This window comes from Variovorax sp. Soil_C_19 (assembly GCF_057657255.1).
The window spans coordinates 496,352-551,667 of the sequence record NZ_JBDGIV010000002.1 but is presented as its reverse complement, the minus strand read 5'-3'; the positions used below and the strand labels follow the sequence as shown (position 1 = coordinate 551,667).

Here is a 55,316-nt window from a genome sequence, read left to right as displayed (position 1 = left end):
ACAACGCAGCAGCACCCTCGGAGGCGATGCACGCCGCGGCGGCGCTGGCCGTCCGCACCGCGCGTCTGCACCGCGCGATCCGTTCTTCGACAAGCCCTACGAACCGGGCGAGCGCGAGGCCGCACCCGCCTGGGAAGCGGCCGCCAAGGCCGCACCGTCGCGCGGCATCTCGAGCAACATCAAGTCCAAGCGCAAGGTGCCGGCGCTGTTCAAGAGCGCCGAGCCGAGCTGAGCGAGAGCAGCCGGCCCCGCTGCCGGCTCAACCGGGCTTCTGCGCCTGTTCGCACTTCACCTGGATCAGCTCGCGCTCGTCCAGCGTGGCACCGATCCGCACCGCGCTGAGGCAGCCGCCCCAGACGCAGCCGGTGTCGGTGGAAAGCAGGTCGGGTCGCGACAGCCAGCCCAGCGTCGACCAATGGCCGAATGCGATCGTCACATCGGCGGTCTTGCGCCCCGGCACGTCGAACCACGGCATGAGGCCCTCGGGCGCGGCGGCCGCGTTGTCGGCGCTCTCGAAATCCATCACGCCGTCGGCCGAGCAGAAACGCAGCCGCGTGAGCGCATTCACCACCACGCGCAGCCGGGCGTTGCCCGTGAGCGCATCGCGCCAATGGTCGGGCGCGTTGCCGTACATGTCGAGCAGGAACTCGCCGAGCGCGGGCCCCCGCAGCACCGATTCGAGTTCGGCCGCGAGCGCCCGCGTGTCGCCGACGGTCCACTGCGGCAGCACGCCCGCATGCACCATGAGCAGCTCGCCGCCGCCGATCTGCATGTGCAGCGCCATGTGCTGGCGGCGCAGCCAGTCGAGCATCGCCTCGCTGTCGGGCGAAGCGAGCAGGCCGGCCAGCGTGTCCTTGCGGCCGGGCTTGCGCGCGCCGTGCGCCACGCCGAGCAGGTGCAGGTCGTGGTTGCCGAGCAGGCTCAGCGCGGAGGCGCCGTAGCCCTGCACCCGCCGCAGCACGGCGGCCGAGTCGGGGCCGCGGTTGACCAGGTCGCCCAGCAGCACGAGGGTGTCGCGGCTCGGGGAAAAGCCGATCTTGTCGAGCAGCCGCTGGAGGGCGTCGTCGCAGCCCTGTATATCGCCGATCAAGTAAAGTGCCATTTCCTCATTTTCACCCCCTGTACATGGATGTCTTGCTCCTGGCCATGCTGACGACGCTGAATGCGTTGTTCGCGATGTCCGAAATGGCCCTTTCCACCAGCCGGCGCGCGCGCCTTGCGGCCCTGGCCGAAACGGGAGATGCCGGCGCCGAGGCAGCGCTTCGGCTGATGGAGGAACCGACCCACTTTCTCTCGACGGTGCAGATCGGCATCACGTCGATAGGCATGCTCAGCGGCATCGTGGGCGAGGCCGCGTTCGCGGCGCCGCTCGCTGTGTGGCTCGCAGAACTCGGCATGGGCGAAGGCACGGCCAGCGTGGTGTCGACCGCGCTGGTGGTGACCGGCATCACCTTCTTCACCATCATCTTCGGCGAGCTGGTGCCCAAGCGCATCGGCCAGCTCTACCCCGAGCCGGTGGCACGCTGGGTGTCGCGGCCGATGCGCGGGCTCGCCAAGGGCGCGAAGCCCTTCGTGTGGTTGCTCGCGGGCGCCACGGCCACGGTGCTGAAGCTGCTGCGCATCGACGCCAATGCCGCGCGCTCGATGACCGAGGAAGAAATCTCCGCCAGCCTCGAGGAGGGCGTGGACGCCGGCGTGATCGAGCACCACGAGCACCAGATGGTGCGCAACGTGTTCCACCTCGACGACCGCCGGCTCTCGTCGCTGATGATCCCGCGCGCCGACATCGAATGGCTCGATGCCGCCGACACGGTGGCCGAGGCACTGCAGAAGGTGGCCGACGCGGGCGCGCTCAACCTCGTGCATTCGTGGTACCCGGTGTGCCGCAACTCGCTCGACGACGTGGTCGGCGTGATCAGCGTGGCGCACCTGCTGCGGCTCGGCATCGACCATGCGGGCCGGCTCGGCGAAGAGGCTGCGCCGGCCGTGTTCGTGCCCGAGACGCTCACCGGCATGGAACTGCTCGAGCAGTTCCGCGAACGCGGCGGCCGCCTGGTGTTCGTGGTCGACGAATACGGCGTGGTGCAAGGCCTCATGACGCCGCGCGACATGCTCGAGGCGATCACCGGCGAACTGCAGCCCGGCGTCCTGACCGACGCCTGGGCGCATCAGCGGCCCGACGGCGTCTGGGAGCTCGACGGCCTCATGCCGGTGTCGGAGCTGCGCGCGCGCCTCGGCATCCGCGAACTGCCGGACGAGGAGCGCGGGCGCTACAACACCGTGGCGGGCTTGCTGATGTCGGTGTCGGGCCACCTGCCCGAAGCCGGCGAGGTCATCGACTGCGCAGGCTGGCAGTTCGAGATCACCGCCCTCGAGGGCCGCCGCATCGACCGGGTGCTGGCCATGCCCGAGAAGGCCTCCTAGAAAAACCATGAATCCGACCGAAGACATCTACACCGAGCCCCCCGCCGACCCCGACACGCTGGCCAACCTCGGCCCGCTGCGCGCGCTGGCCGGCGTCTGGGAGGGCACGCGCGGCGTGGATGTGAAGCCCAAGCGCGAAGGTCCGAAGACGCAGGCGTATGTCGAGCGCATCGAACTGCAGCCGATCGACGCGCAGACCAACGGCCCGCAGCTGCTCTACGGGCTGCGCTACCACACCTACATCCACAAGCCCGGGCTCACCAAGATGTACCACGACCAGGTGGGCTACTGGCTCTGGGAGCCGGCCACCGGCATGCTGATGCACACGCTGGCCATTCCGCGCGGCCAGGTCGCGATGGCGGTGGGCCAGGCCAAGGCCGACGACACGCGCTTCACGCTCAGCGCCGAGCGCGGCAGCCTGGTGAACGGCATCGTCTCGAACCCGTTCATCGAGCGCGCCTTCACCACCACGGCCTGGAACATCAGCGTGACGATCAACCCCGACGGCACCTGGTCGTACGACCAGGCCACGATCATGCAGATCGCGGGGCAGGCGGAGCCGTTCCATCACACCGACCGCAACACGCTGACGCGGGTGGCGGGGCCGGGGCTCAATCCGCTGGCATTGGCCGCCGCAGCGCACTGAGGCGGGCAGGGCGGGGCGGCGGCCGCATCACATCGGATCCGGCCCGTCCCACTCCACCCGGATCGGCCGCGCCAGCGGCCCGCCGCCTTGCTCGCGCATCCACTTCTGCGCGAACTCGCGCACTGTCTGCTCGGCGTTCTTCTGCTGCGCCGCGAGGTACGCGGGGCTCGCGCCGCGCCGCGCGAGTTCGGGGCCGAGGTGGCGCAGCGCCTTCTCGCGGTTGGCGGGCGCCGCGGGCGAGAGCAGGCTGCGTTCGGTCGTGACGATCTCCATCGTCGATGTGTCGAAGCCCACGGGCGCCTGCAACTCCAGCGGCGGCACCATGAGCCGGTAGTGGTCGCCGCGGGGCTCGAGGCGCCATTCGGCCGCGAGCGGAATGCGGTAGACGTAGCGGGCCTGCACGCGCACGCGCGAAACGGTGCGCGGCAGCCGGCTGCAGTCGAGGAGCGGGCATTCCCACGAGGTCTGCCAGCCGAACTCCTCGGCCTTGGCCATCTCGCTGACCTGCAGGTGGCCGCCCGGCGTGCGGATCAGTTCGATCTTGGCCGGGTCGAGCAGATGCACATGCTGCCCGGTCGTGCCGCCGAGCGTCGACGACAGCCGCAGCCAGCCGCCGATCACCGCGGCCGCAAGGGCACCGCCAAGGACGAAGGCCGCGACGGTCCGCTGGCCAGTCGTCATCGCCATCAGGCCGCGGGCGCGACCGACGCGCCCTGGATGCCGTGCCTGTGCAGCGCCTCGGCCACGAAGCCGCTGGCCTTCATTTCTTCGACGAACGCGGCGAGCGCGCCGGCCGCCGGCTCGCCGCGGCGCTTGGGCACGCCCATGGCCTGCTGGATCACCATGAAGCGCCCTGGCAGCAGGCGCAGGCCGGGGTGGCGGGCCTGGTCGGCCTCGAGCTGCTGCTTCACGCCGGCCGCGACCTCGAGGTCCTGGTCGAGGAAGGTCTGCACCACGGCGGGCGACGAAGGCGCGCGCACGATCTGCGCCTGCTTCAGTTCTCGCGTGAGGTAGAGGTCGTAGGCGCTGCCCTTGCCGACGGCCACGCGCATGCCCTCGCGATCGACCTCTTCGTTGCGCGTGAGCGCCGCGCCATCGCGCACGAGGTAGGCGCCCTCGATCAGCACATAGGCGGCGGTGAACGCGATCTCGGCGCCGCGCACCGGGTCGATCGCGAAGAAGCCGATGTCGGCGCGATCGGCGGCCACGGCCTCGACCGACTTGCCGGCGGTGTCGAACACCACCAGCTCGACCGGCACGCCGAGCTGCGCGCCGAACGCGCGCGCGAGGTCGATCGACACGCCGGCCGGCTCGCCGCTGGCGCTGTCGCGTCCGGCGAGGATCGGGTTGCCGAGGTTGATGGAGGCACGCAGTACGCCGTTGGGCGCGAGGGCCTGGACGATGTCGGGGGTGGTGGACGAAGAGGGCATGGCCCCCATTCTGAATTCATTTCAGCCCCGCGTGCGCATCACCCCTCACCAGCTGAACTTCACCCCCACGCTCGCGTTGATGCCGCTCTTGATGCGCGCATCGCCGCCCGACGCCCAAAGCTTGCCGACCTCCCCGTACACGCTCATGGCCGGCGTGAGCTGCAGCGTGGCGCCCGCGGCCAGCTCGGTGCTGGTGCCGCCGGTGCGCGTGGCGATGTCGGTGGTGCCCGACGGCCCGACGAAGCGCGTCACGTCGGTGCCGTTGCTGCTGCGGTAGAGGTTGAGCCGCGCATAGGGCTGCAGTGGGCCGGCGGCGGTGGTGAGTTCGCCCTTGACCCGCACGCCCGCGCGCACCAGCCAGCCGCTGTGGCTGTCCTGCTGCACGAGCGCGCCGACGATGCCGGTGTCGTCGAGGCTGACGCGCTGGTGCACCAGTTGAAGCTGGGGCTCGATGGTCCATTGGGGCGAGAGTCGGAACGCCTGGCCGGCCTCGATCGAAGCCAGCAGGCTGTGGCCCTTGCCCGAACTCGCCGAGCCGAGCGTGGTGCTCGCGGTGTAGCGGTGGCGCCCGCCCTGCAGCACGCCGTCGACGTAGAGGCCGCCGTCGTTCTTCCAGGTTGCGTAGGCGCCCAGGTACTGGCTGCGCAGATCGTTGCTGCCGACGGCAAAGCCGTGCAGGCCGCGTGCAAAACCGTTCACGCGCTGGGTGCCTTCGAGCTGGCCGACATAGACACCGACGCGCCAGTTCGGATCGGCCCACAGATCGGTGCCGGTCTGGATGCCCGTGAGGTGCCCTTCGCTCGTGGGGCTCACGGTGCCGGCCTGGCCGATGGTGCGGTCGGTGCGGATAAGCCGGGCCCAGGCCTGGCGGTGGCTTGGCTGCCCGGGCGCACCCGCGCTGCTGCTGCTTACGCCCATCACGCCGTCGTCGCCCACGCGCTGGTGCAGGTTGCCCACCATCGCGAGGTTGCCCTGGCGGAACTGCTCGGGCAGTGCCGCGAGCAACGGCACCTCGACGCGGTAGGTGGGAATGGTCACGCCACCGATGGCGCCGGGCGTGGTGCCGCCGGGGCTGGTGCGCGGCGGGCTCGGTTCTTCGCTCGGCGGCGGTGCGGGAGGGGCTGGCGGTCCCGGCGGTCCGGGGGGCGGCGGTGGGGGCGGTGGTGGCGGCGGCACGGTGACGCCCGAGCGCAAGTACCAGTTCTCGCCTGCGCCGGCCGCATCGGCCGCATGCAGCCGGTATTCGTAGGCGCCTGCATCGACATGGCCGCCCGCCAGCACGAAGGCGTCGCGCGTGGTCTGGGCGGTGGTGGTGGCGCCGTTCATCGCGGTCACCACCTCGATGCCGTTGCCGGTGGTCAGCGCGCCGAGGCCCGCGCGGTTGGTGATCTGAATGGCGGTGGTGCCGCTCGCGATCGCGGTGCAGCCGCTCAGGATCAGCCGGTCGCTCAGGCTGTTGCTCGCGCCGAGCGCGGTGCCCAGGCGCAGCGTGCCGCCGTTGCCGACCCAGGGGCCCTGCACGGTGAGCGTGGCGCCCGGCGTGCCGCTCAGGAGCGAGACGACGCCACTGTTGGTCATGGCGGCGACGGTCTGGCTGTGGTCCGCGAGGTCGAGCGTGGCGCCGGCGTCGACCACGACCGCGCTCGCCGGGCTCAGCGCGCCGGCTGCGCCCGCGCGCAGCGTGCCCGCCGCGACACGGGTGCTGCCGCTGTGGCTGTTGTTGGCCGCCGAGAGCGTCAAGGTGCCCGCGCCGTCCTTCACGAGGTTGCCCGTGCCCACGATCGTGCCCGACCAGCCCATTTCGCGGCCCTGGGTGTCGATGGTGCCCGTGCCGCCCAATCGCAGCGCGTTGGGCATGTCGATGCCGTCGGCGCCCGCGGCGATGCGGGCGCTCGAACCGACCTCGATCGCGATCGCGCCCTGCAGCGATGAACCCGCATTCACCGTCAGGCTGTTGCTGTTGCCGCCCGTGAACTGCACTGCCGGCGCACGCGTCAGGCCGTCGCCGCCCAGGCCGCCGGCAATGGTGCCGCTGTTCGCGATGGCCAGGTTCGCACCCGTCACGCCCGCGCCACCGGCACCGGGGGCACCTGCCGCGCCGCCGTTGCTGCTGGCGCCGCCGAGGCCGCCCGCACCGCCGGCGATGGTGCCGCTGTTGTCGATCGCCGCGCCGGCGCCGACGGACCGAAGCCCGGCGCCGCCGTCGCCGCCGCTGCCCGGTGCGCCGGAGCCACCCGCGCCTCCGCCGCCGGCACCACCCGCGCCACCGACGCCGCCCGTGATCTGGCCCGTGTTGTGGACGCTGGCGGCCGCGCTGCCGTCGAGCATGAGCCCGTGGCCGCCCGCGCCCCCGCCGCCGCCCGAGGCATTGCTGCGCGCCGGCAGCAGCTCGGCGCCGCCCGCGCCGCCGGCGCCTCCGAGCATGCTGCCGCTGTGGGTGAATGCGGTGCCCGCGGTCGCGGTGCGCAGGAGGAACCCGCTGCCGCCACTGCCGCCGCCGCCCGCTTGCGAAAAGGCGTTGCCGCCGTCGTCGCCCGCACCGCCGGTCGAAGTGCCCGCGGCAACGTGCGCCGCCAGCGGATCGAGCAGCGTCGCGCCATGGCCGCCGGCACCGCCGCCGCCCGCGGCCCAGTACCCGTTGCCGCCGGTACCGCCCGCGCCGCCCGTGTGGCTGCCGATCGAGGCCGGGCTGGCCGCACCCATGGCCAGGCCGATGGCCCCGCCACCGCCGCCGCCGCCATAGCCGTTTCCGTGGCCGAAGCCGCCGGTGTGCGATTCGCCTGCTGCGCCGTCGTCGCCCTGCAGCGCGCCCGGCATCACGAGAGTGGCACCGGCCCCCGCGGCGCCGCCCGCGCCCGCAGTGGCGCCGGCGAAGCTGCCCACGTTGGCGCTCGAACCGGCCATGCCGCCGGCTTCGGTCGATGCGCCGCCGTCGCCGCCCTGTGCGCCCAGGTTGCTATCGTTGAACCCGCCTGCGCCGCCGCTGCCGTCGCTGCCACCCGCGCCGGCGTGCAGCCTGGGGTCGCCCTGCGGTTCGCCGCCCGCACCGCCGGCCGCGATGCCCGCGCCGCTGCCGAGCAGCAGCACCGAGATGGCGACGGCGCGCGCACCAGCCGAACGGGCGTGCCCGTGCGCGCTCTCGGGAGCGGCCACGTAGGTGCCGAGTGTGGGGTTCCAGAGACTCCTGAAGATCTTGTTCATGGCGTTACCTTTGTCGCGTGTTGTTTCCGTCGTGCAGGGGCCCTGCATGGCCCGGTTCGCAACCGGGCCGGGCAGGGTCTGCCACCGTGAACCCACTGTAGGAATTGCCCCGTGCGCGGTCATGAGCCGTGCGCCCCTTGCGCAGGGAGACAAGCGTCACGCCCGCCGGGCCCGGGGCCCATGACAAAGCGCCTGCCGGACGGTTTGCTCGCTGCCTCGTCCTACAGGCGCGGCGCGGCGCTGCCCCGAGGATTCGGTGCATGAGCAGATCGATATTTGTGTGCCTGGGCGCGGCCGCGTGCTGGGCCGTCACCACCGCCGCGGTGGCCGAACCTCTGAAGCTGCCTGTGGACAGCGACGAGAAGGGCACGGTCTACATCGCGCCCAACATCAAGCCGACCGAGACGTCGGCCGTCACCCATGGCGCCACCGTGGGCGTACAGCGGCCTGACGGCAGCGGCACCTACATCGGCACCGACACTTCGATGCCCAAGCCGGTCTACTCGCTCGGCGCGAGCACGGGCGGCGACCTGTCGCTCTCGGGTGGCGTGTCTTCGGATGGCAAGAGCAACAACGGCGTCAAGGCCGGCGTCACCATCAAGTACTGACCCCGCGGGTCAGACCATCGTGGCGTAGACGATGAAGCCCTCGTGCGCGGCCACCTTGTCGTAGAGCGCGCGGCCGGCGCTGTTGGTGGTGTGGGTCTGCCAATAGACGCGGTGCGCGCCCGCGTGCTGCACCTGCGCGTACACGCCTTCGATCAGTTGCCGGCCCACGCCGCGCCCGCGCTCCGACGCGCGCGTGAACAGGTCCTGCAGGTAGCAGTTGGGTTCGATGCGCGTGGTGCTGCGGTGGAACAGGTAGTGGACCAGTCCCACGAGCTCGCCATCGCGCTCGGCCACGAGCGCATGCACCGGCTCGTAGGCATCGAAGAAGCGCTGCCAGGTGACGCGCGTGATCTCGTCGGGCAGCGCGGTCGGGCCCTCGCGTCCGTAGAACGCGTTGTAGCCGTCCCAGAGCGGCTTCCAGGCCGCGAAGTCCTCGGGCACGGGCGGGCGGATCAGGAGCGAAGATGAAGGCGTGGTCATGGTGGTCGCACGTTGAATGATGTCAACGCGCGATTGCACCACGGCCGGCGCTCAGTGGGTGTGGAAGAAGCCGGCGAGCGCCGCTTCGGGCAGTTGCCCGCGCAAACCGATGGCGACCACGGCGGCCTGCGCATCGCGTGGCGCGGGCGCACGGCGCACGCTGCCGTGGCGGCCGGCGAATTGCACTTCGGACCATTCGTCGCCTTCGGCGCTGCTGAGGCCGGTGCGCAGCCACCCCTTGAGCCGCAGCACGCCGGGCGGCATGTCGCGCAGCCATGCGCGCAGCGTGTCGGCGGAAATCGCCCCGGTGGGCTGCGCACTCCAGGTCTGGAACATGGCGCCGTGGTCGGGCGCGTGGTCATGGTCATGGCCGTGTGCAGGGCCATGCGCATGGTCGTCGCCACAGGCGGCGCATGCCGCGGTGGCCGGCGCCGGCAATCCGGACAGCAACGCCAATGGAACCGCCGACTGCACGGCCTCGATGCGCGGCGTGCCCGGCGCGGTGGCTTCGGCCCAGGCGTGCGCGGCCGCGAGCGCGGCGGCGTCTGCGAGGTCGGCCTTGTTGACGACGACGAGATCGGCCGAGGTGAGCTGGCGCGCCAGCGTGTCGGCGAGCAGCGGGTCGCGCGACTGCTGCGCCACCGCGCTCGCATCGACCAGCACCACCACGGCTTCGAGGCTCAGTTCGGGCGCGGCCATGCCGATCTGCGCGATGCGCCAGGGGTCGGACACGCCGCTCGCCTCGATCACCACCGCATCGAAGGGCGTGACCGACTCGATCACCTGCACCAGTGCGCGGCCCAGGTCGTCGCCGATCTGGCAACAGACGCAGCCATTGGTCAGCGCGACCGTGTCGCCGTGTGTGGCGGCGATCAGGTCGGCATCGATGTTGAGTGCACCGAAGTCGTTGACCAGCACCGCCATGCGCAGGCCCTGGGCTTCGCGCAGCCAGCGGTTGAGCAGCGTGGTCTTGCCCGCGCCGAGGAAGCCCCCGACGACGGTGAGCGGAATGCGGCGTACCGCCGTCATGCCTCGAACACGCGGCCCGACAGCACGGTGCCCCAGACGCGCACGTCTTTCAGCGCCGACGGGTCGACCTCGAGCGGATCGTCCTCGAGCACGCAGAAGTCGGCGCGCTTGCCGCACTCGATGCTGCCGATCTCGCCGTCGAGCTTCAGGGTCCAGGCCGGGCCGAGCGTGATCGCGTGCAGCGCCTGCATCACAGTGAGCTTCTCGCTCTCGCCGAGCACCCGGCCCTTGGGCGTGATGCGGTTCACCGCGCACCAGGCCGTGAACAGCGGCCCGAGCGGCGTGACCGGCGCGTCGGAATGGATGGCGAGCGGCACGCCGGCCGCGAGCGCGCTGCCGCACGCATCGAGCCGGTGCGCGCGGTCGGGGCCCATGGTCATCTCGTAGTGTTGGTCGCCCCAGTACCAGAGGTGGTTCGCGAACAGGTTCGCGCTGAGGCCGAGCACGGCCATGCGGCGGAACAGCGGCGCATCGATCATCTGGCCGTGCTGCAGCGTGTGGCGGTGGTCGCGCCGCGGCGCGCGCGCGAGCACGCGCTCGATGGCGTCGATGGCGGCTTCGCTGGCCTCGTCGCCGTTGGTGTGGGTGTGGATGGTGAGGCCGGCGCGGTGGTAGGTCTCGAAGTCGGTCTCGTACTGCGCGGGCGCCGTGACCCAGATGCCGTTGGGCGCGCCGTTGAAGTGCCCGGGCCAGCGCAGCCGCGCCGAGAAACCCTGGATCGAGCCGTCGAGCATCATCTTCACGAGGCCGTAGCGCAGGCGGTCGGTGTTGCGCTCCATCAGCGTCTTGACGTGCTCGGCGCCGGCCGGCGCCGCATGCGTGCCGTGGAAGGCCTGAAACGCGGGCAGCAGGCGGATCGACACGCTGTCGTCCGCGAGCGCGCGTTCGAGCACCTGCACGTCGTTCTCGCTGAGCTTGTTGACGAGGTCGGTCGCCGTGGTCACGCCCTGACGGCAGGCCAGCCGTGCGAACGAGCGCACGCCGGCTTCGGTCATGGGTGCGAGCAGGCCGGCGTTGTTGATCTTGCGCAGCACCAGGAACATGGCGGCGGGTTCCTGCAGCTCGCCCGTGGGCTCGCCGGCCTTGGCGTGGCCGGCTGCGAACTTGACGACGCCCTCGACATCGCCACCTTCACCGGTCAGGCGCGTGATCCCGGCCACCTTCAGCATCGCGCTGTTGGCGTTCATCAGGTGGCCGTTGGCATGCGAGATCACGATCGGCCGCGTGGCGCTCGCGCGGTCGAGGTGCTCGACCGTCATGCGCTCGCCGCCGAAATAGATCGGATCGAACCCCCAGGCGATCAGCGGCTCGGTCTCGGGCACGCCCTCGGCCGCCAGGCGCGCGGCGACCTCGGCCAGCCGCGCGACCACTTCGTCCATCGAGCGCAGGCCGGCCCAGATCTTTCCGTCGGGATCGCGCCGGTCGAACCAGCCGGTGTACGTCCACTCCCACATGCTGCCTTCCTTGAGGTGGCAGTGGCCCTCGACCAGGCCCGGCATCAGCACCTTGTCGGCGAAGCGCTCGTCGAGCGTGTAGTCGCCCCATTCGGCGCAGCGCGCCAGGTCGCCGACGGCAAGGATGCGGCCTTCGCGCACCGCCACGTGCGTGGCGCGCGGCTGCATGGGGTTCATGGTGAGGATGCTGCGGGCGGCGTAGACGGTGGTCTGGGTCATGGCAGTGAAGGAGTGGGGATGGTTGCTAGGTTGTATGTTCGGCCAGCTCGCGCCGCATGCGGCGCAGCGACCATTCGAAAGCCAGGCGGCGGATCGGTTCGGGCGGAATGAAGCCCGGCCGGCTGCGCTGCAGCGTCTCGTCGAGCAACGGCGAGCGAACGCCCGCTGCATGGTCCGCCAGCAGGCTGCCGAGCGCCGTCATCTTCAGGATGCCCGAGGCGTTGCAGCCGGCCACCGCATGCAGGCCCTCGGCGAGCTGGCGCACGATCGGCGCATCGTTGCGCGTCATGCCGACCGCGCCGCCCCAGGCATGCTCGAAGACATCGGCGGGCAGGCCCGGGTAGCGTTCGCGCAGGCCGGCCTGCAGCATCGTGCGCACCTGTTCGGGCGCGAGCTCGTGCTTGTACGAAAAGCCCAGGCGCAGCATGTAGCGCCGGCCCCCCACCTTGCGACTGGTGGCCTCCAGGCGCTCGACCGGCGTCACGCCCCATTCGGCCGCGCCGCCCAGTGCCGCGGCCTCGCTGTCGCTGAGGGCGCGCGTGAGCCCGGCATAGGTGAAGACGGCAAGTTGGCGCGAGGCGGCATGGCCGAAGCCGGGCAAATCGGTGCCGACGCACAGCAAGACCTGGCGCGCGCGCACGCAATGCGGGCCGACCCGTAGTTCGTAGCCCTGGCGCCGCTGCAGGCCGCTCACGGGGCTGTCGGTGTACAGGGCCACGTTCGGCGGCAGCGTGTCGACGAGGCCGTGCACCAGCTCGGCCGGCTGCACCAGCGTGCAGTTGCGCAGCCAGAGCGCCGCGGTGTAGCGCGCGGTGCCGAGTTCGTCCTTGATCTCGCCGGGCGCGAGGCGGCGGTAGTGCACGCCGTGCGCGTCGAGCGTGCGCGTCAAGGCTTCCAGATTGCGCGCGCCGAGCGCGGTCGTGGCGGCCTTGTAGTGGCCGATGGCCTGCCAGCCGCAATCGATACTGCCGCCCTCGACGAGGGTGCGCAGGTGCTGCATGCCGTGCGCGAGCAGCCGCGCCTGCCAATCGCGCATGGCAGGGTCGCTGCCGCTCGCGATCTTGGCGTAGGGCAGGTCGAGCATGAAGCCCGAGTTGCGGCCCGAGCTGCTTTCGGCCGGCTGGCCGGCGTCGAGCAGCACGATGCGTTCGTCGGGGTAGCGCAGCGCCAGCGCGCGAGCCGCGGCGAGTCCGGCGTAGCCGGCACCGACCACGGCGAAGCGCGCTTGCAGGTCGGCCTGCAGCGGCCCGCGCGGTGCGGCGCGGTGGCGCGCAATGGCATTCCAGCCGCTGGGCGTGTGGTATTGCCGGGGCGTGATCGACATTCAGGCCGGCAGTTGCAGCGGCGCCACGGGCTGGCCCGCGATGCTGTCCACACGCCGGCATCGCACCCAGTGGTCCGGCGCCACTTCGCGCAGCGGCGGCAGCTCGGCCGCGCACGCAGGCTCGGCCACCGGGCAGCGGCCGGCAAAGCGGCAGCCGGCCGGCGGGTTGATCGGGCTCGGCGGATCGCCCGTGAGCTTGATGCGCTGCGCGGCGCGCTGGCGTCCGCCGTGCACCGTCGGCACCGCCGACATCAGCGCCACGCTGTAGGGATGCAGCGGCCGCGCGAAGAACGCCTGGCGCGGTGCGCGCTCGACGATCTGGCCCAGGTACATCACCGCGATGTCGTCGCAGATGTGCTCGACCACGGCCATGTCGTGCGAGATGAACAGGTAGGTCAGGCCGAGTTCACGCTGCAGCCGTGCGAGCAGGTTCAGGATCTGCGCGCGGATCGCGATGTCGAGCGCCGACACCGGCTCGTCGCAGACCACGAGTTCGGGCTGCGTGGCGAGTGCGCGCGCGATGTTGATGCGCTGGCGCTGGCCGCCCGAGAACTGGTGCGGAAACAGGTGCTGCTGCTCGGGCCGGAGGCCCACCTGCATGAACAGCTCGGCCACGCGTGCATCGCGCTCGGCCGGCGTGCCGATGCCCATCAGGTCGAGCGGCGCGCGCACCGCTGCGCCGGCACGCTCGCGCGGATTGAGCGATGAGTACGGGTCCTGGAAGATGATCTGCAGCCGCCGGCGCGCCTGCCGCAGCGCCTCGCCCTCGAGCTTGCCGAGGTCGGTGTCGCCGAGGCGGATATGCCCGGCCGTGACCGGCGACAGCCGCATCACGGCGAGCGCGGTGGTGGTCTTGCCCGAGCCCGATTCGCCGACCACGGCGAGCGTGCTGCCGCGGCGCACCGTGAACGAGACGCCGTCCACGGCCTTGACCACCTCGGGCGGCTTGAACCAGCCGGACCGGGCGCGCGGAAAATGCACCTGCAGGTCGTCGACCTGTAGCAACATGTCTGGGGTCATCGCGTTCATGCCACCACCTCTTCTGCATGCAGCCAACAGGCCGCGCCGTGCGGCATGGCCTCGTCAGCGCCGAGTTCGAACATGGGCGGCACCTCGCTCGCGCAGCGTGGCATCGCATGCGGGCAGCGCTCGCGGAACGCGCAGCCGTGGCCCAGCTCCCAGATCGAGGGCACCACGCCGTCGATCTCGGCGAGGTCGTCGCGCCCCCCCCCGATGCTGCTGCCGAGCTCGGGCAGGCAGCCGATCAGCCCGCGCGTGTAGGGATGGCCCGGCGCGCCGAGCACCTGTTCGCAGCTGCCCTGTTCGATCACGCGGCCGGCATACATCACCATCACGCGGTCGGCCATTTCGGCCACCGCGCCCATGTCGTGCGTGATCAGCAGGATGGCCGTGCCCTTCTCGCGCTGCAGGTCGCGCAGCAGGTCGAAGATCTGGGCCTGCACCGTCACGTCGAGGGCGGTGGTCGGTTCGTCGGCGATCAGGATGTCGGGCCGGCAGGCCAGCGCCATCGCGATCATCACGCGCTGGCGCATGCCGCCCGAGAGCTGGTGCGGGTATTCGTGCACGCGCCGCTCGGGCGCCGGAATGCCGACCTGCTGCAGCATCTCGATGGCGCGCTGGTGCGCCGCGTTGCCGTCGAGGCCGGCATGCAGCCGCAACGATTCGGCGATCTGCTCGCCCACGGTGAACACCGGGTTCAGCGAGGTCATCGGTTCCTGGAAGATCATCGAGATGCGGTTGCCGCGCACCTGGCGCATGCGATCGGTGCTCGCGGCCACCAGGTCTTCGCCCTGGAACAGCACACGCCCGCCGCTGATGCGGCCCGGCGGCGACGGAATGAGCCTGAGCAGCGCCAGCGCCGTCATGCTCTTGCCGCAGCCCGATTCGCCGACCACGCAGAGCGTCTCGCCGGCGCGCAGTTCGAAGTCGACGCCGTTGAGCACCATGGCGCGGCCGCGGCGGCCGCTGAATTCGACGCGCAGGTCGTTCACCTGCAGCAATGCAGCTTCTTGTGTCATCAGCGTTCCCTCAGTTTGGGGTTGAGGGCGTCGTTGAGGCCGTCGCCGATCAGGCTCACGGCCAGCACGGTGATGAAGATCGCCGCACCCGGGAAGAGCACGGGCCACCAGGCGCTCAGCACGTACTGCCGCGACGAGCCGATCATCAGCCCCCAGCTCATCTGGTTGGGGTCGCCCAGGCCGAGGAACGACAGGCCGGCCTCGAACAGGATGGCCGCGCCGATCGCCAGCGTGGCCGACACCACCAGCGGCGGCAGTGCGTTGGGCATGATCACTTTCCAGATGATGCGCGCGTGGCGCGCGCCGATGGCGCGCTCGGCGCGCACGAACTCCAGCCCGCGGATCTTCAGGAACTCGGCGCGCGCGAGCCGCGCCGTCGAAGGCCAGCTCACGCTGCCGATCGCCAGCGTGACCGTGATCAGCGAAGGCGAGAACAGCGTGACCACCACCATCGCGAACAGCAGCGAGGGCAGCACCTGGAAGAACTCGGTCACGCGCATGAGCACCGCGTCGACGCGGCCGCCGTAGTAGCCGGCCATGGCGCCCAGCGTCACGCCGATGGTGACCGACAGCAGCGCGGCGATGGCGCCCACGGCCAGTGTGGCGCGCCCGCCGTGGATGATGCCGGTGAGCACGTCGCGGCCGAGCTGGTCGCTGCCGAGCCAGGCTTCTTCGGTGAAGGGCGGTGTCATCGGCGCCGTGATCATCTCGAACGGATCGGCCGGGTACACCCACGGGCCGACGATGGACACCAGCACGACGACGAGCAGGATCGCCATGCCGACGATGGCGGCCGGGTTGCGCATGAACATGCGCAATGCCTCGACGCCGGGATGTTCGACCTTGATGGTTTTGTTCATGAGGTCTTGATGCGTGGGTCGATCAGTCGGTAGCACAGGTCGGTGACCATGTTCATGACGATGACGACGATGGAGGAGAACAGCAGCACGCCGAGGATGGTCGGGTAGTCGCGCCGCAGCACCGAGTCGAAGGCCAGCCGGCCGAGTCCGGGCCAGTTGAACACCGTCTCGACCAGGATCGCGCCGGCCAGCACGTTGCCGAACTGCAGGCCCAGCACCGTGACCACCGGCAGCAGCGCATTGCGCAGCGCATGCTTGTAGAGCACCACGCTTTCGGCCAGGCCCTTGGCACGCGCGGTGCGGATGTAATCGGCGCCGAGCACGTCGAGCATCGACGAACGCGCGAGGCGGCTGTACTGCGCGAGGTAGATCACGGCCAACGTGACCGTCGGCAGCACCAGGTGGTGCAGCACGTCGAGCATGCCGCCCCAGAAGCCGTCGACCGGATCGGGCGAGCGCATGCCCGAGACCGGCAAGATCGGCCACACCGATGCGAACAACAGCACCAGCATGATGCCGGTCCAGAACACCGGTGCCGCGAAACCGACCAGCGACAGCACGGTGATCGCCTGCGACAACAGGCCGTTGGGCTTGCGTGACGACAGAACGCCGAGCAGCGTGCCGAGCACGAAGGCCAGGACCACCGAACTCAGCACCAGCAGCAGCGTGGCCGGTACGCGCTCGAGGATCATCTGCGAGACCGGCAGGTTGAAGTAGTACGAGTAGCCCAGGTCGCCGCTGGCGACCTTGCCGAGGTAGATGCCCAACTGCGTGAGGAACGGGCGGTCGAGGCCGTACTGCTTGCGCAGGTCGGCCATGAGTTCGGGGCTCATGCCGCCCGAGGCGCCGGCGATGGTTTCGACCGGGTCGCCCGGCGCGGAATGCACCAGCACGAAGTTCAGGACCACGACCGCCAGGACCAGCAGCAGGCCCTGGATCAGTCGGGAAGCGAGGAGGCGGAGGAAAGCCATCGTGGCGGCGCCGTTGTCGTTGTTGTCGTCGTCGTGGTGGTGGTCGCCGCGCCTACTTCAGGAACACCTCGTCGTACGGCGAGGCCGGGCCCCAGATGGTCGTCGGCACGTTGGCCACGTTCTTGCGCGTGGCCGTGTGGTAGGGCGAATCGTTGATGAAGATGATCGGCACTTCGTCGGTCACGATCTTCTGGAACGTGGCGTAGTAGGCCTTGCGCTTGGTCGGGTCGAGCAGCGTGCCGGCGGTGTTGAGCAGCTCGTCGACCTTGGGATTGGCGTACGACTGCGTGTTGGTCCAGATGATGGGCTTGATGTTGGTCGAGAGGTAGGTGCGGTGCACGCCGATCACCGGATCGCCCCAGTTGAACACCACGTCCATCGACAGGTCGAAGTCGTGCGTGGCAAGGCGCTTGGCCCAGGCCGGGAAGTCGGCCGAGGCGCGCACCTCCACCGTGACGCCGATCTTCTTGAGCTGCGCGCGCACGTACTCGGCCACGTTCTTCTGCTGGTCGTCGTTGCCCGGCAGATAGTCGATGGTCAGCTTGAGGCGTTCGCCGCCGTTGCCGGGCTTCAGGCCCGCTTCGTCGAGCAGGGCGGCGGCCTTCTTCAGGTCGAGCGGGTAGCGCACCAGGTCGTCGGTGGCGAACGGGCTGCTCGCCACGATCGGGCCGTCGGCCGGCGTCGCGAAACCGCCCATCAGCGCCTTGGTGATGAACTTCTTGTCGATGGCATAGGCAATGGCCTTGCGCACGCGCACGTCGTTCAACGGCTTCTTGGTGGTGTTGATCGCGAGCCAGTTGAGGGCACCGATGCCCTCGTAGCCCTTGTTGGTCAGCACCGTGTCGGTGCTGGCCTTGAGCCGTCGGAGGTCGGTGGAAGTCGACACGTAGGGCAGCATCTGGATGTCGCCGCGCTCCAGGCTCAGCACGAGGCTCGACGCATCGGGCACGATGTTCAGCACGACCTTGTCGAGGTAGGGCTTGCCGGGCAGGAAGAACTTGTCGAAGCGCTCCATCACCACGCGCCGGCCGGCCTGGAACTCGACGAGCTTGAACGGTCCCGAGCCGACCACGTCGTTGCTGTTGCGCGGATGATTCTTCAGGTCGGTGCCATCGCCGTAGATGTGCTTGGGCAGGATCGGCGCGAGCGCGGGGCTCATGGCCAGCAGGATCGCCGGGTGCGGCGTGCTCATGCGGATGATGGCCGTGTGCGCATCAGGCGTGTCGACCTTCTCGACCGGTGCCAGCATGGTCTGGAACGGATGGTTGGCCTTGATCGCCATGATCGAGAACGCCACGTCGGCCGAGGTCACGGGCTTGCCATCATGGAACACCGCGTTCTTGCGCAGGTTCAGCGTGAGCGACATGCCGTCGTCGGCGAGCTTCCACGACTCGGCGAGGTAAGGCTGCGGATTCCACTTGTCGTCATAGCGCAGCGGGCTCGCGAACAGCTGCGCCGACGGGATCGCCGTGGCCGTGCCCGACTGGACCGCGCCGTTCAGGTGACGCGGCACCTGGGTGTAGCCGACCACCAGCGTGCCGCCGCGCTTGGGTTCCTGCGCAACGGCCGGCAGGGGCACGAGCGCGCTGGCGCCGAGCAATGCCGCCGACAACAAGACACCGCGGCGATGGGATAGCAAATGGAACATGGATCGACCTCCTGGAACTTCTGTGGATTGGGACGCCCTTGCGGGCCGCACTCGACGATAGGCGCAGGTCGAGCGGGACCGAAGAGCCAACCGTAGCCAAGTTGAAGGGCCAGAAGGCACGGGTTTGCCCCGTTGTGTGGCGGTGCGATGCGCCACTTCGGTGAATGCACCTCGGCCGCGCGGCCGAGAGTGTCAACAACTACTTTTCGTCGCGCAGCCAGTACCACTTGTAAAGCATGCGCTGGCCGATGCGGCGGAATGGCGCGAAGGCCGGCGACTCGACCAGCCCGAGCACGTTTGGAAAGGGCAGCGGCGAGTGGTAGATCGGCAGTTCGAAGACCTCGCGGCCCGCGTCCTTGCCCGCGATGCGCTCGGCCAGGCGCTTGCCGGCCCAGGTCGAGAACGAGACGCCGTTGCCGCCGTAGCCCACGGCATACCAGATCGACTTGTCGCTGTCGGGCTGCGCGATGCGCGGCATCATGTCGTGGCTCACGTCGACCCAGCCCCACCACGAGTAGTCGATGCGGATGCCCGCGAGCGGCGGGAACTTGCGCGCGATCGCATCGGTGAGCAGCTTCAGGTGCATCGGATGCTCGGCGTCGGCGCCGCTGACGGCGCTGCGGCTGCCGATCTGCAGCCGGTTGCCCTTGAGCAGCCGGTAATAGAAGCGCAGCGTGCGCGTGTCGGTCAGGAAGGTCAGCGACTTGAAGTTGGTGGCCTGCAGTTCCGACTCGGTCAGCGGCCGCGTGACCACCGAGTTCGAGAGGATCGGCATGATGCGGTTCTTCAGCGCCGGATTCAGCGCCTGGCCGGTGTAGCCGCCGGTGCATACCGCCACACGGCGCGCGCGCACCACGCCGCCGGGCGTGCGCAGGTGGTGCACGCCGTCGATCGTCTGCCAGCCCTGCACCGGGCTCGAGGTGTGCACCGTCACGCCGAGGCCGCGCGCCTTCTGCAACAGGCCGAAGGTGAACTTCAGCGGATGGATGCCCACCCCTTCGGGTTCGAACATGGCGCCGCAGGCCTCGCGCTCGTCGCAATAGTCGCTTCGCACCTCTTCGGCCGTGAGCATGCGCGTGCCGTAGCCGAACTGTTCGCGCATCAGGCGCGCCTCGGCTTCGAGCACCGGGAGCTTCTCGGGCCGGTGCGCCAGATAGAGATGGCCACCGTCGAAGGCATCGCAATCGATCTGGGTGGTGAGATGCTTGAAGTTCTCGAAGCCGCCGCGAATCTCGGCGTCGAGCCGCCGCGCGGTGTCGATGCCCCAGCGCTCGATCCATTGCGAACGCTTGAGCCGGCCGCTTGCGTTTTGCCCCTGGCCGCCGCTGCGGCTCGAGCAACCCCAGGCGGCCTGGTTGGCCTCGAGCACCGTGGCCCGGATGCCGTGCTCCTGCGCGAGATAGAGCGCGGTCGACATGCCCGTGGCACCCGAGCCGATGATGGCCACGTCGACGTCGATGTCGTTGTGCAGCGGGCCGTCGTCCTCGGGCGGCGTGCCGGCGCTTGCCACCCACCAGGTAGGCGCATAGGCGCGGCCCGCGCCCGGATCGGACGCGACCAGCGGGTCGTAGCGCGGGTCGTACGGCCGGCCCGTGGGCTGCGGTTCGGACGACGCCGGGGAGAACGCGGCAGTGCCGGAAGGCATGGTCATGGGGTGGCTCCGCGGCGGCTACTTGGCAGCGGGCAGGTTGGGGCGTGCCTTGCGGAACACGTTCTTCAGGTGGATCTTTCCGCCGCGGAACGTGAACACGTCGATGCCGTCGCTCTCGATGCGGCCGCCGTCGGCCGCGGTGCCGGTGAAGGTCCATTGCGAGGTGCCGAAGTCGCCCTGCACGAAGTGCTTGCCGTTGGTCCACTGCGCATCGGGCACCGCCTCCCAGGCTGCGGCAAAGGCGCGGCGCACCGCTTCGGTGCCGACGTGGCGCGTGCCGCAGGCATCGGGGCCGGCGGCGGTCTGGAAGATGCAGTCGTCGGTCATGAAGGACATCAGCGCGTCGATGTCGTGGCGGTTCCAGGCGTCGCTGAACGCGGCGAGGGTGTCGGTGGTCACGGTGGATGAATCGACTGGGGATGAAGATGGCAGTGCAGTCACGCAAGGGCTCCTGAATTGAATGCTGCAAGCGTAGGCAGCACGCTCGCCGGGCGATAGGGCCAGATGGGGGAATTCGACCGAGCCAGAACACAGCCCTTGCCCTACACTGCGGCGCCTATGGCCAACCACCGAGCGACCCAGTGGGCGCAGCTTTTCGCGTTGCCCGACCAACCCGCGCTGCCGCTGCAGGGCCGATTGCGTGCCGCCGTCGTGCAGGCGATCCTCGAAGACCACCTGAGTCCCGGCGCGTCGTTGCCCTCGTCGCGCGAGCTGGCCGCACTGCTCGGCCTGAGCCGCAACACGGTCACGTCGGCCTACCTGCAGCTGATCGACGAAGGCTTCCTCGAGGCGCGTCCGCGCAGCGGCGTGTTCGTGGCGCGCAATGCCCGCCCGCTGTCGGCCGCGCATGCCGAGCCGCTGGTGGGGCGCAGCGGCCAGTCGAGCCAGCCGCCCGACTGGCCGGCGCGCGTGCTGCGCTCGCTGCAGGACAAGCCCACGCTTTCCAAGCCCGACCGCTGGCGCGACTATCCGTACCCCTTCGTCTACGGCAACTACGACCCGCAGCTCTTTCCGACCGAGGACTTCCGCGAATGCTGTGCGCGCAGCCTGGCGCGCTCGCAGCTGCCGCACTGGACGCCCGACTTCGAGACCGACGACGTGCCCGAGCTGATCGAACAGATCCGCACGCGGCTGTTGCCCAAGCGCGGCGTGTTTGCCTTGAAGGAGGAGATCCTCGTCACACTCGGTGCGCAGCATGCGTACTACCTGTTGGCCGATGCGCTATTCGGCGAGCAGACGCGCGTCGGCCTCGAGGAGCCCGGCCATCCGCATGCGCGCAACAGCTTCTCGATGCGCAACCCCAAGTGGGTCGAGGTGGCGGTCGACGACGAGGGCCTGGTCGTCGATGCGCTGCCGGCGGCCGACTACCTCTTCGTGACCCCGTCGCACCAGAGCCCGACCACCGCCACGCTGAGCCTGGAGCGCAGGCAGTGGCTGCTGCGCAAGGCCGAACTGCAGGACTTCGTCATCATCGAGGACGACTACGAGGCCGAAAACCTCTATGAGGGCACGCCCATGCCCGCGCTCAAGAGCCTCGACAAGACGGGCCGGGTCATTTACGTGGGCTCGGTGTCCAAGAGCCTTTCGCCCGCGTTGCGGCTCGGCTTCATCGTGGCGCCGCGCGCGCTGATCAAGGAACTGCGGCTGATCCGCCACGCGATGGTGCGGCACCCGAGCGCGTTCCTGCAGCATGCCTATGCACTGTTTCTTTCGCTCGGCCACCACGAGTCGCATGCGCGGCGCGTGAATGCGGCGATGCAAGACCGGCTCGCGATCGCTGCCAAGGCGTTGCGCGAGCATCTGCCGGAGTTCGATTTCACGCTGCCGCAGGGCGGGGCCTCGATCTGGGTGCGGGCGCCTGCGTGGGTGGATGCGGGGGAACTGTCGCTGATGGCGCGCAGCCATGGCGTGCTGATCGAGGCGGGGGACGTGTTCTTTGCGAAGCCGCCTTATCCGTGTCCCTTCTTCCGGCTGCGGTTGTCATCGATTGCGGCGGGACAGATTCTGGCGGGGATCCAGGCGCTGGGAGCGGCGTTCGAGGAGTTGGCGTTGGCGCGGGGGGAGGTTCGGGCGCATTGAGGGGGTTGTCGGCTTTGTTTTTTGCCTGAGGCCGGGTTTCGCCCCGGCGGGCGACTCACTTTCTTTTGCTTCGCCAAAAGAAAGTAAGAAAAGAAAAGGCGACCCCTGCTGTCTGTGTCCCTTCGCTTCGCTACGGGCAACCTGTGGTGCTCGGCTGCGGCGGGGGTCCGCAGAACTCGCTTCGCTCAAACAGCTGCGGCCCTGACCCCGCCTCCGCCTGCGCTCCTCGGCACAGCCAGAAGGGAGTGGGGCCCCCACGGGCCATTGCTTCGCTCGGCTGTCTTGCTCCCTCTCCCTCCGGGAGAGGGCTGGGGGTGAGGGCTGCGGCGGTAATCAAGGCGCTCCTTTGCCCAGGCCGTCGGCCCTCACCCTGACCCTCTCCCGGAGGGAGAGGGAAAAAGAGGGCCGAGCGCAGCGATGGCCTGCATGGTTCCCAAATCCCCTCTGGCTGCGCCGAGGAGCGGAGTGTTTCGCGGATCAGGGCTCGCAGCTGTTTGAGCGAAGCGAGTTCTGCGAGACCCCGCGAAACGCGAGCACCGCAGGTTGCCCCGTAGCGCAGCGAAGGGGTCGCAGACAGCGGGGTCGCCTTTTCTTTGGCTACTTTCTTTTGGCGAAGCAAAAGAAAGTAGCTCGCCCGCCGGGGCGAGACCCGGCCCCGGGAAACGCACCGACCCCGTGCGCCCCCACTCCCAGCGCACCAGAACGAGGGTATTTCCCAACCCCCTGGCTCCATCCTCCCCCCCCTGCTGGTACTTCCTCCCGGGACCCAACGGGTGCAAAGTCCGCCCAGGTTCACCACCATCACCCGGAGGAAAAGAAATGACCACGTCCCGCCGTCTCTCCCTGAAATGCGCAGCCGCCTTCACTGCCGCTGCTGCCGCCGCCATGCTGTGCGCAGGCTCCGCTTTGGCACAGAGCAAGGAACTCACCTTCGCGCACCAGGACATGCTGGTGCCGTTGCGACTCGTCATGGAGTCGGGCGAGGTCGAGAAGGCCACCGGCTACAAGATCAACTGGCGCATGTTCTCGGGCGGCGGCGACGTGATCCGCGCCATGGCCTCGGGCGACGTGCAGATGGGCGAAACGGGCTCGAGCCCGCTCACCGCCGCGGCCAGCCAGGGGCAGGACATCAAGCTTTTCTGGATCTCGGCCGACATCGCCAATGCCGAGGCCCTCGTGGCGCGCAACGCATCGGGCATCAACAGCATGAAGGACCTGGCCGGCAAGAAGGTCGCCACGCCCTTCGTCTCGACCGCGCACTACCAGCTCATGGCCGGCATGAAGATGGAAGGCGTCGACGCGAGGAAGGTCAACGTCATGAACATGCGCCCGCCCGAGATCGCGGCCGCCTGGGAGCGCGGCGACATCGACGCCACCTTCATCTGGGACCCGGTGCTTTCCAAGATCCGTTCGAACGGCAAGGTCATCGCCACCTCTGGCAGCATCGGCCAGCGCGGTGCACCGACCTTCGAGGGCATCGTGGTCAACGCCAAGTGGGCGGCCGAGAACGAGCCGTTCATGATCGCCTTCGTCAAGGCGCTGAACCGTGCGAACGAGGAGTACAAGGCCTCCGGCAAGAGCTGGACGCCCGATTCGCCGCAGACCAAGGCGATGGCCAAGTGGACCAAGGCCGACCCGAAGAACGTGGGCGCGGTGATGGCGCTCTACAGCTTCCCGACCATGGCCGAGCAGGTGTCTCCCACCTGGCTGGGCGGCGGCGCGGCCAAGGCCATGGCGGGCACGGCGGCTTTCCTGAAGGAGCAGGGCCGGGTGCAGGAAGTCAAACCCGACTACGCGGCCTTCGTAACCACCACCTACGTCGAGAAGGCGATGGCCAAGTAAGGCACCCCCCCATGCCCACGCTCGACATCCGCGACCTCACGGTCAACTACGCCGTCAAGGGCGGCACGCTGCAGGCGCTGGCGCCGGTCAACCTCACCATGCGCGATGGCGACTTCGTCGTCGCACTGGGCGCCTCGGGCTGCGGCAAGACCACGCTGCTCAATTGCATCGCGGGCTTCCTGCCGCCGTCCAGTGGGCAGATCCTGCTCGATGGCCAACCCGTGGTCGGCCCTGGCGCCGACCGCGGCGTGGTGTTCCAGAAGCATGCGCTCATGCCCTGGCTCGACGTGCGCGACAACGTGGCCCTGGGCATGCGGCTCGCCGGCGTCGGCAAGGCCGAGCGCGACCGCGTCGCCGAAGAGAAACTGGCGCTGGTCGGCCTGCAGAAGTACGCCGACCGCGCCGTCTACGAACTCTCGGGCGGCATGCAGCAGCGCGTGGGCATCGCTCGCGCGCTGGCCAGCGACCCCGCCGTGCTGCTCATGGACGAACCCATGGGGGCGCTCGACGCCTTCACGCGCGAGCAGGTGCAGGAGATCCTGCTGAAGGCCTGGTCGACGTCGAACAAGATGGTGTTCTTCATCACCCACTCGGTCGAAGAAGCACTGTTCCTCGCGACGCGGCTGATCGTGATGAGCCCGAGCCCGGGGCGCATCTCGCACATCTACGACGACGTGCCGTTCTCGCGCCAGTTCCTCGCGCACGGCGATTCGCGCAAGGTCAAGTCCGAGCCCGAGTTCATCCGTATGCGCGAGGAGGTGCTCTCGATCATTCACCACCGCGAGGCCGAACATGCCTGAGGCCACCATGGCAACAACACCTTCCGCCACCGTCGTCACCCCACCCACCCGGCCCGCCGCGCCGCCGCCGGTGGCGGCCGGCACCCAGCTCAAGACCAGCGCCTTCAAGGTGCCCGGCGAGGGCTCGAGCGTGACCATCAGCGTGGTCACCGTGGCGGGGCTCATCGCGCTGTGGTTCCTCGTCACGAACATGGGCTGGGTCAAGCCGCTCTTCCTGCCGTCGCCGCAAGCCGTGTTCCAGCAGTTCCACGAATACCTCACGGGCCAGGCCAACGACAAACCGCTGTGGCAGCACTTCCTCGCGAGCATGTTCCGCGTGTTCTCGGCCTTCCTGCTGGCCTGCGTCACGGCCATTCCGGTGGGCATCGCGATGGGCATGAGCCGCGTCTGGCGCGGCATCTTCGATCCGCCGCTCGAGTTCTACCGGCCGCTGCCGCCGCTCGCGTACCTGCCGCTGATCATCATCTGGTTCGGCATCGACGAGCTGCCGAAGGTGCTGCTGATCTTCCTGAGCTGCTTCGCGCCGCTCGCGCTGGCCGCGCGCTCCGGCATGCGCAGCGCCTCGCAGGAGCAGATCAATGCGGCCTACTCGATGGGTGCCAGCTACGTGCAGGTGATCCGGCACGTGATCCTGCCGTCGGCGCTGCCGGACATCCTGGTGGGCATGCGCATCGCGATCGGCTTCGGCTGGACCACGCTGGTCGCGGCAGAGATGGTGGCCGCCAACATGGGCCTGGGCCAGATGGTGCTCAATGCGTCGAACTTCCTTCGCACCGACATCGTCATCATGGGCATCATCGTCATTGGCGTGGTGGCGTACCTCTTCGACCTGCTGATGCGCTGGCTCGAGCGACGTCTGGTGCCCTGGAAAGGGCGCATGTAGTAGGCGCCGGCCGCGGCGGCAACACCGGCTGCAGCGCCGGGATCGCCGACAGCACTGGCGCGCTGCCGGCGACGCTGCCCACGGCCGGCAGCATCGACTGTTCCAGGAAGTCGAGCATCGCGCGCATCGCCGCGCTGTTGTGGCGGCGCTGCGAATAGGCGGCGTACAGCCAGTGGTCGTGCGGCATGTGCTCGCGCAGCACCGGCACCAGCGCCCCGCGCTCCAGGTGCGACTGCGCCAGCGGCTCGGGCACATAGGCCACGCCGGCGCCGCGCAGCGCCAGTTCGATGAGCGCGAGGGCGTCGTTGGCTTCCATGCGGCTGTGCACCGGCACCTCGTAGGCCTTACCGCCGGTTTCGAACGGCAGGTGCGAGGTGGGCGCCGCCGAATAGCTCAGCACGTCGTGCCGGCCCAGGTCTTCGGGCACCTGCGGCATGCCGCGCCGGGCCCAGTAGGCGGGGCTGGCGCAGACCACCATCTCGAACTGCACCAGCCGGCGCACGATCAGGTTCATGTCGTCGATGCGCCCGCCTGTCAGGTGGATGTCGATGCCTTCCTCGATCAGGTCGACCGCGCTGTTGGTGAACACCAGGCTCACGTACACGTCCGGGTAGCGCTGGATGAATTCGGCAATCACGTCCGAGAGCCAGCCTGCGATCAGGCCGTGCGGCGCGCTCATGCGCAGCCGTCCGCGCGGATGCGCACCGTGCGCCTGCAGGTCGTTGAGCGTGTTCTCGGCCATCGCCACCAGCTCGGTGCTGCGATCGAGCAGCACCTGCCCGGCGTCGGTCAGGCTCAGCGAGCGCGTGGAGCGGTTGAGCAGGCGCACGCCGCTGCGCTGCTCCAGCTCTGCCACGTAGCGGCTCACCGTGGCTTTCGACATGCCGAGGGAAATGGCTGCGCGGGAGAAGCTGCGCCGGAACGCGACTTCGCGGAATGTCTTGATGAGATCGAGGCCGTCCATGGTGGCCGCATTGTTCCAGTTCCCGCAAAGGCCGCAGATCCGGCAGGCCCATTCCTGCGTATAGCGCGTGCCGGCACCACGCCCCCGGGGCCGCGAACAAGGAGCCATGCGCATGTCGCAAACCGCTGAATTTGCCATCCGCTCGGTGGAGCAGGGCCTGGTGCCCGATCGCCTGCTGCGGCTCGGCATCCGCCGCCTGCTGAAGGCGCGGCTGGCCGAACTGCACGGCGGTGCCGCGGCACCGGCCGCCGACCTGACGCGGGAGTTCATCCGCGGCATACGCTCGGCCGAACTCGCACCCCTGCCCGAGAAGGCCAACGAACAGCATTACGAGGTTCCCGCGGGCTTTTTCGGCGTGGTGCTCGGCCGCCACCGCAAGTACAGCAGCTGTTTCTGGCCCGAAGGCGTCGAGACGCTGACGCAGGCGGAGGCCGCGGCGCTCGCGGCGACCTGTGCCCGGGCCGGGCTGTCGGACGGGCAGGACGTGCTCGAGCTCGGTTGCGGCTGGGGCTCGCTGTCGCTCTGGATGGCGCAGCACTATCCGGCCAGCCGGATCACCGCGCTGTCCAACTCCCATTCGCAGCGCGCGTACATCGAGGCCGAAGCCGCGCGCCGCAACCTGCACAACCTGAGTGTGGTGACCCGTGACTTCAACGACTTCGACACGGCCGAGCGCTTCGACCGCATCGTGTCGGTCGAGATGTTCGAGCACCTGCGCAACTGGCCGCGCGCCTTTGCCAACCTGGCGCGCTGGCTGCGCGCCGATGGCCGCTTCTTCATGCACGTCTTTGCGCACCGCGGCGCGCCCTATGCCTTTGTCGAACGCGACGCGAGCGACTGGATGAGCCGCCACTTCTTCTCGGGCGGCATGATGCCGAGCGACGACCTCGCGCTGCGCTGCCAGGACGACCTGCGCCTGCTCGACCAGTGGCGCTGGGATGGCACGCACTACCAGCGCACCGCCGAGGAATGGCTGCGCAACATGGACGCGCACCGCGCCATGCTGCTGCCGCTGTTCAAGGCCACCTACGGCGACGATGCCGATGTGTGGTGGACGCGCTGGCGGCTCTTCTTCCTATCGGTGGCCGAGCTCTTCGGCTTCGACGCCGGCCAGCGCTGGTGGGTGAGCCACTATCTTTTCGAGCGGCGCGCATGACAGCCTCGGTGCAGGTAGCGAACTTCGTCGTGTTCCAGCTGGCCTGGTTCGCCGCGGTGCTCGGCGCCGCGCATGGCATGCCGCTGGCCGGTACGGCTTGCGTGGCGGCGGCCGTCGGCTGGCACTTGTGGGTTTCGGCCCGGCCCGCGCAGGAAGCGCGGCTCGTGGCACTGGCCTGCGTGGTCGGCCTGGCCGTGGAGACTGCCATCGTGCAGCAGGGCCATGTGGCCTATCCGTCAGGTCAGCCGGTGTCGGGCTTGCCGCCGTACTGGATGGTCGCGCTGTGGGGCCTGCTCGCCATCGCGCTCAACGTGACGATGCGCTGGCTGCGTCCGCGGCTTTGGCTGGCCGCGGCGCTCGGGGCCATCGTGGGGCCGCTGTCCTTCGTCTCGGGCGTGCGGCTCGGCGGCGCGCAGTTCGTGCATGCCGAGCCCGCGCTGCTGACGCTGGCGCTGGTCTGGGCGGTGCTGCTGCCGGCCCTGGTGCGGCTGTCGATGCGCTTCGACGGCGTGATGTCGGCGGAGGCGCGACATGCCTGACGTTTCCTTCGGCCTGGTCGGCGCCGCGCTCGCTGGCCTCGCGTTCACTGCCACGCTGGCCTTCGGCACCTGGCTCGCGAGCCTGGCGCGGCACGATGCAAGCCTGGTCGACCGTGTCTGGTCGCTGTGCATCGCGGGGGCGGGCGCGGTGTATTTCTTCTTGCTGCCGCCGCAGGCCGGGCTGCGCGGGCTTGGCATGATGCTGCTCGCCGCGTCATGGGCGCTGCGGCTGAGCCTGTTCATCACCTGGCGCAATTGGGGCCACGGCGAAGACCGGCGCTACCGCGAGATCCGCGCGCGCAACGAGCCGAACTTCGGGCTCAAGAGCCTGTACCTGGTGTTCGGCTTGCAGGCGGTGCTGGCGTGGACCGTCTCGGCGCCGCTGCTGGCCGGCATGCATGGCCAGGGCGCGCTCGGTGCCCTCGATGCCGCAGGCTTCGCGCTGGCCGCCTTCGGCCTGGGCTTCGAGGCCATTGCCGATGCGCAGATGGCGCGCTTCAAGGCCGACCGCGCGAACGCGGGTCGGGTGATGGACGGCGGCCTCTGGCGCTACACGCGGCATCCCAACTACTTCGGCGAATGTTGCGTCTGGTGGGGGCTCTGGCTCGTGACCATGGGCGGCGCGGGATGGGGTGGCGCCTGGAGCATCGTGTCGCCCGTGCTCATGACGGTGCTGCTGCTCAAGGTTTCGGGCGTGCGCCTGCTCGAGAAGGACATCGCCGAACGCCGTCCGGCCTACCGCGACTACATCGCGCGGACCAACGCGTTCTTGCCCGGACCTGTGCGAAGGGAGACACCATGACGAAAATGCAATGGGTCGCCGTGCTGGCCTGCGCGACGCTGCCCTGTGCCGTACAAGCGAACGAATGGAACTTCAGCGTCTTCCTCGACGACAAGCCGATCGGCGAGCACCGCTTCAGCGTGACGGGCCCGACCGAAGCGCGCAAGGTGCTCAGCGAGGCCGGCTTCGCCGTCAAGCTGCTGGGCCTGACCGTGTACCGCTACCGCCACCGTGCGGTCGAACAGTGGCGCGGCGACTGCCTGCGCACGCTCGATGCAAGCACCGACGACGACGGCGAGACGAGCCGGGTGCGCGCCGAGCCCGCGGGCGACGGGCTCGCCGTGACGGTTGGCACCGGCACCGCCGCGCAGACGCTGCCGGGCTGCGTCATGAGCTTTGCCTACTGGAACCCCGTCATCCAGCGCCAGGCGCGGCTGCTCAATGCGCAGAACGGCCGCTACGAGAGCGTGCAGGTCCGCCCGTTGGCAGGCGGGACGCTGGCGGTGCGCGGCCAAAGTATCGCGGCCATGCGCTGGCGCATCGACGGCGCGGCGCAGCCGATCGACGTCTGGTATTCGGCCGAGGGCGAATGGCTCGGGCTGGATTCGACGGTCGAGGGCGGGCGCAGGCTGTCGTACCGCCTGAAGTGATCTTTTGCCTTCTTGGCTTTCACACGAACAACAGGAGTTTTTCCATCATGTCCCTTCGGCAATTCGCCATCGCCTACCTCGCCGCGGCCGTGGTTTTTCTGGTGCTCGACGCCATCTGGCTGACCACGATGGCCGACCGGCTCTATCGTCCGGTGCTCGGCCACCTGATGCTCGAACGCTTTGCGCTCGCACCGGCCGTGCTTTTCTACGTGATCTACCTCGTCGGGGTGGTGGTGTTCGCGGTATCGCCCGCGCTCGCCAGCGGGCGCTGGCTCAGCGCGCTGGGCCACGGCGCGCTGCTCGGCCTCCTGGCCTATGCGACCTACGACCTGACCAACCAGGCCACGCTCAAGGATTGGTCATGGACCGTGACGATCGCCGACCTGTGCTGGGGCACCTTCGTGACCGCCGTATCGGCGGCCGCGGCCGCGAAGGCCGCGCTGACCTTCGGCGCGGCGCGCTGAGTCAGCCGGCCGCGTAGGGCGTCTCGGGCACCTGCATGTGGAAGCTGGCATTGAGCATGTTCCACGAGCGGATCGCGCAGACCGCAAAGGTGAGGTCCGCGACCTCGGCGTCGCTGAAGTGACGTCTCACGGCCTCGAAGTCGGCATCGCTGGGCGTGCGCTGCGGCACCGCGTTGACGGCCTCGGCCCAGTTAAGCGCGGCGCGCTCGGCTTCGCCGAAGAACCGCTCCGCCTCGCGCCAGCCGGCCACCGCATTGATATGGCGGGGGTCCATGCCTTGCTTGACCAGGTCGGCCCAGTGCATGTCGATGCAAAAGGCGCAGCCGTTGATCTGGCTGATGCGCAGGTTGATCAGTTCTCGCAGGCGCTTGTCCAGCGTCTTGCCGGCGGCGTACGAGAACTGGGCGCCGGCGCGGGCCGCCGCAGGCGCGAGGGCGTGATAGTCGAGTCGTGCTTGAGACATGGTGAACTCCTTCGGTCTTGAGGTTGAGATATACCTCTTAGACGGGCGGGCGCTCGGCGTTGTGACAGTCGACGCAAAAAAGACGATTTTCTTCAACCGCCCCCGGTCACATCCCCACCAGCGCCCCCAGCGTGCGCGCAATCACCCCATCGAACAGCACCCGTCCACGCACCGACGCAAGGCAGATGCACTCGCTGCCGGCCTGAACCACCGGCTGGTGCTGGAAGCTCCCGTCGCCCTCGTCGAAGTCGCCGGGGCCGAACAGTGCGCGGCCGTCGTGGAAGGTGCCGTGCATCACCTGCGTGAGCTCCGAATCGCTGTGCGTGTGCAGCGGCAGGTTCTTGCCCGCGGCGATGCGCAGCAGAAAGACGTTGGCCGCGGGATCGTCGGGCAGCGTGACGCGGCTCCAGCGCATGCCCGGCCCGAGCCAGCGCCAGGGCGTGGCCGGGCAGGCGGCCAGGGCGCGCGGCCAGGCCATGCCGGGCGGCAGCACGGGCCGCGGCACCGGAGCGGGCGCCAGCCGCGGTGGCGGCGGCGGCGGCGCGTCGATGGCGGCCAGCGTGCGCGCGAGCGCGTCGGGGGCCATGGCTTCGGGCGGCAACGCGTCGAGCAGCGCGCCGCCCGCGGCTTCGAGCAGGCGCATGCGTTCGCGGCAATGCGCGCAGCCTTCCACATGGCTCGCGACGACCACCGCGTGGCCGCGCTCGAGGCTGCCGGCCGCGTGGGCAAGCAGCAGGTCGTCGGCAGGATGGTGTTGAATGGTCATGGTTCGTATCCGTCGAGCAGCCGGCGCAGATGGCGCACGGCTAGCCGGACGCGCGATTTGACTGTACCGAGCGGAAGGCCGAGCGTCTCGGCGATCTGCGAATGGGGCTGCTCCTCAAAGAAGGAAAGGCGCAGCACGTGCGCCTGCTCGGCCGGCAGTTGGGCGATCGCCTCGCGCACGCCGGCCTCGCGCTGCCGGGTCAACAGCAGGTCGTCGGGCTGGGGCAGGTCGTCGGGCGCGGCATCGCCGTCGAGTTCGTCGGCGTCGGCCGTGGGGCGGTTGCCGATGCGGCGAAAATGGTCGACGCGCAGGTTGCGCGCAATGGTGAAGATCCAGGTCGAGACGTTCGCGCGGCGCGCATCGAAGCTCGGTGCCTTGCGCCAGACGCTCACCATGGCTTCCTGCGCCAGTTCTTCGGCCAGACCTTCGGTGGTGCCGAGCCGGATGAGGTACGACTTCACGCGTGGCGCGAAATGCTTGAAGAGCGCGGCAAAGGCCTGCCTGTCGCCCTGGCGCGCCACGGCTTCGGCCAGGCAGTTGAGTTCTTCGCTTGTCGGCATCGCGTCGCGGCCCTGATGCAGTGTCACCATCGACAGCCAGGGCGCTCGCGATCGGGGCCGCGCGAGGACCGGTGCCTGGGCATGTCGGACGGTGTTCATGCTGCTCCTACGCACCGCCGGCGGGATTAGATCACAGCGCATGCGGCGCACCCCCCGGGCAAATCCAAATCGGTAGCGGCTGCGTACAAGCGGCTACATGTTGTTTCCGGAGCCTCCATGACCGTTGCCGCCGCCCCCGACGCTTCCTTGCCGCCCCCTGGCACCGTGGGTGAAAGCGCGCTCGACATCGCCGTGATCGGCAGTGGCATCTCGGGCCTCGCGGCGGCCTGGCTGCTGTCGCAGCGGCACCGCGTCACCGTGTACGAGGCCGATGGCCGGCCGGGCGGCCACAGCAACACCGTGCAGGTGACGGGGCCCGGCGGCCAGGCGGTGGCGGTCGACACCGGCTTCATCGTCTACAACGAATCGGCCTATCCGAACCTCACGGCGCTCTTCGCGCACCTGGGCGTGGCGACGCAGCCGTCCGAGATGTCGTTCGCGGTGAGCCTCGACGACGGTGCGCTCGAGTATTCGGGCAGCGGGCTGCGCGGGCTGTTCGCGCAGCCCGCCAACCTCGTCAAGCCGCGCTTCTGGGCCATGCTGCGCGAGCTGGTGCGTTTCTACCGCGAGGCGCCGGCCGATGCCGCGCGGTTCGGCCTGCAGCCGCTCGACAGCTACCTCGACGCGCGCGGCTACGGCCGCGCCTTCCGCGACGACCACCTGTACCCGATGGCCGCCGCGATCTGGTCGACGCCCGCCGCACGCGTGGGCGACTACCCGACCGAAGCCTTCGTGCGCTTCTGCGAGAACCACCAACTGCTCAGCCTCGGCGAGCGGCCCGCGTGGCGCACCGTCACGGGCGGCAGCGCGCGCTATGTGGCGCGGCTGATCGAAGGCATCGGCGAGCCGCTGCGGCTCGACAGCGCCGCGGTCGAAGTGCGGCGCGACGCCAGCGGGGTGTTGGTGCGCACCGACGGAACTGCCGCCCCGCGGCGCTTCGACCAGGTGGTGATCGCCACCCATGCCGACCAGGCGCTGCGCCTGCTGCCCGACCCGAGTGCCGCCGAGACGCGGCTGCTCGGCGCCTTCGGCTACAGCCGCAACCGCGCGGTGCTGCACAGCGACCTGGCGCTGATGCCGCGGCGGCGCGCGGTCTGGTCGAGCTGGAACTACGCGGCCGACCGCCGCCGCGCCGAAGCGCCCTGCGTCACCTACTGGATGAACCGGCTGCAGGGGATTGCCGACGACACGCCGCTTTTCCTCACGCTGAACCCGGTGCGCGAGCCCGCGCCCGGTCACATGCTGCGCAGCGAGGTCTACGAGCATCCGGTGTTCGACCCGCATGCGATGCGCGCGCAGGACGAACTGTGGTCGCTTCAGGGGCAGCGCCGCACCTGGTTCTGCGGCGCCTACTTCGGCGCCGGCTTCCACGAGGACGGACTGCAGGCCGGCCTGGCCGTGGCCGAGGCGCTTGGCGGCGTGCGCCGGCCATGGAACGTGGCCGGCGAATCGGACCGCATCCGCCTTCGGCCGCGCCAGCGCGTGGAGGCAGCCGCTTGAACGACGACGCCGCGCTCTACGTCGGCCGCGTCATGCACCAGCGGCTGCGCCCGGCGCGCCACCGCCTCGGCTACCGCGTGTTCTCGATGCTGGTGGACATCGACGCGCTGCCGGCGCTGTCGCGCAGGCTCCGGCTCTTCTCGTTCGACCGTTTCAACCTGTTCAGCCTGCATGCGCGCGACTATGGCGCGGGCGACGGCCTCGGGCTGCGCGCGCATGTCGAGCGGCAATTGCTCGCTGCGGGCCTGCGCACCGGCGGCGCCATCCGGCTGCTCAGCATGCCGCGCATCCTCGGCCATGCCTTCAATCCGCTCAGCGTGTATTTCTGCGACCACCCCGAAGGCGGCCTGCAGGCGGTGCTCTACGAGGTGAACAACACCTTCGGCCAGCGGCACAGCTACCTCATCGCGGTGGACGAGGCCGAGCGTCACGGCGAGCGCATCGCGCAGCAGTGCGCCAAGCAGTTCCACGTTTCGCCATTTCTCGACATCGACATGCACTATGCCTTCCGCGTCGAGTTGCCCGACCGGCTGCGGCCCGGGCTCGGCATCGGCATCACCGCGTCGGACGCCGAAGGTCCGCTGCTGGTCGCGCGCTTCGATGCCGAACGCCGCCCGCTCGGCGATGCGACGCTCGCGCGGGTCTTCTTCTCGCATCCGCTGCTGACGCTGAAGGTGGTGGGCGCCATCCACTGGGAAGCACTTCGGCTGTGGGTCAAGGGCGCGCGCTTTCGCAGCTGTCCGCCCGCGCCTGCGCAGCCTGTGAGCATTGTTGTTGGAACCAAGGACGCATGAACACGACCACCTCCACCCCTTCCGCGTCGAACAACCTCGAGGCCGATGTCCATTGCCCGCCCGCCGCCTGGACCCGCCGGCCGCTGCGCCGGCTGCTGGTGCGACTGCTGCGCGGCGTGCGCTGCGGCGCCATCGCTGTGGAGCTGCCGAACGGCGAACGCGTGGAAGGGCGCGGCGCGGCCGACGGCCCGCATGCGGCCATCCGCCTGCACCGCTGGCGCCCGCTCGCGCGCATGCTGCTGCGCGGCGACATGGGCCTGGCCGAGTCGTACCGCGACGGCGACTGGACGAGTCCGGACCTGACGGCGCTGCTCGAGTTCGGCATCCGCAACGAAGAAGGCTGGGGCCGTGCCTTCGAGGCCTCGCTGCCCGCGCGGTGGTTCGGCCGCGCGATGCACCGCCTGCGCGCCAACACGCGCCGTGGCAGCCGGCAGAACATCGCCTTCCACTACGACATGGGCAACGCGTTCTATGCCCAGTGGCTCGACCCCGGGATGATCTATTCGAGCGCGCTCTACGCCACCGGCGACGAGACGCTCGAAGAAGCGCAGGCGGCCAAGATCGCGCGCATCGCCGAGCTCCTGGCACCGGCACCGGGCGACGCGGTGCTCGAGATCGGCTGCGGATGGGGCGCGCTGGCGCTGGCGCTGGCCGGCCGCCACGGCGCGCGCGTGACCGGCCTCACGCTCTCGACCGAGCAGCTCGCGCATGCGCAGCAACGGGTCGACGAAGAGGGGCTGGCATCGCGCGTCGACCTGCGCCTGCAGGACTACCGCGATGCCGGCGGGCAGTACGACCGCATCGTGTCGATCGAGATGCTCGAGGCGGTGGGCGAACGCTACTGGCCGGTGTACTTCGACACGCTGCGCCAGCGCCTCGCGCCGGGTGGCGTGGCGGTGGTGCAGGTGATCACCATCGCCGACGAATTCTTCGAGCGCTACCGGCGCAGCCCCGACTTCATCCAGCGCTTCATCTTCCCGGGCGGCATGCTGCCGTCGGTCGGCGCGCTCGAAGCCGAGGCGGCCCGCGCCGGGCTCACGCTGGCGCGTGCCGAATCCTTCGGCGGCAGCTACGCGGCCACGCTCGCCGAGTGGCGTCACCGCTTCCTGGCGGCGTGGCCGGCGATCGAGCCGCTGGGCTTTGACGCCTCGTTCAAGCGGCTCTGGGAGTACTACCTCTGCTATTGCGAGGCGGGCTTCCTGTCGGGCCGGGTCGACGTCGGGCTGTTCACCCTCGGGCACTGCCCCGCCGAATAGCTAGCGTGCGGGTTGCACCGCCTCGGCCGGCGCTTCCTCGATGGCCGGCGAGCGTCCGATCATCCAGGCGCACGCCGCCGACACCGCGCCCGCGAACAGCACGTACATGCAGATCTGCCACGGCTCCCCACCGCCCGACTTGAGCAGCGCGGTGGCGATGATCGGCGTGATGCCCGAGGCGAAGATGCCCGAGAACTGGTAGACGAACGAGATACCCGTGTAGCGCACCTTGGCGTCGAACAGGTCGCAGAACAGCGCCGCCTCCGGCCCGTACACCGAGGCGTACAGGATGCCGAACGGCACGATGATCGCGAGCCACACCAGCAGCACGTTGCCACCACTGTTCATCATGAGCCAGAAGCCCGGGAACGCCGACACCGCGGTGATGATCGAGCCCCACATGTAGACCTTGCCGCGTCCCATCTTGTCCGAGAGCCGGCCGAAGAAGGGAATGAAGAAGATCATCACCACCGCCGCCGCCATCACGCCCAGCAGCGCGTCGGTGCGGCTGATCTTGAGCGTGCCGGTCAGGTAGTTGATCGAGAACACGCCGAAGATGTTGAAGAACACGCCGTCGATATAGCGCGCGCCCATGCCCTTGAGCACGTTGCCCGGATAGCGTCGCAGCATGTCGACGAAGGGAATGCGCAATTCGGCGTTGCGCGCCTTCACTGCGGCGAACTCCGGCGTCTCCTGCACGTGCAGCCGGATGTACATGCCCACGATCACCATCACGCCCGAGAGCAGGAAGGCGATGCGCCATCCCCACGCCATGAACTGCTCGTCGGTCAGGAGCCACGACAGCAGCGCCACCACGCCCGAAGCCAGGCACAGGCCGATGGCCAGGCCGATCTGCGGCAGCGACGCGTAGAAGCCGCGCTTGCCCTTGGGCGCGTACTCGTACGCCATCAACACCGCGCCGCCCCATTCGCCGCCCAGGCCGATGCCCTGCGCAATGCGAAGCAGCAGCAGCAGAATCGGCGCGGCGATGCCGATCTGCGCATAGGTAGGCACCAGCCCGATCAGGAAGGTGGCCACGCCCATGATCATCAGCGTGATGACCAGCATGCTCTTGCGTCCGATCTTGTCGCCGAAGTGGCCGAAGATCACGCCGCCCAGCGGCCGCGTGACGAAGCCCACGGCAAAGGTGGTGTAGGCCAGCATGGTCGACACCACCGGGTCGCTGCCCGGGAAGTAGAGCTTGCTGAACACAATGCCGGCCACCACGCCGTACAGGAAGAAGTCGTACCACTCGATGGTGGCGCCCACCAGCGCCGATATCACGACTTTGCGGATCTTTCTCTCTTCGACCGTTGCGCTCATTTGCCTGTCTCCTTTGGGTTGTCTTCGTCGCGGCCTCTCGCGGGCCGTGCGCCTTCAGCGGACTTCCAAGCTCACACCGACCGAACCTAAAGCTGAAGCGCAGTCATGGACGCCATCGCGTCCTCTCTGATCATGTCCACGGCCTTCTCGGCCATCATCACGGCGGGCGCGTTGGTGTTGCCGGACACCAGCGTCGGCATCGCCGAGCAATCGATCACGCGCAGCCCGGCCACGCCGTGCACGCGAAGGCGCGCATCGACCACGGCGAGCGGGTCGCTGCCCATGCGGCAGGTGCCGGTGGGATGGAAGATGGTGGCCCCGTTGTTGCGGCAGAACTCCAGCAGGTCGGCATCGCTCGCGGCATCGGGGCCGGGCTTCACCTCTCGCTTCACGTAGGGCCGCATCGCGGGCGCCTCGGCAATGGCACGCGCCGCCTTCATGCCCGCCACCGTGGTGGCGCGATCGAGTTCGGTCGCCAGGTAGTTGGGTTGCATCTCGGGCGGCTCGGCCGCATCGAGCGAGCGGATGCGCACATGCCCGCGCGACTCGGGCCGCAACTGGCACACCGACATGGTGAAGCCCGAATACGGATGCACCTTGCCGCCGGCCATGTCGGCCGAGAGCGTGGCTACGTGGAACTGGATGTCGGGCGTGGCGGCCACCGGCTTGCCGCGCTCGTCCTTCAGCGCGCGCATGAAGCAGCCGCCCTGGTTGATGCCGACCGCGAGCGGCCCGGTGCGGTGCATCAGCCATTCCATGCCCATGCTCGCCTGCCCGAACCAGGAGTTGAGCTGGTCGTTGGTGGTGATGGGCTTGGCGCACTCGTAGCCGAGGCGGATCTGCAGGTGGTCCTGCAGGTTCTCGCCGACGCCGGGCAGGTCGTGCACCACGGGCACGCCGAAGCGCTCGAGCAGCGCGCGCGGGCCGATGCCCGAGAGCTGCAGCAGCTGCGGCGACTGGATCGACCCGGCCGCGAGCAGCACCTCGGCGCGGCAGCGCGCGGTCTTCGTCTCGCCGCCCTGGCGGTAGGTGATGCCCACCGCACGCCGGCCGTCGAGCACCAGCCGCGTGGCCAGCGCCTCGGTCGCGATGCGCAGGTTCGGCCGGTTCTTCGCTGTCGTCAGGTAGGCCTTGGCCGTGCTGCAGCGCCAGCCCTTGTGCGTGGTGAGCTGGTAGTAGCCCGCGCCTTCCTGCGTGGCGCCATTGAAGTCTTCGGTGCGTGGCACGCCGATCTGTTCGGCGCCCTCGATGAAGGCCTCGATCAGTTCGTGCCGGGCCGCGATGTCCGATACCTTCAGCGGCCCGTCGCCGCCATGAAAGGCGCTGGCGCCGCGCTGGTTGCCTTCGGAGCGGATGAAATAGGGCAGCACGTCGTCGTAGCCCCAGCCCGCATTGCCGAGCGCGGCCCAGTGGTCGTAGTCCTCGCGCTGGCCGCGGATGTAGATCAAGCCGTTGATCGCGCTCGATCCGCCCAGCGTCTTGCCGCGCGGCCAGTAGATGCGCCGGCCGTTCATGTTCGGGTCGGGATCGGTCTCGAAGCGCCAGTTGTAGGTGGAGCTCCACATCGTCTTGCCGTAGCCGATGGGCAGGTGGATCCAGAGCGACTTGTCGGCTGGGCCGGCTTCGAGCAGCAGCACGCGCGTGGCCGGGTCTTCGCTGAGCCGGCCGGCCAGCACGCAACCCGCCGAGCCGGCACCCACCACGATGTAGTCGAACTCCTCGTCACGCATGTGTATCGCACTCCCGGGCAATGGAACAATCGCCGCAATGCGATGCATCCTAGGCTAATGTTTTTCGGAACGCAACGTTCCACTTTTAAGGTTTACCCGTATGCCACGACCCGTGCGCGCGTCCGCCGCAGTGCGTAGTTCTTCCGATTCCGCGACCCCCGAGGAGCCGTCTTCCGGCTCATCCGCCGAGCGCAGCCTGCGCCTGTTGGCGCTGCTGGCCAACCAGGGCCGGGCGCTGACCCTCGCCGAGCTCGCGGCGCAGCTCGGCCTGCCCAAAGGCACGGCGCACCGCATCTGCACCCAACTGCTGGGCACCGGCTTCCTGGCGCGCGACGTGGACGAGCGCTCGTTCATCGTCGGGCCCGCGTTGCGCCAGCTGGCGCTGGACACGCTGAACCACGGCACGGTGCGCGGCCTGCGCCACGAGGTGCTGGCCGCGCTGGTGCGCGAGGTCGGCGAGACCTGCAACCTCACCACGCTCGACGGCGCGCAGGTGCTCTACCTCGACCGGGTCGAGGCGCAATGGCCGCTGCGCCTGACGCTCGACGTCGGCTCGCACGTGCCGTTGCACTGCACCGCGAGCGGCAAGCTCTTTCTGGCGCTGATGCCCGACAAGGCGCGCGACACGATCATCGACAGCCTGCCGCTCGAACGCATGACGGCCAATACGCTCATGACGCCCGAGGCGCTGCGCGCCGAGTGCGACGAGATCGCGCGGCGCGGCCATTCGCGCGACCGCGAGGAGTTCATCGCCGGCCTCGTGGCCGTGGCCGTGCCGGTGCGCGACGCAGCGGGTGCGGTGCGCGCCGCGCTTGCGGTGCATGCGCCGACGGCGCGCATGTCGATGGCGGATGCGGTGGCGCGCATCGGTGCGCTGGAGGCGGCGGCGGGGCGCATGGCGGGGCTGCTGTAAGGTGAGTCAGGCCATCGCGAGATGGAGCAAGGGCAGTACCGATCGGCCAGCGAAGTTTTCGCCGCACTCGACGAGAGAGACCGTTCGGCGACGTAGGAGCCGAAGCGGTGTGCGTGCGCCTGGCGTGCACATCATCCAAGCGGATCATGTGTGTTCCTGAGCGCGTCCTGCGCCCCGTCCCCGCGCCTCAGCGCCACTGCAGCAGCAACGACCACGGCTGCCGGCTCATGTGCCGGTCGACGCAGCCCGCGGCGGCGGGGTCGCAGTGGTCGGGCTGGTAGCTCGCATCGAGTGTTCGGGTGCCGGGTGCGAAGTCGAGCCGCCTGCGCGTGACCGACTGCAGCACGTTGCCGCCGACGGCCTCGAAGCCGCGCGCATCGACCTTGACCACCATGTCGCAGTGCATCGGAAGCGGCTCGCCGCCCGTAGGCCGCGTGGCGAGTACTTCGCCGAGCTTCTCGAAGCGGTCGAGCCCGGCGCGGCCCGCGCGTGCATGGCAGACGAGGTCGCCCACGCGTGGCGGCGTGCGCATGAGGTCGCAGGCGCGCATCGCGTAGCGCGTCTCGCGGCCGGCCGCCTCGGCGGCGCCGGCCTGCCAGGCGGCGCCGGCATAGTCCACATGCGCTTCGGAGAAAACGAACTCGTCCGCGCCCAGGCCGGCCTCTCGCGCGAGCCAGCTCACGAAGGCGGCCGACCAAGGTGTGTCGATGGCGGCGACGCGGTTCACCGCGGTTGTCATTGCATGCAGCTCGGCCGCATCGAGGCCCTGGTCGGGGCCCACGCCAAGGCCTTGCAGGTGCGCTGCGCTGGCCTGGTTGAGCGCTTGCAGCAGCAGCGTGCGGTCGGCCGGCCGCAGCGCGCCGAAGCGCACCAGCGACGGCAGCGCGCTGCGGCGCTCCGGCACCGCTTGCCAGTAGCCGTGCACCCGCTGCCACGGCGCGGGGCCCATGCGCAGCGGGCGCGAGGCGTCGGCCTCGGACCAGCCCGATTCGATGAGCCGGCCTTCGGCATCCATCGCCTGCGCGCCGAAGGCGGCGTGCTCGCGCTCGGCGGCGGCCGCCATGGAGAGCGCGCGCGGCGGTGGCGGAAATTGGATGGCCGTGTCGGCGCAACGGGATGCCGCGACGGCAGTGGTGACCGCCGATGCGAACAGCACCAACCCCGTGGCGGCGGCCCGTGCGGCCCGGCACGGGCGACGAAATGAAGCGCGAGAAGTCAGCATGTCGCCGCAGCATACATAGCCGGGCGTGCGCAGCGTCTCAGGCCGACAGCAGCGAGACCACCGAGCGCAGCACGCTCACCGACGCCAGCACCACGAGCAGATTCAGCACATGCCGGCGGAACTGCTCCGGCGACACGCCCTTGAACGAACGCTGTCCCCACCAGATGCCGGCCAGCATCGCGGGCGCGAGCCAGAGCGCCCATTTCAGCGTGTCGGGACCGAGCAGCGAGCCTGAGGCATGCGCGCCCGCAGGGATGAGCGCGGCACTCGCGAGCGACACCACGTCGCTGAACAGCAGCAGCGCGATCATGGTCGCACGCAGCGCGGCAGGCGTCATGGCGGTGGTGCTCAGCAGCACCGCGAGCGCGATGCCGCCGATGGCCGCCACGCCGTTGATGAGGCCCGACACCAGGCCGGCGCCGAAGCGCACCGCGCGCGTGGGCACGAGCGTGGCGCGCGCGCCGGCGCGCAGCAGCAGCGCCGCTGCCATGAGCAGCGCGCCGATCAACAGGCGCAGCGGTGTCTCGGGCAACCAGGCGAGCAGGGCGACGCCCAGCGGAATGAACAGCAGGTTGCCCAGCATCAGCCAGCCGAGCCAGGGCATGTCGACGTCGCGCGCCACGCCGCGCAGCTGGCTCAGGCTGGCGAGCACTTCGAGCATGAAGATCGCGGGCACCACGAGCGCGGGCGACACCACCAGCGAGAGCCCGGCCACGGTGACGGCCGAGAAGCCGAAGCCCGCAAAACCGCGCACCACGCCGGCCGCGAACACCACGCAGAGGCTGTAGGCGAGCAGCGCCGGCGCCAGCGGCGGCACCAGCAGTTCCGCCGCCGTCATGCGGCAAAGAGCGGCAGCAGCTTCAGGCGCTGCACCTTGCCCGAGGGGCCGCGCGGCAGGTCGGTGACGAAGCGGTAGTGCCCCGGCGTCTTGTAGCGCCCGAGCGCGGTGGCGCTGAAGGCGCGCAGTTCGTCCTCGGTGCAGGCGCAGCCCTCGCGCAGCACGATGCACACGCCGATCTCCTGGCCATAGTGGCGGTCGGGCACGCCCACGGCCGCGGCCTCGAGCACCGCGGGGTGCTGCAGCAGCGCCTCGTCGATCTCGCGCGGCGCGATGTTCTCGCCGCCCTTGATGATCAGTTCCTTGATGCGGCCGGTCACGAAGAAGAAGCCGTCGGCGTCGCGGTGCCCGAGGTCGCCGGTGCGCAGCCAGCCGTCGGGCGTGAAGCTCGCGCGCGTGGCGTCGTCGTTCTTGTAGTAGCCGCGCATCACGTTCGGCCCCCGGATCGCCAGTTCACCGGTGGCGCCGTCGGGCACTTCGGCCAGGGCGGCGTCGATCACGCGCGCCTCGCAGCCCGAGGCGCGGCCGACCGAGCCGAGTTTGCGCAGCGCCGGCTCCATCGGGTTCGAGAACGAGGGCGCGGCGGTTTCGGTGAGGCCCATGGTCTCGACGATGCCGATGCCGAACTTCTGCTCGAAGGCGCGGTGGTGTTCGGGCGGCAGCGCGGCCGAGGCCGAGCGGCAGAAGCGCAGCGATGCCGTCTGCGAGCGCGGTGGTGGCTCGCCCTCGAGCAGGTACGAGATCATGGTCGGCACCACGTTGATCCAGGTGCAGTGCGTGTCGCCGGCCTGTTGCCAGAAGCGCCCGGCCGAGAACTTCGGCGGCATCGCGAGGCTGCCGCCGAAGGCCAGCGGCGCGAGCATGGTCACGCAGAAGGCATTGATGTGATAGAGCGGCAGCACGGCCAGTACGCGGTCGGCCGCACCGAGCGCATGCTCCGCGCCGATCGCGTGCGCATTGGCGGCCAGGTTGTGCTGCGTGAGCATCACGCCCTTCGGCAGGCCGGTGGTGCCGGAGGTGTACATCAGCAGTGCGACGGCGTCGGGTGAGGGTGGTGCTAACGCCGTGCTGTCTTGCCGATCGTCCTCGTCATCGTCATCGTCCTCGCCGGGCAGCGTGGCCGCATCGGGCGCGGCCACGAGCAGGTCCACCGGCCGGCCGGCATCGACCAGCATCGCGCGCACGCGTTCTTCCCACTCGGGCGCGACGCACACCACGCGGCAGTCGGAATGCGCGAGCACATAGCGCATCTGGTCGGGCTGCGACAGCAGGTTGACCGGATTGACCACGCAACCCGCATGCATCGCGCCGAGCAGCAGCCGCAGCGTCTGCAGCCCGTTCGGCATGACCACCGACACCGTGTCGCCGGGTCGTGCGCCGGCGCGGTGCAGCAGGCCCGCCACGCGCCGGCAGCCGCTTGCGAGCGAGGAGAAGTCGATCTGCTGCTGCTGCTGCTGCTCGCCGCTGTCGCAGGAGAGCGCATACACCGCATGCGGCGTGCGGGCGGCAGCGTTCTCGATCAAGCCATGGACGGTGTCCGCGCCGGCCGCCCTGTCCATCAGTTCGCTCCGTACTGCGAAAAGAACGCGCCGAAGATCTCGTCCTGGCTCGGCATGCGCTCGGCAATGGGCCGCGACACGCGCGTGATGTTCAGATAGTGCCGGTAGTTCATGTTGTCGGAGAAGTTGTTCTTGCCCCAGGTGCCGCAGCCCATCGACAGCGAGAACGGCAGCCCGTTGTCGAAGCTGCCGCCGGTGGCGATGCAGTGCGCCTGGTCGACGATCACACGCGACACGGGCAACGTGAGGCCGAGCGCCAGCGCGCGTTCGGGTCGCGTGCTGTGCAGGCCCACGGAATGGCCCGCGCCTTCGTAGGCGTAGATGCGCTCGACCGTGGCGGCCGCCTCGGCGAAATCGCGCGCCGCGTAAACGGCCAGCACGGGGCTCAGCTTCTCGCCGGAGAACGGGTGCGCATGGCCCACGCCGTCTTCGGCCACCATGAGTACGCGCGGTTCGGCGGCGGCAATGGCGAGCCAGCCCTCACGGTTGGCGCCGTCCATGGCGGCCGCGCGTTCGGCGATCACGCGGGCCGATTGGCCGATGACCGCGGGCGAGAGCTTGCCTTCAGGCCACATCAGCGACTGCAGCGTGGCCTTCTGCGCGTCGGCGAGCATGACGGCGCCGCGGTCCTTGAGGGCCGCGAGCATCTTTGCGCGCACCGCATCGACGATGACCAGGCTGTTCTCCGACGAGCAGCTCGTGGCGTTGTCGAAGGTCTTCGACAGCAGGATGCGATCGGCCGCCGTGTCCACGTCGGCGGTTTCGTCGACGATGCCCGCCACGTTGCCCGCGCCCACGCCGAATGCCGGCGTGCCGCTCGCATAGGCGGCGCGCACGTTGGCCTGCGAGCCGGTCGCCACCACCAGGTCGCACAGGCGCATCAACTCGGCGGTCGACTGCTTGTTGACGGGCGAGGGCAGCAACTGCACCAGGTCGCGAGGTGCGCCGATGCGGTCGAACTGCTGGTGGATGAATTCGATGAGCCGCGCCGCCGTCGACCAGCCCTTCGGCGAGGGCGCCACGATCACCGCGTTGCGCCCCTTGAGCGCATTGATGATCTTGTTGGCTGGCGTGGCACCCGGGTTGGTGGACGGCGTGATGGCGCACACCACGCCCACGGGCCGCGCGATCTCGACGATGCCGCGCGCCGGGTCTTCGGCTATGACGCCCACCGAGCGCGCGCCCTGCAGGTCGCGCAGCAGGCCGAAGGTCTTGCGGTGGTTCTTGCGCACCTTGTCCTCGACGTTGCCCACGCCGGTATCGGCCACCGCCAGTTCGGCCAGTTCGCGGTTGCGCGCGGGTTCGATGATGGCCCAGCCCGCCGCCACCACCGCGGTGTCGACCTGCGCTTGCGACCATGTCTCGTAGATGCGCTGCGCAGCGCGGGCGCGCGCCACGAGTTCGGCGATGGGGGAAGAGGAGGGTGCGGTTGAATGTTCCATGGGTCTTTTCGTCGGTTGTCGGTCAGTCCACCTTGATGCTGGCCTCTTTGGCGAGTTTCTGCCAGCGCACGAGTTCGGTGTCCACCACCTTGCCGAGCTGCTCGGGCGGGCCGCCCACGCCTTCGCTGCCCTGCGCCAGCAGCTTGTCGCGGATCTCGGGCTCTTTCACGACCGTGTTGATCACGCGGTTGAGCTTGTCGATGGCGCTTTGCGGCGTCTTCGCGGGCACGAACATGGCGTACCACGAGTCGACGTCGAAGTCGGAAACGCCGGCCTCCTGCATCGTGGGCACGTCGGGGAAGGCCGCGCTGCGCTTGGTGGTCGACACTGCCAGCGCCTTGAGCTTGCCCGCCTTCACGAACTGCGCCGCGGCAGGGATCGACACCCACAGCAGCGGCACCTGCCCGCCCATGAGGTCGGTGACGGCGGGGCCGCCGCCGCGGTAGGGAATGTGGGTCATCTGCGTGCCGGTGCGCAGCTTCATGAGCTCGCCCGCCAGGTGGCCCGGCGAGCCATTGCCGACCGAGGCGAAGGACAGCGAACCGGGCTTGTCCTTGGCGAGCTTGACGAGCTCGGCCACGGTGTTGGGCGCGAACTGCGTGTTGGCCACGAGGATCTGCGGCAACGACGCGACCATGCCGACAGGCGTGAAGTCCTTCGCGGTGTCGAAGGGCAGCTTTGGGTAGATCGCCGGATTGATGGTGTGGGACGAAAGCGTGAAGAGCACCGTATAGCCGTCGGGCGCCGACTTGGCGACGATCTCGGTGCCGATGGAGCCGGCCGCGCCGCCTCGGTTGTCGATCAGCAACTGCTGGCCCAACAGCGCGGAGAAGCGCTCCTGCACGATGCGCGCGACGACGTCGGTGCCGCCGCCGGGCGGGTACGGCACCACCAGCCGGATGGGTTTGGACGGGTAGTCCGCGCCAGCCTGCTGCGCGTGCGCGGCAATGGGAGCGGCGAGCGAAGAAGCCAATGCGGCGGCGGACAGAAGCGTCGCGCGCAGCCCAGGGGCGAGTAACCGGTTCATTCGAGTCTCCTTCTCTTGGTGGTGGAAGTCGGAAGCGGCGTGACCGGCGCCGGGCTGGCCCGGTAGCCGAGCGTGACGCTCGCGTCGCGCGCGCATGCCAAGAGCCGCTCGGCGAGTTCGCGCGCCTGCGTCCGCGCGAAGCGGATCGAGGGCACGCTCATGCCGACCGCGGCCACGGCCTCGCCGCGTGCGTTGAACACCGGCACGCCGAGACCGCAGACGCCGAGGCGCCATTCCTCGCGGTTCTCGGCATGGCCGCGAACGCGTGTGCGTTCGAGTTCCTGGAGAAGTGCATCGAAGTCGGTGATGCTGTTGGGCGTGTGTGCCACGAGGCTGCCGAGGCTCTCGCGCAGCGCGGCCGCGTCGGGCGCCGCCGCTGCGAGCAACGCCTTGCCCGAGGCGACGCAATATGCCGCCGCACGGCCGCCGATGCGCGAATAGGCGGCCACGGGCAGGGGGCTGTCGAACTTGTCGAGGTACACGATCTCGGCGCCGTCGAGTACGGCGAGGTGGATCGTCTCGCCGGTCTGCTGCGCCAATGCCGCGAGGTGCGGCCGCAGCAGCGAGCCCATGTCGCTGGCCTCGGACACGAGCGCGCCGAGTTCGAACAGCCGCAGGCTGGGGCGGTAGGCGCTGGTGTCGGGGTCTTGCACGGCCCAGCCGCATTCGACCAGCGTCTGGAGGGTGCGGTGCGCGTTGCTGCGCGCCATGCCGAAAGCCTGTGCAAGGTCGGTGACGCGGCAGGGACGTTGTTGCCGCGTCATCCATTCGATGGCGGCGAGGCCTTTGGCTAGCGTGGAGTCCATTGTCTCTTGTTGTTCTAAATAATAGAACGTCGTTCCTGGATTTGAAACGCGATGGTCGGACGGGTTGGGTGGTTTGTCAACCTGGGTTCTTTTCAGGGCGGGTGCCCAGGCCACCGGGTACTCCCCTCCGCGAATGTCCCCCGCCTTCGGCTCCTTCTTTATTTCGCTGCGGGGAGCACCCGGTACCCTGGGCACACAGGGCACGCTCGTCGTGCATCGCCGCCCCGGAGAACGGCTGGAAGATCAGCGCCGGTGCCGCCCCGCCATGAGGTCGATCACCTCGCGAAAGATCGTGTTGCCCGTCGAGGTGGCAAGGTCGAGCACGTGGCAGCGGCTGTAGTACGGGCTCAGGTCGAGCCCGACGCCGATGCCCGCGATCTCGATGTCGCCGCGCTGCTCGTGGCGCGCCACCACATCGCGCAGGTGGTGGTCGAGGTAGTGCGCGTCGTTCGCCAGGTGCGTCGCGCTGTCCATCGGCGAGCCGTCCGAAATCACCAGCAGCAGCTTGCGGGCCTCGGTGCGCTGGCCGAGCCGCAGGCAGGCCCAGTCGACCGCCTCGCCGTCGATGCCTTCGCGGAACAGGTCGGCCTTCAGCAGTGCCGCCATGGCCGGGCGTGCACGGCGCCAGGGCGTGGCGGCGGCCTTGAAGACGATGTGGCTGCGCTCGTTCAGGCGGCCGGGGTGAAGAGGCCTGCCGGCGCGCACCCACTCGCGCTGCGGCCGGCCGCCGGTCCAGGCGCCGGTGGTGAAGCCCAGTACTTCGCTGGCCACGCCGGCCTGCTCGAGCGCGCGCGCGAACACGTCGACCATCATCGCGACGGATTCGGCATGCTCCTTCATCGAGCCCGAGCAGTCGATCAGGAAGCTCACGACGCAATCGGCCACCGGCGCCATGCGCTCGGTGCGGAACAGCCGACGCTCGGTGGGCGAGGCCACCAGTTGCGCGAGCCGGCGGCCGTCGATGAGGCCTTCTTCCTGGCCGCCGTCCCAGCCGTCGCGCACCGGGTCGGCCAGCAGCGCACGAAGCTCGCGCGCAAGTCGGGCGATGTTCACGCCCTGGGCCGCGATGCGCCGATCGAGCTTCTCGCGATGGCCCGCGAGCACTTCCTTGCGCGCCAGCGTGGCGGCGTCGTGCTCGCGGTCGTAGGCGGTGGTGAAGACGCGGTAGGTGCCGCCCGCGTCGTCGAGCACGGCGCTGCGGCCCGACTCGGCGGTGGTGAAGCGCTCGATGATCTCCTGGTCCATGTCGGCGACGAGGCTGAACACGCTGCGCTTGTCGTCGACATGCGCGTCGCGCGCGGCGCTCGCGTCTTCGCCGGCCTCGTGCAGCATCGCGGCCACGGTGCGGGCGATGGCCAGCGCATGCACCGCATACGCGGCCTGGTCGGTGCGGTCGCGTCGCAGGCCCGCGAGCGCGTGGCCGATCAGCGGCGCGAGCGCGAAGCGCGTGGCCTCGAGCATGTCCTCGGTTTCTTCCACCACCTGCTGGCCGCTCACGCGGGCGCGGCAGATCTGCGCCACCGCATAGAGCAGCAGGCCGCGCGCGGTGTCGGTCATGCCCGAATGGTGGAACGCGAGCGACCATTGTTCATGGCGGTGCCGCAGGTTGCGGCGCATGCCGGCCATGGTGTCGGGCGCCAGCGCTTCGACACGGAACTGCTCGAGCATCTCGAACAGCATGCGCTCGACCGGCTCCTGGGGCCGAAGCGTTTCATGCAGCGCGGCATCGGACGCACTGAGCCGCAGCGCAAGCCCGTCGGCCACGCCGCGAAACGATGCGAAGTCGTCCGTCTCGGCCGAAGGATGCAGGTGCGGCGCGAACCACGGCAGCGCCGTGCGGCCGCGGTGCAGCCGCTGGCCGCGAAAGTGCAGGTCGCGCTCGCCGCTGATGGCCCGCACCACGCCCGCGCAAAGCTCGAAGATCCGTTCTTCCTGCCGGGCGCGCTGCTGGGCTTCGCTCATAGCTCTTTATCGAAGCAGCGCTGGAAGTATTCGGCGACGAGCGGCCGCTCGGCGTCGTCGCATTTGTTGACGAACGAAAGCCGAAACGCCAGTGCCGGGTCCTTGAAGATCTCGACGTTCTCGGCCCAGGTGATCACGGTGCGCGGCGACATCAGCGTCGACAGGTCGCCGGCCGCGAAGCCCTGGCGCGTGAGGCTCGCCACCGCCACCATCGACGCGACGAGCGCGTGGCCTGCCTCGTCGGCGAGCGACGGCACGCGCGCCTGCACGATCGCGATCTCTTCGTCGGCAGGCAGGTAGTTGAGCGAGGCGACGATGTTCCAGCGGTCGATCTGCGCATGATTGAGCCGCTGCGCGCCATGGTAGAGCCCGTTGAGGTTGCCGAGGCCCACGGTGTTGGCGGTGGCGAAGAGCCGGAAGAACGGATGCGGGCGCAGCACCTTGTTCTGGTCCATCAGCGTGAACTTGCCGTCGCGCTCGAGGATGCGCTGGATCACGAACATCACGTCGGGCCGGCCGGCGTCGTACTCGTCGAAGATCAGCGCCACGGGACGCTGCAGCGCCCAGGGCACGATGCCTTCCTGGAATTCGGTGACCTGTTGGCCCTCGCGCAGCACCACTGCGTCCTTGCCGACGAGGTCGAGCCTGCTGATGTGGCCGTCGAGGTTGAGCCGCACGCAGGGCCAGTTCAGCCGCGCCGCCACCTGCTCGATGTGGGTCGACTTGCCGGTGCCGTGCAGCCCCTGCACCATCACGCGCCGGTCGCGCGTGAAGCCCGCGAGGATGGCCAGCGTCACGTCGGGGTTGAAGCGGTACACCGCATCGACCTCGGGGACATGATCGTCGATGGCTTCGGACGGGCCGAAGGCGGGCACCTGCAGGTCGGTGTCGATGCCGAACACCTCGCGCACGCTCAGCATCCTGTCGGGTCGCAGTTCTGCGGTATCGGTCACGGTGGGGCTTTCAGAAAAAAAGTGGATGCGATCAGGCCTGCGCGCGCTCGGCGGCCGCGTCGGCGTCGATGCGGCTCAGCGCCAGCGCGGCGCGCTGCAGCGCGGGCAGCAGCGATCGCGCCTTGGCCGCATCGAGCCGCATCACGGGTGCCTGCACCGCGATGCACAGGTTCGACGGCGCGCCGTCGCCCGAGGGCACGAGCGCGGCAATGCACAGCAGCCCGGGCAGGAACTCCTCGTTGTCGAGCGCATAGCCATCTTTGCGCACGCGCTGCACTTCCTTCTCGAGCGCGTCGGGATCGGTCAGCGTCTTGGCGGTGTAGGGCTCGAGCGGCGCGTTCGACAGCAGCCGGCGGCGCTGCGCCGGGCTCATCTGCGAGAGAAACACCTTGCCGCTGGCCGAGCAATGCACCGGCACGCGCGAGCCCGAGTGCAGGTAGAAGCGCAGCGGCGCCGCGGTTTCCACGCGATCGAGGTACACCACCTCGCTGCCCGACAACGCCGTGAGGTTGCAGCTCTCGCCGATCTCCTCGACCAGCTGGCGCAGCACGGTGTGGCGCGCGCCATGCAGGCTGTCGTTGAGCAGCAGGTTCTCGGCCAGGCGCCGCAGCCGCGTGCCGATGCCGTAGTGACGCCCATCGCTCTCGCGCTGCAGCAGGCCCGAGCCTTCGAGCTGCTGGAGCATGCGGTGCAGGGTGGGTTTTGGGATGCCTGTTTCTTCCACCAGGCCCTGCAGCGAATAGCGCTGGTCCTTCGCGGCCATGACTTCAAGCAAGCCGAACAGGCGCATGGTGGGGGTGTCGCCGGCGGCCGCCTCCGGCAGGACGGGCACAGGCCCTTTGACGATTTTCATGGGCCGGATCATAGTCTTTTTACAAAAAACAAGACGAATCGTCCCGTTTTTTGTATTTTGTTTGACGCAGCGGCATCGCGGGCCTATATTCGCCGAAATGAAATTCGGAACAGGAAGTTCCGTCTTTCGAGACGCAACCCCAAGCCCATTCCTTCAGGAGACGCATGCCATGAGCCAGAAGCAACCCGCCGCACCCACCCGCGAAGCCGTCACCGGCGTGCAGAAGATGACGCCTTCCGAGGCCTTCGTCGAGACCCTGGTCGCCAACGGCGTGACCGACATCTTCGGCATCATGGGCTCGGCCTTCATGGATGCGATGGACATCTTCGCGCCGGCCGGCATCCGCCTGATCCCGGTGGTGCACGAGCAGGGCGGTGGGCACATGGCCGACGGCTACTCGCGCGTCTCGGGCCGCCACGGCGTGGTGATCGGCCAGAACGGCCCCGGCATCAGCAACTGCGTGACGTCCGTGGCCGCGGCCTACTGGGCGCACAGCCCGGTGGTGATGATCACGCCCGAGACCGGCACCATGGGCATGGGCCTGGGCGGCTTCCAGGAAGCCAACCAGCTGCCGATGTTCCAGGAGTTCACCAAGTACCAGGGGCATGTGAACAACCCCAAGCGCATGGCCGAATACACCGCGCGCTGCTTCGACCGCGCGATCTCCGAGATGGGCCCGACCCAGCTCAACATCCCGCGCGACTACTTCTACGGCGAGATCACCACCGAGATCCCGAAGCCCATGCGCGTGGAGCGCGGCGCGGGCGGCGAGATGAGCCTGAACGCGGCCGTCGAGCTGCTGGCCACGGCCAAGTTCCCGGTCATCCTGTCGGGCGGCGGTGTGGTCATGGGCGATGCGGTCGAGGAGTGCAAGGCGCTGGCCGAGCGCCTGGGCGCACCGGTGGCCAACGGCTACCTGCGCAACGACTCGTTCCCCGCGAGCCATCCGCTGTGGGCCGGCCCGCTGGGCTACCAGGGCTCGAAGGCCGCGATGAAGCTCATGGCGCAGGCCGACGTGGTGCTTGCGCTCGGTTCGCGCATGGGCCCCTTCGGCACGCTGCCGCAGCACGGCATGGACTACTGGCCGAAGGAAGCGAAGATCATCCAGGTCGAGGCCGATCACACCAACCTGGGCCTGGTGAAGAAGATCACCGTGGGCATCCACGGCGATGCCAAGGCCACTGCCAAGGAACTGCTCAAGCGCCTGCAGGGCAAGACGCTCGCCTGCGACGCCACCAAGGCCGAGCGCGCCGAGAAGATCAAGTCGGAAAAAGCCGCGTGGGAGAAGGAACTCGACGAGTGGACCCACGAGCGCGACCAGTTCAGCCTGGACGCGATCGAGGAAGCCAAGGGCGAGAAGACCCCGACCGGCGGCACCTACCTGCATCCGCGCCAGGTGCTGCGCGAACTTGAGAAGGCCATGCCGCCGCGCGTGATGGTCTCCACCGACATCGGCAACATCAACGCCATCGCCAACAGCTACCTGCGCTTCGAGGAGCCGCGCAGCTTCTTCGCGCCGATGAGCTTCGGCAACTGCGGCTACTCGCTGCCCACGATGATCGGTGCCAAGTGCGCGGCGCCCGACCGTCCGGCCGTGGCCTATGCCGGCGACGGCGCCTGGGGCATGAGCATGGTCGAGATCATGACCGCCGTGCGCCACGACATCCCGGTGACGGCCGTGGTGTTCCACAACCGCCAGTGGGGCGCCGAGAAGAAGAACCAGGTCGACTTCTACAACCGCCGCTTCGTGGCCGGCGAGCTCGAGAGCGAGAGCTTCGCGGGCATCGCCAAGGCGATGGGCGCCGAAGGCATCGTGGTCGACAACATCGAGGACGTGGGCCCGGCGCTCAAGAAGGCCATCGACATGCAGATGAACGAGAAGAAGACCTGCGTGATCGAGATCATGTGCACGCGCGAACTGGGCGATCCGTTCCGCCGCGATGCGTTGGCCAAGCCGGTGCGATTCCTCGACAAGTACAAGGACTACGTCTAAAGGCGGGCGTCGGCATGCCGTCGCTTCCCATTGCGCATCCGCACCTCGACGCGCTGGTGGTGCGCGCGCGCGCCGCGGCCACGCACGCGCGCATCGGGCTGGTCCACCCTTGCGATGCCGCCGCGCTCGAGGCCGCGGCCGGCATCCGCGAGGCGGGGCTCGGCGAGCCGGTGCTGATCGGCCCGCGCGCGGAGATCCTGCGCGCAGCCGAGCTGGCTGGAGTCGATGCGGGCGCGTTCGAGATCGTCGATGGCGCTGCGGACCCCGCGCAGAGCGCGCGGCGTGCCACCGCGCTGGCGCAGGCCGGTGCGGTCGGCGCGCTAATGAAGGGCTCGCTGCACACCGACGAGCTGATGTCGGCGGTGGTCGACAAAGAGACGGGCCTGCGCGGCAGCACGCGCATCAGCCACATCTTCCTGTTCGACCTGCCGCGCTATCCCAAGCTGCTCGGCGTGGCCGACTGCGTGGTCAACATCGCGCCCTCGCTCGCCACCAAGCGCGACATCCTCGGCAACGCCGTCGCGCTGTTGCGCACGATCGGTGTCGCCGAGCCCAAGGTCGGCATCGTCGCCGCCGTCGAGACCGTGAACCCCGCGATCCAGGCCACGGTCGATGCCCAGGCCCTGGTGGCCATGGCCCACGAGGGCGCATGGCCCGGCGCAATTGTCGAAGGGCCCTTCGGCTTCGACAACGTGATCTCGGCCGAGGCGGCGCGCATCAAGAAGATGTCGTCGCGCGTCAGCGGCGAGGCCGACCTGCTGCTGGTGCCCGACCTCAACGCCGGCAACATGCTCTACAAGAGCTTCACCTACATCGGCGGCGGCGAATGCGCGGGGCTGGTGCTCGGTGCGCGCGTGCCCATCGTGCTGACCTCGCGCTCGGATTCGGCGCTCTCGCGCATTGCATCGGTGGCGCTGGCGGTGCTTGCGGGGGCGGACAGCTAGCTCAGGGCTGCGGCGCCACCGCCCCGCGCGGCACGCTCGCGCCGCAGTGCCGCAGGAAGTCGGCCGTCGCGCGGCCGAGCAGCTTGTCGCGGTGCATCACCGTCGCGAGCCGCCGCATGCCGGCCGGCAGCCGGGTGCGCAGCTCGACCAGGTGGCCGTCTTCGAGGGCCTGCGCCACGGTGTAGCGCGACAGGCAGGCCAGGCCGGTGCCCGAAGCCACCACGCGCTTGATCGCCTCGGTGCTGCCGAGCTCGAAGCCGACATGCACCTGGTCGAGGTTCTGGATCAACCACGCGTCGGTCACCTGGCGCGTGCCGGAACCGTGCTCGCGCAGCACCCAGGTGGCCTGCGACAGCTGCCGGTGCGTGGCCACGCGGCCCGCGAGCGGATGCCCGGGCGCGGCCACGATCACCAGCTCGTCGGTGCGCCAGGCGCGCACCACGAGGTCGGGATGTGTCTGCGGCCCCTCGATGAAGCCGACGTCGACGTCGAAACCCGCCACCGCCTCGATCACGTCGCGCGTGTTGGCGATGTGCAGGTGCACCTGGCTCTGCGGATGCAGCGCGGTCCAGTGCGACACCCGCTCGGGCAGCAGGTATTCGCCGATGGTGAAGCTCGCCGCCACGCGCAGCGGCGCTGCATGCTCGCCGATGAAGAGCGCCTCGACCTCGGCCGCCTGGTCGAGCAGCGCCTGCGCCTTGGGCAGCAGCGCGCGGCCGTTCTCGTTGAGCACCAGCCGGCGGCCGATGCGATCGAACAGCAGCACGCCGACCGAGGCCTCGAGGTCGGCCAGCGCGCTGCTGGCGGCCGACTGCGAGCGCGCGATGCGGTCGGCCGCGGCGCGCGTGCTGCCGCCGCGCGCGGTGGCGACGAACACCTCCAGCTGGCGCAGGTTCAGCCGCAGCCGGGTGGACTGACTCTGGTCTTGATCTGTTTTTCCGGTCATGGTGAGCAATATTCTGCGCTTTTCCGTTCGATGGCACGAACCTAACATCGGCTGCGCCAGGCTCGAAAAAACAAAGGACCGCCAGTGTTCAGTTTCCTCTCCCGCGAACCCTTGCACGATCCGCTGGCGGCGCCCACGCCCACCGCCGAGACCGAGGTCAAGACCACCACCTGCTACATGTGCGCCTGCCGCTGCGGCATCCGCGTGCACCTGCGCGAGGGCGAGCATGGTCCCGAAGTGCGCTACATCGACGGCAACCCGGCGCATCCGCTGAACAAGGGCGTGATCTGCGCCAAGGGTGCGTCGGGCATCATGAAGCAGGTGTCGCCGGCGCGGCTCACGCAGCCGCTGCTGCGCAAGCCCGGCAGCGAGCGCGGCGCGGGCGAGTTCGAGCCCATCAGCTGGGAGCACGCCTTCGAGCTGCTGACCGATCGGCTTGCCAAGATCCGCGCCACCGACCCGAAGAAGTTCGCGCTCTTCACGGGCCGTGACCAGATGCAGGCGCTCACCGGCCTGTTCGCGCGCCAGTTCGGCACGCCCAACTACGCGGCGCACGGCGGCTTCTGCTCGGTCAACATGGCCGCCGGCATGATCTACACCGTGGGCGGCAGCTTCTGGGAATTCGGCGGCCCCGACCTCGACCGCGCCAAGCTGTTCGTGATGATCGGCACCGCCGAGGACCATCACAGCAACCCGATGAAGATCGCGCTCGGCAAGTTCAAGCGCGAGGGCGGCCGCTTCATCTCGATCAACCCGGTGCGCACCGGCTACTCCGCCATCGCCGACGAGTGGATTCCGATCAAGCCCGGCACCGATGGCGCGCTCTTCATGGCGCTGCTGCACGAGCTGATCGCCGCCAACCTCATCGACCACGCCTTCCTCAAGCGCTTTACCAATGCGCCGCAGCTCGTGGTGCTCGACGAGGGCGAGCGCGAAGGGCTCTTTGCCTTCGACCCCGAGCGCGGTCCGCCCGGTGATGGCCGGAATCCGCACAACAAGCTGATCTGGGACCGCGCCGACGGCACCGCCAAGCCGGCCTATCCCGAAGGCATCGGCGAATGGTGCGACCCGGCGCTCGAAGGGCACTACACGCTGGCCGACGGCACGCGCGTGGCACCGTCGTTCCAGCTGCTGCGCGAACGCGTGGCGAGCTGCACGCCCGAATGGGCCGAGGCCATCACCGGCATCGATGCCGCCCGCATCCGCCAGCTCGCACGCGAAATGG

Annotated in this window: 51 protein-coding genes (2 of these 51 running past the window's edge); 20 read left to right on the top strand and 31 right to left on the bottom strand. The window is 69.5% G+C overall.

The window, feature by feature from the left end; genetic code table 11:
* On the top strand, nt 1-232 hold the 3' end of the coding sequence (locus AC3A6R_RS07090; RefSeq protein ID WP_487864107.1) for a DEAD/DEAH box helicase. It extends 1,241 nt beyond the left edge of the window; the window shows 232 of its 1,473 coding nt (coding positions 1,242-1,473); its start codon lies beyond the left edge, outside the window; it ends in the stop codon at nt 230-232.
* A gap of 27 nt (nt 233-259) precedes the next feature.
* On the opposite strand, the gene AC3A6R_RS07085 is transcribed toward AC3A6R_RS07090, so the two are convergent.
* The gene (locus AC3A6R_RS07085; RefSeq protein WP_487864106.1) at nt 260-1,102 is read right to left on the bottom strand and encodes a symmetrical bis(5'-nucleosyl)-tetraphosphatase; all 843 of its coding nucleotides are present in this window, start codon (nt 1,100-1,102) and stop codon (nt 260-262) included.
* 23 nt (nt 1,103-1,125) lie between these two features.
* Between AC3A6R_RS07085 and AC3A6R_RS07080 the strand changes: the two genes are divergently transcribed.
* The gene (locus tag AC3A6R_RS07080; protein ID WP_487858333.1) at nt 1,126-2,424 is read left to right on the top strand and encodes a hemolysin family protein; all 1,299 of its coding nucleotides are present in this window, start codon (nt 1,126-1,128) and stop codon (nt 2,422-2,424) included.
* Nucleotides 2,425-2,431: 7 nt separating this feature from the next.
* Nucleotides 2,432-3,070, top strand: coding sequence for an FABP family protein (locus AC3A6R_RS07075; protein ID WP_487864105.1), 639 nt, complete (start codon nt 2,432-2,434; stop codon nt 3,068-3,070).
* Nucleotides 3,071-3,097: 27 nt separating this feature from the next.
* On the opposite strand, the gene AC3A6R_RS07070 is transcribed toward AC3A6R_RS07075, so the two are convergent.
* Genes AC3A6R_RS07070 through AC3A6R_RS07060 form a run of 3 tightly spaced genes read right to left on the bottom strand, consistent with a single transcriptional unit; the run spans nt 3,098 to nt 7,701 of the window.
* Nucleotides 3,098-3,757, bottom strand: coding sequence for a hypothetical protein (locus AC3A6R_RS07070; RefSeq protein WP_487864104.1), 660 nt, complete (start codon nt 3,755-3,757; stop codon nt 3,098-3,100).
* On the bottom strand, nt 3,757-4,500 hold the full coding sequence (locus AC3A6R_RS07065) for an ABC transporter substrate-binding protein (protein WP_487864103.1): 744 nt from the start codon (nt 4,498-4,500) through the stop codon (nt 3,757-3,759). Before AC3A6R_RS07065 ends, AC3A6R_RS07070 begins: the two co-directional genes overlap by 1 nt.
* A 45-nt stretch (nt 4,501-4,545) precedes the next feature.
* Entirely contained in the window at nt 4,546-7,701 is a 3,156-nt protein-coding gene (locus AC3A6R_RS07060; protein ID WP_487864102.1) for an autotransporter outer membrane beta-barrel domain-containing protein, read from the bottom strand.
* Between the two features lie 260 nt (nt 7,702-7,961).
* On the opposite strand from AC3A6R_RS07060, the gene AC3A6R_RS07055 reads away from it, so the two are divergent.
* Nucleotides 7,962-8,309 carry a hypothetical protein gene (locus tag AC3A6R_RS07055; RefSeq protein ID WP_487864101.1) on the top strand — a complete coding sequence of 116 codons (348 nt, stop codon included), beginning with the start codon at nt 7,962-7,964 and terminating at the stop codon, nt 8,307-8,309.
* 9 nt (nt 8,310-8,318) lie between these two features.
* Here the strand turns inward: AC3A6R_RS07055 and AC3A6R_RS07050 are convergent, their stop codons facing one another.
* From AC3A6R_RS07050 to AC3A6R_RS07000, 11 genes are all read right to left on the bottom strand, one after another.
* Entirely contained in the window at nt 8,319-8,789 is a 471-nt protein-coding gene (locus AC3A6R_RS07050; protein ID WP_487858327.1) for an N-acetyltransferase family protein, read from the bottom strand.
* Nucleotides 8,790-8,840: 51 nt separating this feature from the next.
* Complete coding sequence (locus tag AC3A6R_RS07045; RefSeq protein WP_487864100.1) at nt 8,841-9,818, bottom strand: CobW family GTP-binding protein; 978 nt, start codon at nt 9,816-9,818, stop codon at nt 8,841-8,843.
* Nucleotides 9,815-11,491: an amidohydrolase gene (locus AC3A6R_RS07040; protein WP_487858325.1), complete on the bottom strand. Its 1,677-nt coding sequence runs from the start codon at nt 11,489-11,491 to the stop codon at nt 9,815-9,817. The genes AC3A6R_RS07045 and AC3A6R_RS07040 overlap by 4 nt, the downstream gene beginning before the upstream one ends.
* A gap of 25 nt (nt 11,492-11,516) precedes the next feature.
* A complete protein-coding gene (locus tag AC3A6R_RS07035) occupies nt 11,517-12,815 on the bottom strand; it encodes an NAD(P)/FAD-dependent oxidoreductase (protein WP_487864099.1) in 1,299 nt (432 codons plus the stop codon).
* Nucleotides 12,816-13,844, bottom strand: a complete 1,029-nt coding sequence (locus tag AC3A6R_RS07030) for an ABC transporter ATP-binding protein (RefSeq protein WP_487864098.1) — start codon at nt 13,842-13,844, stop codon at nt 12,816-12,818.
* On the bottom strand, nt 13,841-14,854 hold the full coding sequence (locus AC3A6R_RS07025) for an ABC transporter ATP-binding protein (protein ID WP_487864097.1): 1,014 nt from the start codon (nt 14,852-14,854) through the stop codon (nt 13,841-13,843). The genes AC3A6R_RS07030 and AC3A6R_RS07025 overlap by 4 nt, the downstream gene beginning before the upstream one ends.
* Nucleotides 14,854-15,714 carry an ABC transporter permease gene (locus AC3A6R_RS07020; RefSeq protein ID WP_487858321.1) on the bottom strand — a complete coding sequence of 287 codons (861 nt, stop codon included), beginning with the start codon at nt 15,712-15,714 and terminating at the stop codon, nt 14,854-14,856. The genes AC3A6R_RS07025 and AC3A6R_RS07020 overlap by 1 nt, the downstream gene beginning before the upstream one ends.
* Nucleotides 15,711-16,685 (bottom strand): ABC transporter permease, encoded by a 975-nt coding sequence (locus AC3A6R_RS07015; protein ID WP_487858320.1) that lies wholly within the window; start codon nt 16,683-16,685, stop codon nt 15,711-15,713. The genes AC3A6R_RS07020 and AC3A6R_RS07015 overlap by 4 nt, the downstream gene beginning before the upstream one ends.
* A 52-nt stretch (nt 16,686-16,737) precedes the next feature.
* Nucleotides 16,738-18,333 carry an ABC transporter substrate-binding protein gene (locus tag AC3A6R_RS07010; protein ID WP_487858319.1) on the bottom strand — a complete coding sequence of 532 codons (1,596 nt, stop codon included), beginning with the start codon at nt 18,331-18,333 and terminating at the stop codon, nt 16,738-16,740.
* A gap of 199 nt (nt 18,334-18,532) precedes the next feature.
* Complete coding sequence (locus AC3A6R_RS07005; protein WP_487864144.1) at nt 18,533-19,978, bottom strand: NAD(P)/FAD-dependent oxidoreductase; 1,446 nt, start codon at nt 19,976-19,978, stop codon at nt 18,533-18,535.
* Between the two features lie 24 nt (nt 19,979-20,002).
* Complete coding sequence (locus AC3A6R_RS07000; RefSeq protein ID WP_487858318.1) at nt 20,003-20,425, bottom strand: nuclear transport factor 2 family protein; 423 nt, start codon at nt 20,423-20,425, stop codon at nt 20,003-20,005.
* Nucleotides 20,426-20,542: 117 nt separating this feature from the next.
* Between AC3A6R_RS07000 and pdxR the strand changes: the two genes are divergently transcribed.
* From pdxR to AC3A6R_RS06980, 4 genes are all read left to right on the top strand, one after another.
* On the top strand, nt 20,543-22,063 hold the full coding sequence (gene pdxR / locus AC3A6R_RS06995) for a MocR-like pyridoxine biosynthesis transcription factor PdxR (protein ID WP_487864096.1): 1,521 nt from the start codon (nt 20,543-20,545) through the stop codon (nt 22,061-22,063).
* Between the two features lie 819 nt (nt 22,064-22,882).
* A complete protein-coding gene (tauA, locus tag AC3A6R_RS06990; RefSeq protein ID WP_487864095.1) occupies nt 22,883-23,905 on the top strand; it encodes a taurine ABC transporter substrate-binding protein in 1,023 nt (340 codons plus the stop codon).
* An 11-nt stretch (nt 23,906-23,916) separates the two neighbouring features.
* Nucleotides 23,917-24,705, top strand: coding sequence for a taurine ABC transporter ATP-binding protein (locus AC3A6R_RS06985; RefSeq protein ID WP_487858315.1), 789 nt, complete (start codon nt 23,917-23,919; stop codon nt 24,703-24,705).
* Nucleotides 24,698-25,588 (top strand): ABC transporter permease subunit, encoded by an 891-nt coding sequence (locus AC3A6R_RS06980; RefSeq protein ID WP_487858314.1) that lies wholly within the window; start codon nt 24,698-24,700, stop codon nt 25,586-25,588. Before AC3A6R_RS06985 ends, AC3A6R_RS06980 begins: the two co-directional genes overlap by 8 nt.
* On the opposite strand, the gene AC3A6R_RS06975 is transcribed toward AC3A6R_RS06980, so the two are convergent.
* A complete protein-coding gene (locus AC3A6R_RS06975) occupies nt 25,506-26,552 on the bottom strand; it encodes a LysR family transcriptional regulator (RefSeq protein WP_487858313.1) in 1,047 nt (348 codons plus the stop codon). The two genes, AC3A6R_RS06980 and AC3A6R_RS06975, sit on opposite strands and share 83 nt — an antisense overlap.
* Nucleotides 26,553-26,658: 106 nt before the next feature.
* Here AC3A6R_RS06975 and AC3A6R_RS06970 point away from each other — a divergent pair, with 106 nt between their 5' ends.
* The 5 genes from AC3A6R_RS06970 to AC3A6R_RS06950 are packed head-to-tail and all read left to right on the top strand — an operon-like array spanning nt 26,659 to nt 30,142.
* Nucleotides 26,659-27,708, top strand: coding sequence for an SAM-dependent methyltransferase (locus AC3A6R_RS06970; protein WP_487858312.1), 1,050 nt, complete (start codon nt 26,659-26,661; stop codon nt 27,706-27,708).
* The gene (locus tag AC3A6R_RS06965; protein WP_487864094.1) at nt 27,705-28,247 is read left to right on the top strand and encodes a DUF2878 domain-containing protein; all 543 of its coding nucleotides are present in this window, start codon (nt 27,705-27,707) and stop codon (nt 28,245-28,247) included. Before AC3A6R_RS06970 ends, AC3A6R_RS06965 begins: the two co-directional genes overlap by 4 nt.
* On the top strand, nt 28,240-29,049 hold the full coding sequence (locus tag AC3A6R_RS06960) for a DUF1295 domain-containing protein (RefSeq protein ID WP_487864093.1): 810 nt from the start codon (nt 28,240-28,242) through the stop codon (nt 29,047-29,049). Before AC3A6R_RS06965 ends, AC3A6R_RS06960 begins: the two co-directional genes overlap by 8 nt.
* Nucleotides 29,046-29,678, top strand: a complete 633-nt coding sequence (locus AC3A6R_RS06955; protein ID WP_487858309.1) for a DUF6134 family protein — start codon at nt 29,046-29,048, stop codon at nt 29,676-29,678. The genes AC3A6R_RS06960 and AC3A6R_RS06955 overlap by 4 nt, the downstream gene beginning before the upstream one ends.
* 47 nt (nt 29,679-29,725) lie before the next feature.
* A complete protein-coding gene (locus AC3A6R_RS06950) occupies nt 29,726-30,142 on the top strand; it encodes a DUF2177 family protein (RefSeq protein ID WP_487858308.1) in 417 nt (138 codons plus the stop codon).
* A 1-nt stretch (nt 30,143) separates the two neighbouring features.
* Here the strand turns inward: AC3A6R_RS06950 and AC3A6R_RS06945 are convergent, their stop codons facing one another.
* From AC3A6R_RS06945 to AC3A6R_RS06935, 3 genes are all read right to left on the bottom strand, one after another.
* On the bottom strand, nt 30,144-30,605 hold the full coding sequence (locus AC3A6R_RS06945; RefSeq protein WP_487858307.1) for a carboxymuconolactone decarboxylase family protein: 462 nt from the start codon (nt 30,603-30,605) through the stop codon (nt 30,144-30,146).
* Nucleotides 30,606-30,711: 106 nt separating this feature from the next.
* Nucleotides 30,712-31,371: a ChrR family anti-sigma-E factor gene (locus AC3A6R_RS06940; RefSeq protein WP_487864092.1), complete on the bottom strand. Its 660-nt coding sequence runs from the start codon at nt 31,369-31,371 to the stop codon at nt 30,712-30,714.
* Complete coding sequence (locus AC3A6R_RS06935; protein WP_487864091.1) at nt 31,368-32,030, bottom strand: sigma-70 family RNA polymerase sigma factor; 663 nt, start codon at nt 32,028-32,030, stop codon at nt 31,368-31,370. Before AC3A6R_RS06935 ends, AC3A6R_RS06940 begins: the two co-directional genes overlap by 4 nt.
* Before the next feature lie 117 nt (nt 32,031-32,147).
* Here AC3A6R_RS06935 and AC3A6R_RS06930 point away from each other — a divergent pair, with 117 nt between their 5' ends.
* Genes AC3A6R_RS06930 through AC3A6R_RS06920 form a run of 3 tightly spaced genes read left to right on the top strand, consistent with a single transcriptional unit; the run spans nt 32,148 to nt 35,580 of the window.
* Entirely contained in the window at nt 32,148-33,530 is a 1,383-nt protein-coding gene (locus tag AC3A6R_RS06930; protein WP_487858304.1) for an NAD(P)/FAD-dependent oxidoreductase, read from the top strand.
* Nucleotides 33,527-34,324 carry a DUF1365 domain-containing protein gene (locus AC3A6R_RS06925; protein ID WP_487858303.1) on the top strand — a complete coding sequence of 266 codons (798 nt, stop codon included), beginning with the start codon at nt 33,527-33,529 and terminating at the stop codon, nt 34,322-34,324. The genes AC3A6R_RS06930 and AC3A6R_RS06925 overlap by 4 nt, the downstream gene beginning before the upstream one ends.
* Nucleotides 34,321-35,580 (top strand): class I SAM-dependent methyltransferase, encoded by a 1,260-nt coding sequence (locus AC3A6R_RS06920; protein WP_487864090.1) that lies wholly within the window; start codon nt 34,321-34,323, stop codon nt 35,578-35,580. The genes AC3A6R_RS06925 and AC3A6R_RS06920 overlap by 4 nt, the downstream gene beginning before the upstream one ends.
* On the opposite strand, the gene AC3A6R_RS06915 is transcribed toward AC3A6R_RS06920, so the two are convergent.
* A complete protein-coding gene (locus AC3A6R_RS06915) occupies nt 35,581-36,903 on the bottom strand; it encodes an MFS transporter (protein ID WP_487864089.1) in 1,323 nt (440 codons plus the stop codon).
* A gap of 86 nt (nt 36,904-36,989) precedes the next feature.
* Complete coding sequence (locus AC3A6R_RS06910; RefSeq protein ID WP_487864088.1) at nt 36,990-38,633, bottom strand: GMC family oxidoreductase; 1,644 nt, start codon at nt 38,631-38,633, stop codon at nt 36,990-36,992.
* Nucleotides 38,634-38,733: 100 nt separating this feature from the next.
* Here AC3A6R_RS06910 and AC3A6R_RS06905 point away from each other — a divergent pair, with 100 nt between their 5' ends.
* Complete coding sequence (locus AC3A6R_RS06905; protein WP_487858299.1) at nt 38,734-39,546, top strand: IclR family transcriptional regulator; 813 nt, start codon at nt 38,734-38,736, stop codon at nt 39,544-39,546.
* A 187-nt stretch (nt 39,547-39,733) separates the two neighbouring features.
* Here the strand turns inward: AC3A6R_RS06905 and AC3A6R_RS06900 are convergent, their stop codons facing one another.
* The 9 genes from AC3A6R_RS06900 to AC3A6R_RS06860 form a co-directional block, all read right to left on the bottom strand.
* Entirely contained in the window at nt 39,734-40,609 is an 876-nt protein-coding gene (locus tag AC3A6R_RS06900) for a DUF2272 domain-containing protein (protein WP_487864087.1), read from the bottom strand.
* Between the two features lie 196 nt (nt 40,610-40,805).
* Nucleotides 40,806-41,606 carry a sulfite exporter TauE/SafE family protein gene (locus AC3A6R_RS06895; RefSeq protein WP_487858297.1) on the bottom strand — a complete coding sequence of 267 codons (801 nt, stop codon included), beginning with the start codon at nt 41,604-41,606 and terminating at the stop codon, nt 40,806-40,808.
* On the bottom strand, nt 41,603-43,165 hold the full coding sequence (locus tag AC3A6R_RS06890; protein ID WP_487864086.1) for an AMP-binding protein: 1,563 nt from the start codon (nt 43,163-43,165) through the stop codon (nt 41,603-41,605). Before AC3A6R_RS06890 ends, AC3A6R_RS06895 begins: the two co-directional genes overlap by 4 nt.
* The gene (gene sauS / locus AC3A6R_RS06885; protein ID WP_487858295.1) at nt 43,165-44,607 is read right to left on the bottom strand and encodes an acylating sulfoacetaldehyde dehydrogenase; all 1,443 of its coding nucleotides are present in this window, start codon (nt 44,605-44,607) and stop codon (nt 43,165-43,167) included. The genes AC3A6R_RS06890 and sauS overlap by 1 nt, the downstream gene beginning before the upstream one ends.
* A 22-nt stretch (nt 44,608-44,629) precedes the next feature.
* Entirely contained in the window at nt 44,630-45,634 is a 1,005-nt protein-coding gene (locus AC3A6R_RS06880; protein WP_487858294.1) for a tripartite tricarboxylate transporter substrate binding protein, read from the bottom strand.
* Nucleotides 45,631-46,440: an IclR family transcriptional regulator gene (locus tag AC3A6R_RS06875; RefSeq protein ID WP_487864085.1), complete on the bottom strand. Its 810-nt coding sequence runs from the start codon at nt 46,438-46,440 to the stop codon at nt 45,631-45,633. The genes AC3A6R_RS06880 and AC3A6R_RS06875 overlap by 4 nt, the downstream gene beginning before the upstream one ends.
* Nucleotides 46,441-46,683: 243 nt before the next feature.
* Nucleotides 46,684-48,402, bottom strand: coding sequence for a cobaltochelatase CobT-related protein (locus AC3A6R_RS06870; RefSeq protein ID WP_487864084.1), 1,719 nt, complete (start codon nt 48,400-48,402; stop codon nt 46,684-46,686).
* Entirely contained in the window at nt 48,399-49,355 is a 957-nt protein-coding gene (locus tag AC3A6R_RS06865; RefSeq protein ID WP_487858291.1) for an AAA family ATPase, read from the bottom strand. The genes AC3A6R_RS06870 and AC3A6R_RS06865 overlap by 4 nt, the downstream gene beginning before the upstream one ends.
* Before the next feature lie 31 nt (nt 49,356-49,386).
* Entirely contained in the window at nt 49,387-50,220 is an 834-nt protein-coding gene (locus AC3A6R_RS06860; protein WP_487864083.1) for an IclR family transcriptional regulator, read from the bottom strand.
* A 157-nt stretch (nt 50,221-50,377) separates the two neighbouring features.
* Here AC3A6R_RS06860 and xsc point away from each other — a divergent pair, with 157 nt between their 5' ends.
* Nucleotides 50,378-52,201, top strand: a complete 1,824-nt coding sequence (xsc, locus tag AC3A6R_RS06855) for a sulfoacetaldehyde acetyltransferase (protein ID WP_487864082.1) — start codon at nt 50,378-50,380, stop codon at nt 52,199-52,201.
* Nucleotides 52,202-52,215: 14 nt separating this feature from the next.
* The gene (locus AC3A6R_RS06850; protein WP_487864081.1) at nt 52,216-53,145 is read left to right on the top strand and encodes a bifunctional enoyl-CoA hydratase/phosphate acetyltransferase; all 930 of its coding nucleotides are present in this window, start codon (nt 52,216-52,218) and stop codon (nt 53,143-53,145) included.
* A 1-nt stretch (nt 53,146) separates the two neighbouring features.
* Here AC3A6R_RS06850 and AC3A6R_RS06845 read toward each other — a convergent pair whose 3' ends face one another.
* Nucleotides 53,147-54,091, bottom strand: coding sequence for a LysR family transcriptional regulator (locus tag AC3A6R_RS06845; RefSeq protein WP_487858287.1), 945 nt, complete (start codon nt 54,089-54,091; stop codon nt 53,147-53,149).
* An 84-nt stretch (nt 54,092-54,175) separates the two neighbouring features.
* Between AC3A6R_RS06845 and AC3A6R_RS06840 the strand changes: the two genes are divergently transcribed.
* Nucleotides 54,176-55,316 carry the start of a molybdopterin oxidoreductase family protein gene (locus tag AC3A6R_RS06840; RefSeq protein ID WP_487864080.1) on the top strand. Its footprint extends 1,799 nt past the window's final position, so only the first 1,141 of its 2,940 coding nucleotides appear in the window; it begins with the start codon at nt 54,176-54,178; its stop codon lies off the right edge, out of view.

What these genes read in the sequence shown, in the direction of transcription:
- AC3A6R_RS07085 (WP_487864106.1), bottom strand. Translation starts at nt 1,102, where the DNA reads ATGGCACTTTACTTGATCGGCGATATACAGGGCTGCGACGACGCCCTC.
- AC3A6R_RS07080 (WP_487858333.1), top strand. Translation starts at nt 1,126, where the DNA reads ATGGATGTCTTGCTCCTGGCCATGCTGACGACGCTGAATGCGTTGTTC.
- AC3A6R_RS07075 (WP_487864105.1), top strand. Translation starts at nt 2,432, where the DNA reads ATGAATCCGACCGAAGACATCTACACCGAGCCCCCCGCCGACCCCGAC.
- AC3A6R_RS07070 (WP_487864104.1), bottom strand. Translation starts at nt 3,757, where the DNA reads ATGGCGATGACGACTGGCCAGCGGACCGTCGCGGCCTTCGTCCTTGGC.
- AC3A6R_RS07065 (WP_487864103.1), bottom strand. Translation starts at nt 4,500, where the DNA reads ATGCCCTCTTCGTCCACCACCCCCGACATCGTCCAGGCCCTCGCGCCC.
- AC3A6R_RS07060 (WP_487864102.1), bottom strand. Translation starts at nt 7,701, where the DNA reads ATGAACAAGATCTTCAGGAGTCTCTGGAACCCCACACTCGGCACCTAC.
- AC3A6R_RS07055 (WP_487864101.1), top strand. Translation starts at nt 7,962, where the DNA reads ATGAGCAGATCGATATTTGTGTGCCTGGGCGCGGCCGCGTGCTGGGCC.
- AC3A6R_RS07050 (WP_487858327.1), bottom strand. Translation starts at nt 8,789, where the DNA reads ATGACCACGCCTTCATCTTCGCTCCTGATCCGCCCGCCCGTGCCCGAG.
- AC3A6R_RS07045 (WP_487864100.1), bottom strand. Translation starts at nt 9,818, where the DNA reads ATGACGGCGGTACGCCGCATTCCGCTCACCGTCGTCGGGGGCTTCCTC.
- AC3A6R_RS07040 (WP_487858325.1), bottom strand. Translation starts at nt 11,491, where the DNA reads ATGACCCAGACCACCGTCTACGCCGCCCGCAGCATCCTCACCATGAAC.
- AC3A6R_RS07035 (WP_487864099.1), bottom strand. Translation starts at nt 12,815, where the DNA reads ATGTCGATCACGCCCCGGCAATACCACACGCCCAGCGGCTGGAATGCC.
- AC3A6R_RS07030 (WP_487864098.1), bottom strand. Translation starts at nt 13,844, where the DNA reads ATGAACGCGATGACCCCAGACATGTTGCTACAGGTCGACGACCTGCAG.
- AC3A6R_RS07025 (WP_487864097.1), bottom strand. Translation starts at nt 14,854, where the DNA reads ATGACACAAGAAGCTGCATTGCTGCAGGTGAACGACCTGCGCGTCGAA.
- AC3A6R_RS07020 (WP_487858321.1), bottom strand. Translation starts at nt 15,714, where the DNA reads ATGAACAAAACCATCAAGGTCGAACATCCCGGCGTCGAGGCATTGCGC.
- AC3A6R_RS07015 (WP_487858320.1), bottom strand. Translation starts at nt 16,685, where the DNA reads ATGGCTTTCCTCCGCCTCCTCGCTTCCCGACTGATCCAGGGCCTGCTG.
- AC3A6R_RS07010 (WP_487858319.1), bottom strand. Translation starts at nt 18,333, where the DNA reads ATGTTCCATTTGCTATCCCATCGCCGCGGTGTCTTGTTGTCGGCGGCA.
- AC3A6R_RS07005 (WP_487864144.1), bottom strand. Translation starts at nt 19,978, where the DNA reads ATGCCTTCCGGCACTGCCGCGTTCTCCCCGGCGTCGTCCGAACCGCAG.
- pdxR (WP_487864096.1), top strand. Translation starts at nt 20,543, where the DNA reads ATGGCCAACCACCGAGCGACCCAGTGGGCGCAGCTTTTCGCGTTGCCC.
- tauA (WP_487864095.1), top strand. Translation starts at nt 22,883, where the DNA reads ATGACCACGTCCCGCCGTCTCTCCCTGAAATGCGCAGCCGCCTTCACT.
- AC3A6R_RS06985 (WP_487858315.1), top strand. Translation starts at nt 23,917, where the DNA reads ATGCCCACGCTCGACATCCGCGACCTCACGGTCAACTACGCCGTCAAG.
- AC3A6R_RS06980 (WP_487858314.1), top strand. Translation starts at nt 24,698, where the DNA reads ATGCCTGAGGCCACCATGGCAACAACACCTTCCGCCACCGTCGTCACC.
- AC3A6R_RS06975 (WP_487858313.1), bottom strand. Translation starts at nt 26,552, where the DNA reads ATGGACGGCCTCGATCTCATCAAGACATTCCGCGAAGTCGCGTTCCGG.
- AC3A6R_RS06970 (WP_487858312.1), top strand. Translation starts at nt 26,659, where the DNA reads ATGCGCATGTCGCAAACCGCTGAATTTGCCATCCGCTCGGTGGAGCAG.
- AC3A6R_RS06965 (WP_487864094.1), top strand. Translation starts at nt 27,705, where the DNA reads ATGACAGCCTCGGTGCAGGTAGCGAACTTCGTCGTGTTCCAGCTGGCC.
- AC3A6R_RS06960 (WP_487864093.1), top strand. Translation starts at nt 28,240, where the DNA reads ATGCCTGACGTTTCCTTCGGCCTGGTCGGCGCCGCGCTCGCTGGCCTC.
- AC3A6R_RS06955 (WP_487858309.1), top strand. Translation starts at nt 29,046, where the DNA reads ATGACGAAAATGCAATGGGTCGCCGTGCTGGCCTGCGCGACGCTGCCC.
- AC3A6R_RS06950 (WP_487858308.1), top strand. Translation starts at nt 29,726, where the DNA reads ATGTCCCTTCGGCAATTCGCCATCGCCTACCTCGCCGCGGCCGTGGTT.
- AC3A6R_RS06945 (WP_487858307.1), bottom strand. Translation starts at nt 30,605, where the DNA reads ATGTCTCAAGCACGACTCGACTATCACGCCCTCGCGCCTGCGGCGGCC.
- AC3A6R_RS06940 (WP_487864092.1), bottom strand. Translation starts at nt 31,371, where the DNA reads ATGACCATTCAACACCATCCTGCCGACGACCTGCTGCTTGCCCACGCG.
- AC3A6R_RS06935 (WP_487864091.1), bottom strand. Translation starts at nt 32,030, where the DNA reads ATGAACACCGTCCGACATGCCCAGGCACCGGTCCTCGCGCGGCCCCGA.
- AC3A6R_RS06930 (WP_487858304.1), top strand. Translation starts at nt 32,148, where the DNA reads ATGACCGTTGCCGCCGCCCCCGACGCTTCCTTGCCGCCCCCTGGCACC.
- AC3A6R_RS06920 (WP_487864090.1), top strand. Translation starts at nt 34,321, where the DNA reads ATGAACACGACCACCTCCACCCCTTCCGCGTCGAACAACCTCGAGGCC.
- AC3A6R_RS06915 (WP_487864089.1), bottom strand. Translation starts at nt 36,903, where the DNA reads ATGAGCGCAACGGTCGAAGAGAGAAAGATCCGCAAAGTCGTGATATCG.
- AC3A6R_RS06910 (WP_487864088.1), bottom strand. Translation starts at nt 38,633, where the DNA reads ATGCGTGACGAGGAGTTCGACTACATCGTGGTGGGTGCCGGCTCGGCG.
- AC3A6R_RS06905 (WP_487858299.1), top strand. Translation starts at nt 38,734, where the DNA reads ATGCCACGACCCGTGCGCGCGTCCGCCGCAGTGCGTAGTTCTTCCGAT.
- AC3A6R_RS06900 (WP_487864087.1), bottom strand. Translation starts at nt 40,609, where the DNA reads ATGGCGGCCGCCGCCGAGCGCGAGCACGCCGCCTTCGGCGCGCAGGCG.
- AC3A6R_RS06895 (WP_487858297.1), bottom strand. Translation starts at nt 41,606, where the DNA reads ATGACGGCGGCGGAACTGCTGGTGCCGCCGCTGGCGCCGGCGCTGCTC.
- AC3A6R_RS06890 (WP_487864086.1), bottom strand. Translation starts at nt 43,165, where the DNA reads ATGGACAGGGCGGCCGGCGCGGACACCGTCCATGGCTTGATCGAGAAC.
- sauS (WP_487858295.1), bottom strand. Translation starts at nt 44,607, where the DNA reads ATGGAACATTCAACCGCACCCTCCTCTTCCCCCATCGCCGAACTCGTG.
- AC3A6R_RS06880 (WP_487858294.1), bottom strand. Translation starts at nt 45,634, where the DNA reads ATGAACCGGTTACTCGCCCCTGGGCTGCGCGCGACGCTTCTGTCCGCC.
- AC3A6R_RS06875 (WP_487864085.1), bottom strand. Translation starts at nt 46,440, where the DNA reads ATGGACTCCACGCTAGCCAAAGGCCTCGCCGCCATCGAATGGATGACG.
- AC3A6R_RS06870 (WP_487864084.1), bottom strand. Translation starts at nt 48,402, where the DNA reads ATGAGCGAAGCCCAGCAGCGCGCCCGGCAGGAAGAACGGATCTTCGAG.
- AC3A6R_RS06860 (WP_487864083.1), bottom strand. Translation starts at nt 50,220, where the DNA reads ATGATCCGGCCCATGAAAATCGTCAAAGGGCCTGTGCCCGTCCTGCCG.
- xsc (WP_487864082.1), top strand. Translation starts at nt 50,378, where the DNA reads ATGAGCCAGAAGCAACCCGCCGCACCCACCCGCGAAGCCGTCACCGGC.
- AC3A6R_RS06850 (WP_487864081.1), top strand. Translation starts at nt 52,216, where the DNA reads ATGCCGTCGCTTCCCATTGCGCATCCGCACCTCGACGCGCTGGTGGTG.
- AC3A6R_RS06845 (WP_487858287.1), bottom strand. Translation starts at nt 54,091, where the DNA reads ATGACCGGAAAAACAGATCAAGACCAGAGTCAGTCCACCCGGCTGCGG.